The following is a 57,671-nucleotide window of genomic DNA, read 5'->3' on the forward strand; positions in this document are numbered from 1 at the left end:
CTACTTCGATAGTGAGCGTGCTATTTTTCTCCCTCCCCAGGAGCGGCCCATTGGCTACGTCTTCCAGGATTACCTGCTCTTCCCACACCTGACGGTCTTCGAAAACATCGCCTTCGGGCTGCGAGCCCAGGGCCTGCCTGGTCAGGAAGTGCGCCGGCGTACGGAGGCCGCCATCGAGCAGATGCGCCTCAGCGGCCTGGCCGCGCGCCGTCCAGCCCAGCTCTCGGGCGGACAGCAACAGCGCGTTGCGCTGGCCCGCGCCCTCGTGCTGCAGCCCCGCCTGCTCTTGCTCGATGAACCGCTGGCCGCTCTGGATGTGCAAACTCAGCGCGAGGTGCGCCAGGAACTGCGCCGCCTGCTGGGCGAGATCGGGATTACAACCATCTTTGTGACCCATAACCACCTGGAGGCCCTGCTCTTCGGCGATCAAATTGTGGTCCTTGACAACGGCCAGGTGATCCAGCAGGGCAGTCGGCGCGAGCTGTTGGAGCGTCCGCGCTCAGCCTATATCGCTGAGCTGGTGGGACTGAATTTCTGGCGCGGGCAAGTGGTGGCCCGCGAGGCCACCACTCTCTGTACGCTGGCCATCAGCGGCAGCAGCCGACCCTTGCTGGTGAGCGCTACCCTGGACGAGGACGCGGCGGCGGACCCTGGCAGCGGACCGGAGGCCTGCGTGGTCATCGACCCCCGCAGCATTACGCTCTACCCCGCGCCGCCCGAAGGCTCGGCCCGCAATGTCTTCGCTGGCGAGATCGTCCAGATCTTACCACTGAGCGCCGGCCATAGCTCAGCTCACGATGGGCGCGTGCGCGTGAGCATCGAGATCGATCCCACCCTCCCCCCACTTACCGCCGAGATCACGGAAGAGTCGCTCCAGCGCCTGGCCCTGCACGAGGGCCGCCAGATCTACGCCAGTTTCAAAGCGACCGAGGCCCGCGCCTATCTGTGACCTGCGCAAGCGCGAGAGCCAGAGCCTGGCTTCCTGAGCTGCCTTCCCTCCCCCAGGCTCTCAACCAACCCCGCACGCCTGAAACGCTCCCCCCTCCCCGCTCGTTGATAATCCAGGTTTTTCTTGCTCCTTGGCTTCTGCATAAATAGTCGGCCCATCATCTATAGTCTCCCTATCATTCTTGCGCATGCTTGCTTTAGCGCTACAATAGCCAGTTTTGGCTATGTTTCAAAGAGTATTTGCATGTTCCAATTTAGCTCATGCTATCATATGCGTGTTCCCGCGCCGCTCGGTTGCCGCTCACAGGGAGCATCTTTGCGGCTTGTGGGAACGCCAGAGCTTCTGGCGGGTTGCTGAGCTGGCCGATCTGCTTAGCTTCTTCGGCTCACCCTGGTGGGGGGCCAAGCGCGAGGGTGATCGGTCACCACAGCTATCTTGCCTGTCGGAGGCCGCTGTTTGGGGAGACTTGTAGGTTTAGTCAGAAGGGGTTCCATGCAGTTACTACATACGGACATTCGTAAGTGCGAACAGCAGAATAAGGGAGGTCGTCTCTTCAAGAAGTTTGCCGCCAGCCTCATGCTGGCCCTGGCGCTGGCCGGGGCCCTGTTTACCTTGAGCGGCCAGGGGGCCCATGCTCAGGCTGCCAGTGGCTGCTATACTGTCGTCTCGGGCGACACCTTGAGTGGCATCGCCCAGCGTTACGGGACCAGCTGGGAGACGCTGGCTTCCTATAATCACATTGCCAACCCCAACCTGATTTTCCCGGGGCAGCAAGTATGCACTCCTGGTCAGGGGAACAGCAGCGCGACCCCGGTGAGTGTCCAGAGCCAGCCAGCTCAGAGCAGCGCGGCCTCGACTGCCTCTCAGAGCGTGAGTGGCTCGATTCCGCAGATGATCTACCAGGTCTTCGGTTCCTATGGGGCGCAGGCTCTGAGCGTCGCCCAGTGTGAGTCGAGCCTGAACCCGTATGCGACCAACAGCTCATCGGGAGCGGCAGGTATCTTCCAGTTCCTGCCGAGCACCTGGGCCACCACCTCGCAGGCGGCCTACTCGCCCTACAATGCAGCGGCTAACATCCGTGCTGCTTATGAGGTCTTTGCCCGTGACGGGTTCAGCTGGCGTGAATGGTCCTGCCAGCCCTAGTCTAGCCTGGGTCAACGCCTCACTTAGCTCGACCGGCAGCGCGATAGGCTGCATAGCATAGCCATAAGAGAGGACCTGGAGACCCTACCGCGGGTCTGGGCAGCTAGCCGCGCCGCAGCGCAGGCAATTTGAGCAGCCGGCCCGCAAGAGGTAGAGGCCCGTCCGAGAGAAGCAAGAATTCGGATTCGTCCGTCTCCCAAACAGAGCGCTCACAACACGAGGAGTATCTTTCACAGGCGCGGCGCGCTCGCCTGGCGTGCTGGCTGGTCCTTCCCCAACGCGAAAGGGGTGTATGGACAGGATCGCCTTCAGCCAGCCAGGGTCTGGGCAGCGTCCGCCTCCTCAGCACGACGCAGAGCGACGGGGATGGCGCCGGTTTGGTCAACGTTCGACCGGCGTCGTCCCCGTCGCTTCCTTCATATTGTTTTGCCAGGAGCCAGGCCAGCGCCAGCGCTCAAGCTAAGCTAAGCTAAGCTAAGCAACCAGTGCGATCAGAGAGGCCATGAGGTCAGCTAGACCGCTACATTGGTGGAACGACTGTAGGGCTTGTCGGGGTCAATCAGCACATTGATGCAGGCCGGCAAGCCAGAGGCAAAGGCCCGCTCTAAGGCCGGGCGAATCTCCTCGGGGCGCTCTACCAGCTCGCCATAGCCGCCCAGCGCCTCCACCATCTTATCGTAGCGGATACCCGGTGCCAGCTCTGCCGCTGTGGCGTGACCAATGAGGGCCTTCTGGGGATGCTTGATCTGGCCCCAGGCTCCATCGTTGCCGATCACCGAAACCACTGGCAGCTTCTGGCGCACCATGCTCTCAAACTCCATCCCATTCAGGCCGAAAGCTCCGTCGCCATGCAGAATCAGGACGCGCTTGCCAGGGCGCGCCAGTTGGGCTGCCATAGCGAAGCCGGTGCCGGTGCCGAGCGTTCCCATTGGACCGGCATCCAGCCAATAGCCAGGGCGATAGACATTGATCACCCGTCCGCCATAGCTGACAATGTCGCCTCCATCGCCGATAACGGTGGTCTCCTCGTCGATGAAGTCGCGAATCTCCTTACAGAGGCGCATCGGATGGATGGGCACCGCATCGGAGTTGAGAGCTGCCGCGTCGCGCTCCCAGGCTTTGGCTTCTGCCTCACGAATGAAGCGGAGCCAGGCGCGCTCACCGCTATATGGTTTGCAAGCCGCCGCCACCTGGTGCATGGCGAGGCCGACATCGCCCACCAGTCCCACCTCGGCCCCGCGGTTGACCCCGATATCTTCGCCCGCCAGATCGAACCAGATCAGGCGTGCCTCGGCTGGTATGAGCGGCGGTCGTCCATGATTGAGACGGAAGTCCATGCGCGTCCCAATGGCGAGGATTGTGTCGGCGCCCTCCAGGGCCTTGCGTCGGGAGGCGCTGAAGAAGAGGGGATGAGTGGGAGGCAGGCATCCCCGTCCGGCTCCATTGAGATAGACCGGGGCCTGAATGCGTTCGGCCAGCTCACGCAAGGCTTCGGCGCCATCGCACCACCAGACAGCGCTTCCCGCCATAATGACTGGGCGCTCAGCCTGCTCCAGGAGAGCGGCAGCCTTCTCTACCTGGTCCGGCGTCGGCTGCACGGGTCCCGCCGGGCGGTAGCTGGTCGGCTCGCCGGGGTCTGTGGCGTTGTCGGTGTCGGCCAGGTTGTTGAGAATATCCATCGGGATTTCAAGAAAGACGGGGCCAGGCTTGCCGTTGAGCATCTGGCGAAAGGCGGCAGCCACATACTCGGGAATACGCCCGGTCTCGTGGACGGTGCGCGCCCATTTGGTGATGGGGCGCAGTAGATCGATCTGGTTCATCTCTTGCAAGGCGCCCCGATCCCACAGGCCCAGCGGCGCCGCTCCGCCGATGACCAGCACCGGGCTGCCCGCCAGATAGGCGTTGGCTACCCCGGTCACTCCATCGGTGACCCCTGGACCGGCAGTTAACAAGGCTACTCCTGGCCGGCGCGTACACTTGGCCCAGCCCTCAGCAGCGTGAACTGCCGCTTGCTCATGTCGGGTGTCGACGACGCGAATGCCCTCACGGAGACAGCCATCGTAGATGGCCGCGATGTGCCCCCCGCTCAGTGTGAAGACCACTTCGACGCCCTCGCGCTTGAGGATCTTGGCAACCAGCCAGCCACCATGCGTGATACTCACGTTTCGCCTCCTTTGTCTTGAGCAACTTTGCTCAGTTGCTTCTCTCTGCCAGCGGAAGCCCTCATCAGCCAGCCACTGGCTCGCCTGCTCCTGGCACCTCGCCGAGCAGGAGTAGCCTGGCCCCGGCAAAGACAGCCAGGGACAAGCCTCCCCCGGACAAGGAAGCCCCACACCGGAGAGCTGGACCGGCTGCGGCTGACATCGCTGACAGGACAGTTACGGACGCGGCTCCGCTTGCCTGCGCTGCTATGATGAATGATAGCGCCCGCTTGCTCACCTGACAATGTAGCACGCTAACAGCTCCTCGCGCTTAGAGAGCTGCGCTCGCTCTGGTGACAGCGACCCAAACAGCCCGGGCCGCTTTTGCGCTCAAACGGGCCTAGATAGACCGATTGCCTCGCTCATACCCCTGGGTAGCAGGCGGGCGATAGCAGCGCGGCACGCTCATGAGCATCGGGGAGAGAAGGAACAAGAGAGGAAGGCCAATAGGAGAGGAAAGGGAGTGGGCGACAAGGGACTCGAACCCCTGACCTACTGCGTGTAAAGCAGCCGCTCTACCCAACTGAGCTAGTCGCCCATGTGATCCATCTTACCAGGCTGAGCCGGTAAGCAAGACGGAAGAGGCGGACCGCTATGGCCTGGCCGCCTCTTCCAACCACCATCAAAGCGGTGCCCTCGAGTGGACTCGAACCACCACGCCCTTACGGGCACAGGCCCTCAACCTGCTGCGTATACCATTCCGCCACGAGGGCATCGTTGTGCTTGCTATTTCAGCAGCAAAGAAAGAAGAGAAGAGGAGAGAAGGAAGCTAAACTCAGCATCCGCTGGCGAGCGACGCCGCTCAATCCCGTGCCGCTCGCCAGGCGGATATGAGCAGCGCTCATGAGGGTGCCCTCGAGTGGACTCGAACCACCACGCCCTTACGGGCACAGGCCCTCAACCTGCTGCGTATACCATTCCGCCACGAGGGCATCTCTCATAGATTCCGCATTGTATTGTATACTGACCCCTCGGATTTGTCAACGGTTAGTCGGGCTTTTTCGCACGCACAATCAAGGTGCCTTCTGCCGTAAAGAGCAGCTGGCCATTCGCGTCGCGTCCTTCGGTCTCCAGAATCACAAAGGTCATGGGACCGGAGCGCCCACTGCGCTCACGCACATCGGCCACACGGGCCACGCAGGTCACCTGCTCCCCGATGCGCAGGCGGCGCTGATAGCTATAGCTCTGCTCGCCATGCAGCAGCTGCATTCGCGAGGGATCGATCTGCAGCTCTGGAGGGCGGACGCGGAACGTCGTCGGGAAAGTAGGAGGAGCATAGACGAGCGGTGTCTGCCGCTCCAGCGCGGGATCGCCGGTCGCCTCCATAAAGCGCCGCACCGCCTCCTCCGTGACTTCGAAGGTCTGGGGGGCTGCGGTCTTGCCAATCACGCTCGGATCGATCGCCATGAGTGAGGCGCTCCTTTCTGCTCTGCTTTCACTGCCTCTGACGCTCTCGGCCTCAAGAAAGCATACTGATTTTCTTCCGCCTGCCACCAGTCTCCTTGCTCGCAGTGAGGGTGTCAGCCCCAACGAGGAGCGGATGGCAGTCCGGAAGCGTTTGGCCGTCGCAAGAGGCCTGTTTCCCGTAAGCGTTCTTGATCGAGTTTGCTGTCAGCAGTTGACGAAGCACCACCGCTATCCGTCGTCGCCATACGGCGGTGGGTCCTGGTGGCTCTTCTATGTATTATATCCTCGCGCGGGGGGTAAAAGCTTCCCACTTTTCTCCCGGCGATCACGCCACAGCTTCGACCCGGCAGGACTCCCCGGCGCCTCGTGGTTGGGGGCCAGCGGTAAGGTAAAGCGAATACAGGTCCCCTTACCAGGCACGCTTTCGGCGGCCACTGTTCCGCCGTGGGCGGTCACAATGGCTTTCACAATGGTCAAGCCCAGGCCACTCCCACCACGTCCCCCGCTGCGGGCCCGATCGGCGCGATAGAAGCGCTCAAAGATGTGAGGGAGATCGATCGGATCAATCCCCACGCCCGTATCGCGTATCCAGACCTCCAGCATGCGCCCCAGGTGCCTGGCTCCCACCGTGATGGTTCCTCCGGCAGGCGTATGGCGACGCGCATTATCGATGAGATTGAGCAGCACCTGGGTAACGCGGTCGCTATCGGCCAGGACCGGCGGCATCCGTGGGTCAATGGTGTTCCGCAGGGTAATGCCGGCCTGCGCGCACTCCGGTTCGATGACCGTCAGCGTCTCATCGACAAGCACGGCCAGATCGAGCGGAGCCAGATCGAGCCGGGCCCGTCCCGACTCCAGCAAGGTCATATGCTGGATATCAGCCACCAGGCGACGCAGGCGCTGAACTTCGCGCGCGATGAGCTGGGCTGTCTCCTTGCGCGCTCCTGGCTCCTGAATCACCTCGTCGGCCAGGGCCTCGCTGAAGCCCTGAATAGCTGTCAGGGGCGTGGCCAGATCATGAGCGATGTTGGCAATCATATCGCGCCGAATCTGGTCCTGGCGGCGCAGTTCGGCCACATCGGCCTCGATACGATCGGCCATAGCATTGAAGGTCTGGGCCAGACGCCCCAGCTCATCCTGAGCCGAAGGCGGGTCTACGCGCTGCGAATAGTCGCCCTCCTTCATGCGCTCCACGGCGGCGGTCAGTGACTCCAGCGGTCGGGTTAAACGACGCGCCAGCAGCAGGCTGAAGACGATTACGGCAACGCCGATGAGGAGGCCAGCCAGCAGGATCGCCTGCGTCACATTGCTGAGGAAGCGCTGCGGCGAGGCTTCTGGCTGGGCAATCAGCAAGGCCCCAATGAGCTGATGGCCGCCGCTGCTCTGGTCGTAGAGCGGCACACTGACGTACAGGCCCTTGAAACCACTGCTCTCCAGATGTCCATCAACCTCATTGCCCTGCAGAGCCTGGGCCGCCGACTGCGTGATGGCCGCCTCAGAGCAGAACTGGCTATCAAAGCCAGCCGGTGGATTGCAGAGAAGCTGATGGCCATTCCGGTCAACGATCACCAGGAGGGAGGGCACAGGGAAACGCAACGAAAAAGGACCCCAGTGCCCGCCGAGCTGGTAGGTGTAGAAGTCTTCGATGCCACGAGCATAGCTCTGAGCAGCATCCTGCAATTGCCGAATCTGGGCTGTGTAGTAGTAGTTGTAGACAGCCGCAATCACGGCTATGGCAAGCACGATGATCGCCCCCAGGGCAACCGCCAGGTAGCTGAGCACCAGCTTGCTGCGCAGGCTCAAGGACGGTAGCCCGGTGGCCACTTGCTCCATTGGGGCAACAGGAGGCCCGTGAGCAGTATTGGTTGCCGGTTCATTCATGCGGGCGCCTCTGGCTCGAATTTGTAGCCAACTCCCCAGACAGTTTTGATGTTGCGCGGCGCCCCAGGCACCGCTTCGATCTTTTTGCGCAGCGTGCCAATATGGACATCGACCGTGCGCCCGTCTCCCAGGTAGTCATAACCCCAAACCTTGTTGAGCAAAACCTCGCGCGTGAAGACGCGCTCTGGCGAGGAGGCCAGGACCACCAGCAAGTCGAATTCTTTGACGGTCAGGGTGACGCGCTGTCCGTTGACCTCAACCCGCCGCGCTGGGATGTTGATAACCAGGCCCGGAAAGCGCAGCTCTTCGCGCTCGCGCTCGTTTCCTTGCCGAGCTTGCTCGCTCAGACCTCCTTCGCTGCCGTTTCCTCCTGGGACCCCCGCTCGATGGGCCCCTGCCAGAGCCGTGCGTCGTAAGATGGCTCGCACCCGGCTGACAACCTCGCGCGGGCTGAACGGCTTGACCAGGTAATCGTCTGCCCCCAGCTCCAGCCCGGCAATGCGGTCCTCTTCTCCTTGTCGCGCCGTCAGCATCAGGATGGGTGTATCCGCCCAGGCCCGGATGCGGCGACAGACCTCCATGCCATCAAGAGCCGGCAGCATCAGATCGAGAATCACCAGATCGGGCTTCTCCCGCGCATGTAGCTCCAGCCCCGCCGCCCCATCTCCGGCTATGACTACCTCATAGCCGGCCTGCTCCAGATAAAGGCGGATGAGCTGCGCAATGTTGTTTTCATCTTCTATAATCAGGATCTTCATGACCCACCTGTCCTGTCCTGTCCTTCTATTAACAGGTAGGAAGTATCCACTTAGTTATAGCATATAGAGCATAGCGCCGGCGGGTGAGAAAAGCTGCAATCTTTTGTAAAGATTTTGTAAGGTCAGGAGTGAGGCGCGACCGGGCCTGGTCCGGCCAGGATGCAACCCAGACGAGCCAGGTGGCGGGAAGAGGCTCCGTGCAGAGACTCTGCTGCAGGGCACAGTACGGGCAGCCAACATGGCGAGCGACAGGGACCGGCCCGTGTCGTGCGACCAGACCCTTCGCAGTAGCGCTCACCTGCCCGAGCTAGAAGGAGGCACGCAGGTAACCCAGACGTTCCAGAGCCATGTAGGCGGCGGCGATCTGGCCCTGGACGGCAAACTGTCCGCTATGGATCAGAGCGAGCAGCTCGCGTGGAGTGACGAGCAGGTTCTCTATGACCTCGCGGGGGTCCACCTTCTGCTCGCCGGTCTTTTCGATATCGCGCGCCAGATACCACCAGATGCGCGTCTGGGCTCCCGTGGGGTTGGCGTACATCTGAGCCAGCAGCTCGATCTTCTCAGCGGCTACACTGTAGCCCGTCTCCTCCATCAGCTCGCGATGAGCCGTGAGCAGAGGATCATCTTCATGAGGATCGATGGCACCCGCGGGAAACTCCAGCACCTGCAGCCCAATACCGTGCTTATACTGTCGATTGAGTAAGACACGTCCATCGGAGGTAAAGGGGACGATACCTACCCAGCCCCGATTTTCGATAATGTAGTAGTCAGGGATCAGGGTGCCATCCGGCAGCAGTACCTCCTCGCGCCGCACTTTGAGATAGGGCGTATCTAATACCCGCTCGACGGCGCGCGTCACCCAGGGCCGTAGCCCTGACGGCTCCTGCTGCCGGGCAATCTGGTGCTCTGTGGTCATGCTCTCTCGCGCTCCCGTTGTTCTTGTTGTTGTTGCCAGCGCGGCGCCCGCTTCTCCAGAAAGGCGCGCAGGCCCTCCTGAGCATCCACCGAGCGCGACACCTCGCTGAGATAGAAGCTGTTGACGCGGCGGAGGGCCTCCAGACGCGCGCGGCCCTCGCGCAGACGGCGGGCCTCTTCATCCTCCTCCTCAGTGGGCAGCGGCAGGGAAAAGCTGCCTGGCTCTAGCCACGGCGACGAGGGTAGGCCCTCGACAGGCGGGAGCCAGCGCTGCGCCAGTCGTACCGCAGCCTTCGCCTGGCGCAGGGCCGTGGCGCTACTTCGACGCAGCAAGGCCAGCACCTCTTCTAGCCGCCTGTCAAGCTGACGAGCCGACGCACACCAGGTGGCCTGGCCTAGCCGGACAGCCTGCTCACCAGGCAGGCGTTCGGGGCCAGGCGCACCGCTGACCGGCACCACAAAAGTGGCCTCACGCGCGACCAGGACCAGGTCGGCAGCTCGCACCAGGAGCGAGGCCTCCTGCGACAACGACTCACGCACCACGGCCAGCACCGGCTGCGGCACGGCTCGCACAAGCGCCGCTGCGCGCTCTGCTTCATTGCGTAGCTTGGCCGCCTCTCCCACGCCCGAACGGCAGCCCGCCCCGATGGGGCCTCTACCCGCCTCAGCCTGCCGTGAAGAGGCCCCAAAATCGAGGATGACGCAGGTCAGGCCAGCACCCCCACTCTGCAGGGCCGCACAGGCGCTCGCCAGCTCGTCCAGCAGCAGCGCACAAGGCTCAGGTGTCACCATCAGGCGCACCGTCTGCGCCTCAGCCAGTATACGTAGCGCACGATAAGCCTGTTGCACTCTCTCCTCCGTAGGTAGTAGGGACGCCAGGCCGTCGGTAGGCACAGGCCCGACCGGCCTGCCCCCAACGGCCTTCTCCTCAATACCTTACGCCGGGCAAGCCGCGCCGCGCCGCTCCTCCGGCGCTCACTCAGGTCAGCTCACGCCAGAGGGGCAGTCTCCCCTGTCTCCCGCAGCTTGAAGCGCTGGATCTTGCCCGTCGCTGTCTTGGGGAGTTCCGAGACAAAGACCACCCAGCGGGGATACTTGAACGGCGCCAGGCGGCCCTTGACAAAGTTCTGTAGCTCGCTCACCAGGGACTCGGAAGCCTCCTGGCCAGGCTTGAGGACGACAAAGGCTTTGGGCTTGACCAGACGGTCGCTATCGTAGGCTCCTACCACCGCCGCCTCCAGGACGGCAGGATGCTCGATCAGAACGTTCTCGACCTCTACGGGCGAGACCCACTGACCGCTGACTTTGAGCATGTCGTCCGCACGTCCGCAGTACCAATAGTAGCCCTCGCTATCTACATAATACTTGTCGCCGGTGTGAATCCAGTGCCCCGTAATGGTGTCTTTGGTCTTTTCATGCTTGTTCCAATAGTAGGCGGTAATGCTGTCTCCCCGAATGAGCAGGTTGCCAATCTCGCCTGGCGCCACCGGCTGCCCCTCTTCATCGACAATCTTCGCTTCATAGCCCGGCACAAGCTTGCCCGAGCTGCCCGGTTTGATGTCACCAAGACGGTTGCTGATAAAGATGTGCAAGATCTCGGTGCTCCCAATCCCATCAAGAATGGGTACCTGAAATTTCTCTTCCCAACGGCGCAAAATATCCGCCGGCAGCGACTCACCCGCCGAAACGCAGACACGCACCGATGAGAAGTCAAAGCGCTTCTCGGCTTCGGGCACACTGAGCATGTTGGCGTAGAGCGTCGGCACGCCGTAGAAGATGGTGGGCCGATAACGCTCCACTACCTTGAACATGTCTTCAGCCAGGGGACGCCCGGGATAGAGCACGGTGCTGGCCCCAACTCCAAAGGGGAAATAGAGGGCATTGCCTAGCCCATAGGCAAAGAAGAGCTTCGCCGCAGAAAAGGTAACATCGTCTTTGGTGATACCTAGCACAGGTTTCGCGTAACACTCCAGGCAAAATGTCATGTCGTGCTGGAGATGTACACAGCCTTTGGGGAAACCTGTGCTGCCCGAGCTGTAGAGCCAGAAAGCACTGTCATCTTTGCTGGTGGGAGCAGGACTGAGCGAGGGCGAGGCACGGGCAATCCAGCCTTCGAAATCGTGCAGGACCACGCGCTGACGGCCCGCCAGCAGCGTCGTCCCGGCGGCCCCCGCTTCCAGGCCAACTACGACTACATGACGCAAAAAGCGCAGCTGGGACAACACTTGACGCAGCGGCGACCAGAGGACAGCATGGATGAGCAGAACCCTGGCCCGGCTGTCGTTGAGCATGTAGACGTAGTCCTCGGGGCGCAGCATGGTATTCATAGGAATAGGGACCGCGCCGATCTTGATGGCTCCAAAGAAGGAGGCCGCGAACTGGGGGGAATCGAGCAGCAGGAGGGCCACACGCTGCTCCATCTCGACGCCGAGTTCTAGCAAGCCGTTGCCAACACGGTTGGCCATCTCGGCCACCTGTGCATACGTAAAGGTTTGACCTTCATAATAGATGGCGACTTTGCCACCACGCCCTTGTGCGAGATTCGCGTCAAGAAAGGCGCTGGCCGCATTGAACTGGTCGGGCACGTTGACCGTCGGAATCTCCATGATCTTCCCTCTTTTCTCGCCTGCAGGCGGCGCCTGGCTGACCCCCGGCTGACGCGCCCCATCCCTCTCTCGTCTCTCTTGGCCGCCCTGCCTGGCCTCCCTTCTCGCCACTCGGCTCGCTCCCTTGCGAGCACAAGCGCGATCATCCCTAGCCACACCCCCCAGACGGTGAAGGCCCCCCAGGAGGAGCAAGCTGGCGCGTCACCCCAGGAACGGTCTACCTCTACCTTGCTGTTATTGTACCAGATTGCGGCCCGACCTTCCCAGTCTGTTGGCTTGGCCACCGGGTGGACAATCCCCGGCAGACAGCCCAAAGTGGACGGCGTTCCCTCGCCCCGCGAGCCAGCTTGCTCTTCCTCTTGTTTCCTTCCTGCTCCTCGCCTTGCGCTGCCTACCCGCTAAGGCCCTCCCCACCTCACTGCTCCCTATCCCCGCCAGCGACTAGCAAAGCGCAGGTCGCTGGAAGAGCAGAGGCTCCCGGCGGGCCTTCCTTTGCCTCGCCAGTGAGTGAGCACACCCACAGAGCGCCGCTGTCTGGGCGCACCTTATGGAAGGACAAGGTACATCAGAAATTCTTTGTTGCCCTCCCTGCCGGCAATGGGGGACTCGACCAGACCGCGCAGCTGTAGCGGCGTATACTCGGGAATCCAGGCAGACAGCTCGCGTAAGACGCGCTCATGGACGCGCGGATCGCGGATAATGCCCTCGCCACGGTCAGCCTCCTCTTTCCCGGCCTCAAACTGCGGCTTCACTAGCGCCACTACCCAGGCGCCAGAGGCCAGCAAGCGCGCTACCGGCGGTAGAACGAGGCGCAACGAGATAAAGGAGACATCGATCGTCGCGCATTGTGGCCTCTCCGGCAAGGTCTCCAGATAGCGGATGTTGACCCCTTCCATGACGACGACACGCGCGTCGCTGCGCAGCTTCCAGGCAAGCTGTGCATGGCCAACGTCGACGGCATAGACGCGGGCCGCCCCCCGCTGCAGCAGGCAGTCGGTAAAGCCGCCGGTCGAGGCACCAACATCCAGAGCGACCAGTCCCCGCGGATCGAGAGCGAAGACATCGAGGGCTTTTTCGAGCTTTAACCCGCCACGACTGACGTAGCGCAATTCGGGCGCGGCCAGATCGAGGCGGATGTCGGCATCGTCGGGCACCTGGGCGCCGGGCTTCTCCAGGCGTCGCTCGCCCACATAGACGCGCCCAGCCATGATCAGGGCCTGGGCACGCTCCCGGCTGGCTACCAGGCCGCGACGCACCAATGCGACATCAAGACGTTCCTTCTTCTTTGTCACCATCTTCAGCCTGACTGTTGTCGCTTTCCTGCCTGGCCTCTCTGCCACCAACTCTCCGGCTGGGACCAGCCCAGACGAGCGGAGGGATCAGGCATGATAGTAGATCAGGGTACCAGCCCCGATCAGTCCGACGTTGGGGCCAAGTTGTGCCGGCTCGATGCTCACGATGGAGCGCGGAGCCTTCATCGCCCGCTGCTCGACAATATCGAGGGCTGGCCCAAGAACCAGGTCGCCGAGCTGCATGACGCCGCCCCCCAGAATAATTTTGCGCGGATTGAAGATATGGATCACGTTGACAAGTCCCACGCCCAACCCACGAGCCGCCTCGCCGATGATCTGCCGTGCCAGCGCGATGCCGGCGCGCGCCGCCTCGCCGACGGTGCGAGCATTGACTCGCTCGATGCTCTCCTTCTCCGTGCCAGCAGGTAAATGGAGCTGGCGAGCCGTCTGCTCGTCGAGCGAACGTGCAAAGGCGAGCAGCTCGGCTCCCTGGCCCGCAGCAATAGCCTCGTTGGCTCGCCGGGCAATGGCCGTCCCCGAGGCAATGGCCTCTAAACAGCCGATATTGCCACAGTTACAGCGGGGACCGTTGAGGTCGATGGTCATGTGCCCCAGTTCGCCGGCGGTTCCCCCGGCTCCCTCTAACAAGCGGCCTTTGCAGATGATGCCGCCGCCGATCCCTGTACTCACGGTCATGTAGACCATGTCTTCGCTGCCACGCCCGGCCCCGAACATGTATTCGCCCAGGGCTGCGCAATGGGCGTCGTTCTCGATGTGGATCGGCACCGGAAAGTCTTTCTGCAGGATATCGCGAATAGGGACGTTTTCCCAGCCCGGGAGATTGGGCGGCGAGTAGATGACGCCGCTCTGGCTGTTGAGTGGGCCTGGCGCTCCCAGGCCAATACCAGCCACTTGCCCGAGCTCAACCCGCGCCTCAGCGAGCGCCTGACGAATCGCGTCGCAAATGCGCGGGATCAGACGCTCAGGCGTTGCATCTTCGCCGGTCAGCAGGCCCACGCGCGAGAGCAGGGTGGCCCCGCGCAGCACCGCTACCCGTAGCTGCGTTCCTCCCAGATCAACGCCGACGGCCAGGGGGAGATGCGCAGCGTCTGTCGTCGCTGCTGTCGTCGTAGCTGTGATCACTTGGTCTTCTGGCATAAGTCTCGGCTTCCTCGCAGATGGTCTTTTACTAGTGGCGTCCTTCTGTCCTGGACGCAAGAGAGGGGCGACTGCCGATTGTGTGCGCTCCAGCGCCTCCAACCAGCCAGCGAGCGGGACGCACGCTACGCTTCAGATGCGGCCTCGGCAGGCAAGGGGAGCGCTATTCGGCATAGATGATACTCCATTTGCAGGCAAGCAACAAGTGACCGTTCTCCCGAGCTTGCTTTCCCTCTGCGCCTGATTGTTTAAGCCTGCCGCCCTTCTCACAGGATATGCCCACTACACGCCTGTCAAAGAGGCCCTGCTTGCACGTGTAGCATTGATGATGTAGCCTGACTTACAATAATGGAATGAAGATGGCACGGAGCTGATCTTGATCTGGTGAGGCCGCCCGGCTTTCTTCTTTTCCTTCAGGCTCGCGCTAGAAAGGGCTGTTTCGTCAACAATGGCTTCGCCTGAGACCTCTTCGCCTCCAAGGCTCTCTGCTCAGGAGGCTTTCTTTGCCGGCAGCGGCGCCGGCTTGCTGGCGGGACTCGCCTCCTCGGGCTGTATGCTCTTGCTGAATGCTTTTGCCCACGGCGTGTCTCTGCCCGAGCAGGTCGGGGCGACCATTACGGCACTGATGCCCCTGTCACTCTTCCAATTGCTGCAGCAATTGCTCGGCGACGAGGCGAAGCGCTATTTATTGGTTTGCGTCATTCTGGGCCAGTGCCTGGTTTTCGCCGTCAGCGGTGGCCTCCATCTGCTGGCTCGCCTGCGCTTCTTGCCCAAGCCTGACCGGGAGCCAGGACTGGGGGACGGCCTCCTGCTGGCCGCCTCGCTCTGGCTTTTTGCTGGTCTGGTGGTGCTGCCGCTGACCGGGGCCGGCCTCTTTGGGGCCTCACTGAGCATTGGCTGGTTCAATAGCATGTGGAGCCTGGCCGTAAGCGGCCTGGTCTTTGCCTTGCTTTTCCCGCCCGCCTATCACTGGCTGACCGCCAGCCGCATTCGCGAGGAGCAGCGCCGGGCCGAGGTGCGTGAGCAGCGTCAGACCCTGCTGCGCCGCGGCCTGATCCTCGGTGGGGTGGGCCTGCTGGCCGCCTTCGCTTTCCGCTTTATTACCCAGGGCGCCCATGCCCCTACCGTCACGCTGCGCGGCTTCAAGAGCCGCATCGTGCCACCGCCCCAGCCAAACTACGGCCCCATCGTACCCGTCTCTCATCTTTCTTCAGAAATCACACCAAATGATCAATATTATGTGGTTTCAAAGAATCTGCTGGCTGACCCTGTGGTCAACGGCGAGAGCTGGCGCCTCACGATCGGCGGTCAGGTTGAGCAGCCCTACACGCTGACCTACGCCGAGCTGCTGACGCTGCCTATGCGCCGCCAGTACGAATCGATGATGTGCATCAGCAACGAGGTCGGCGGTCCCTACATGAGTAACGCCCTCTGGGAGGGTGTGCCGCTGGCCGCGCTCCTGGAGCGAGCACGCCCCAGGGCAGGAGCGACGAAGGTGGTCTTCCACTGCGCCGATGACTATAGCGATAGCATCCATCTCACCAAGGCCCTGGAGCCAACGACTCTACTCGCCGTGCGGATGAACGGTCAGACGTTGCCGGAGCGCCACGGCTATCCGCTGCGTCTTCTGGTGCCCGGCATTTACGGCATGAAGCACGCCAAGTGGATCACACGCATCGAGGTAGTCAACTACGACTATCAGGGCTACTGGCAGCAGCGCGGCTGGAGCGACGAGGCCCAGATCCGCATGACGACGCGCATCGATACCCCCCTTGACGGGAGTCGCTTGCAAGCCGGCAGCCTGACCTATATTGCCGGTGTGGCCTTTTCGGGGGAGCGTGGCATCAGCGAGGTCGATGTGAGCTTTGACCTTGGGCAGAGCTGGCAGCGCGCGACCCTCAAGCGTCCCCTGTCGGCCCTGACCTGGGTTCTCTGGGAACTGCCCTGGCGTGCGCCGTCTCAGGCTGGTAGCTACACCATCACGGCGCGCGCCATCGATCTGCAAGGAAACGTCCAGGACCCTCGTCCGGCGCCGCCATTGCCTGCTGGCGCCTCCGGCTACCACACGATTACTATCGTCGTCGCCTGATCTCAGGGGCCTGCCTTACCCCTCTGTCTCCGGCCCACGCAGAAAGTCGAGCAGCAGGCGATTGACCTGCTCAGGCTGCTCCTGCTGAACCCAGTGGCCGCTTTCGGGCAGGTAGACAATGCGCAGTTGCTTGACGTACGGCTCCAGGCCGTAGGTCAGCTCGACGCTGAGGGCAATATCCTGCAGGCCCCAAAGCAGCAGCGTGGGAGCTTGAATCTGGGGCAAGGCCCGCAACTGCCGCCGCCAGAGGACCCGTGGCAGATCGCGTACAAATTGCCGATAATAGGCCAGGGCTGCGGGAAGAGCACCGGGCTTACTCATGGCAGCCTGATACTGGGCCGTGACGGAGCGCGGAAACGCCTCCTTCTGCACGGCGCTCCCGCGTAGCATTCTACCGATCTCGTTGGCCCCGTTGCGGCTCAGTACGTATTCCGGCAGCCAGGGGAGCTGAAAGGCGAAAATATACCAGCTCATGCGCAGCTGCTTGAGGGAACGCAGCTCGCGCAGCATCGCCGCCGGATGCGGGGCATTCATAATCACCAGGCGCTCGACCAGCTCGGGATAGCGCATCGCTACTTGCCAGGCGATGACCCCACCCCAGTCGTGACCCATAACGATCGCTCGCTCGTAGCCCAGCGCCACGATCAAGGCCGCCACATCGCGCGCTAGCGTGCGCAGGTCATAGCCTCGCGGCGGCTTCTCGCTCTCGTTGTAGCCACGCAAGTCGGGGGCCACGACACAGTAACCGGCTGCGGCCAGCCCAGGAATCTGATGGCGCCAGGAGTACCAGAACTCGGGAAAACCGTGGAGCAAGAGCACCAGCGGTCCCTGTCCCTGGGTCACATAATGGAGTCGGATACCGTTGGCCGTAATAAAGCGATGCTCCCAGGAGGCACCTTCTTCTTCAATCATGGCAGAGGGCATAGCGTCAGCACTCCTCGCTAGCCTGGTGCTAGCGCCGACAAGCCAGGACCCCGGCAGCACGAGTGGTGTGGCAGGCCCGAGAGTCGCGGGAGCAGCCCAGCTCGGATGGTCCGAGGGCGGCTGGCCCCCGGAGTCTGCCGGGCTGGGCCCCTGCCTGGCGCTGGCCTCCTCTCGCCACTCTCGGGCCAGCATAGTCCGCCAGAGTGCTGGACGAAGCGATCTCACACCCGGCGCCAGCGCTCTTCCTCAGTCAATATTGCGATCGCCATAGATAATGGCCCGCTTCACCTGCTCGATCAGATCGGTGACTGGGATGCCGCGCGGGCAGGCATCGGAGCAATTAAAGATCGTGCGGCAGCGCCAGACACCGTTACGCTGCCCGAGGATCGCCAGACGCTCCGCCGTACCCTGATCGCGGCTATCGAAGATGAAGCGATGCGCGTTGACAATGGCCGCCGGTCCGACCCAGTCGGGGTTCCCCCAGATCGAGGGACACGAGCCAGTACAGGCCCCGCAGAGAATGCACTTCGTCCCCTCGTCGTAGCGCGCTCGCTCCTCGGGACTCTGCAGGCGCTCGGTTCCCGGCTCATTATCGTGGGTGATCAGATAAGGCTTGATCGACTCGTACTTGTGGAAGAAGGGGTCCATATCGACCACCAGATCCTTGATCACTGGGAAGCCGAGCATTGGCTCAACCGTCACCTTCTCACCGACATCGCGGATCAGCACCTTGCAAGCCAGGCGGTTGCGCCCGTTGATGCGCATGGCATCCGAGCCACAGACCCCATGCGCGCAAGAGCGGCGGAAGGTCAATGTACCGTCGATCGTCCACTTAATGGTATTGAGCGCGTCCAGCAAGCGGTCGACGGGGCTGGCCGCAACCGTATACTCGGCCCAGTAGGGCTTCGCATCCTTATCGGGATCGAAGCGCTTAATGCGCAGGGTAACTTTCATAGCACCTCACCTGTCTTAGAGCGTCTCCCTGAAGCTGGGACGCGCCTAGTATTTACGTTCCTTGGGCTTAAAGACCGGGTCATCGATCAAGATGACATCCTTATAGGCAAGACGGGCGTTGCAAGCCCCTTCTCCCTTATAGATCAAGGTGTGCTTGAGCCAGTTGACGTCGTCGCGCTCAGGATAATCGAGACGATAGTGAGCACCGCGGCTCTCCTTACGAGCGAGGGCCCCATGAACGGTGGCAGCGGCACACTCCAGCAGGAAACCCAGCTCGATGGCCTCGACCAGCTCCGTATTGAAGGTCTTGCCCTTATCCTGAAGCTGGACCTTCTGATAGGCCTCCTGCAGACCCGCAACGGTCTCCATCGCATGCTGCAGGCCCTTCTCCTGGCGCTCGACAAAGACATGCTCCAGCATCTCGCCCTGCAGTTCATTGCGGATACGCGCCGCCGACTCGCCACCCTTGGAGGTCAGGAGGTGGTCGACCATCTCGCGAGCAAAGTCCTCGTGATGCGGCGGCAGAGGAACGTGATCGCTCTCGGCAATAAATCTGGCCATGTGCTTACCGGCGCGGCGCCCGAAGACGATCAGATCGACCAGCGAATTCGTGCCCAGGCGATTGGCTCCGTGTACAGAGACGCAGGCCACCTCGCCAGCAGCGTAGAAGCCCGGCAGCGGCGTCCACTGCGCATCGATGACCACGCGCCCATCGTTATCGGTAGGGATGCCACCCATTGCATAGTGGGCCGTCGGCTGGATCGGCACCGGCTCGCGGATCGGCTCAACGCCCAGGTAATTGCGGGCGAACTCGGTGATATCGGGCAGCTTCTCCGTAATCACCTTCTCGCCCAGGTGGCGCAGGTCGAGATAGACATAATCCTCGCCGTTGACGCCGCGCCCTTCCTTGATCTCCTTAATGATGCAGCGAGAGACGATATCGCGCGGCGCCAGGTCCTTGAGGGTGGGCATGTAGCGCTCCATGAAGTACTCGCCCTTGCCATTGAGCAGGCGCGCCCCCTCGCCACGAGCGCCCTCGCTCAGCAGCACCCCCACCTTATAGAGGCCCGTCGGATGGAACTGATACATCTCCATATCTTGCAGGGGGATGCCGCGGCGGTAGGCGATCGCCATACCATCGCCCATGCAGGCGAAGGCATTGCTGGTCACGCGCCAGGCACGGCCATAACCGCCGGTCGCAAAGAGGACCGCTTTGGCATGGAAGGTATGGATCTCGCCCGTACGAATCTCCAGGGCTACAACGCCGCAGACGCGCCCTTCGTTGACCAGCAGATCAAGGGCTAGAAACTCATTAAAGAAGCGCACCTGGTTCTTGATGGCATTCTGGTACATGGTCTGGAGCAGCATATGCCCCGTGCGGTCGGCAGCGTAACAGGAGCGGCGCACCGGCGCCTCGCCGTAGTTGCGTGTATGGCCACCAAAGCGGCGCTGATCAATGCGCCCATCCGGCGTGCGGTTAAAAGGCAGGCCCCGATGCTCCAGCTCGTAGATGGCGTCGATGGCATCGCGGGCCAGAATCTCTGCCGCCGGCTGGTCGACCAGATAGTCGCCGCCCTTGATGGTGTCGTACATGTGCCACTTCCAGTGGTCTTCCTCAAGATTGCCCAGCGCTGCCGCGACTCCCCCCTGGGCGGCCCCTGTATGGGAGCGCGTGGGATAGACCTTCGAGAGGACGGCCACGCTGGCGTTGGGAAGCTGCATCGCTGCCATCAGCCCGGCGCCGCCAGCGCCGACGATGACCACATCAAATTTCTGGTACATAGCTATTCCCCTCTCTAGTGGGTCACACAGGAAGCACCCTGCAAGCCACTGGCAACAGGCTGGAAGGTCACAATCGTAATCGTTCCAAGCAGGAAGAAGGCCAGCGTCGCCAGCCCTACCAGCGAGAGCAAGAACAGGCGCCAGCCACGATTGCGTACATAGTCATCGATCACCACACGCAGGCCGTTCATGCCATGCAGCAGCGCTAGAGTCAGTAGTAGCCAGTCATACAGGCGCCAGTAAGGATTTTGATAACGATGAGCTACGAACTGATAGCTGGTGCAAGCCACATCGGTCGTGACGTGCATGAGGATCAGATGGATAATCGCCAGGAAAATAAGTGCTACCCCGGAGACACGGAAGAAGTACCAGGAAAAGGTCTCAAAGCCACCGCCCGTAGGACGTGGGCCATAGCCACTGGGAACACGTAACATAGCTGCAGCACTCCTCTTCACGAGAGCAAGATCGTCATCATAGCGGGCAGGCGCGACACTGCGCCACAGGAGCAGGCTGGTCAGCAAGCCTTCGTTTCTTTCTGCCTCTCTTGTCGTTCATCCTCCACTCCGTCAGCTACCAGGCCTCTCGCGGGTCTTTCTCAGCACGGTGTCGAGAGCGATTGCTCACTGACCTTTCCACAGGCACTCGGTCGCCGCCGCGCTCACCAGGGAGTTGTCGGGGAGCCAGATTGCACAGGGTTCATCTCTCGCCAGCTCGGCTAGCTCGCTGGCAGGGCAGGGCAGGCAGGCAGGGCAGGCAGGCAGGCAGGCTGCCAGCGAGGCACAGGCCAGAGGCTCAAGGAGAGATCTCTTGGCGCCTCTCCTGGCTGACCTCTTTGCCCACCCCACCATTCTCACATCGGTAGCGCCACGGCAGAGGCTCCGGGCTGGAAGATAGGCGCCACCACAAAGTAGGCCATCGGCAGGAAACAGAGAATGGTGAGGATCATCACGACAGCAAACATAATCCCCTGGTAGCGAGCACCCCGTGGCCAGAAATCGATTAAAATAATGCGCACCCCATTGAAGGCGTGATAGAGCACGGAGGCAATCAGCCCGAGCGAGATGACGCGCACAATGCCCGTACTAAAGAGGGCGATGCCTTCATTGTAGACATCCGGGCCAAAGGAGAGCAACCCAATATCGACGATGTGCACCAGCAGGAAGAGAAGAACCGCCAGTCCTGTCACGCGATGCAGCAGCCAGGACCACATTCCAGATTGTCCTTTATACATGCCGCTCCTCGATTCTCATCAGGCGGAAGCGGGGGGAGAAAGCGCTGCATGGGCGGGCCGAGAGATGGTAAAGCTGTGGGAACCAGGAGCAGCGCCTCCTTCCTTTTCTCTTCCTCCTTCCCCCCATCACGCTCGCAAGGCGTACCAGGCGCGGCCCCACACGCGGACTCCGCGCTCACTATCCCCCAGCCTCGGGATGTCTAGCAACGTCGTACCTGCTTGCTGATCTCTGATAGGAAGGCCATCCAGGATAACCTCTTCTTCAACTGCACTCGCCCGCCGCTCCCGCCTCTGATGTAGTCGTAATGTTGTGCTGTTGCTTTGCTTCCGTTGATAGCGCTGAGCGAGATGAGCCGCTCAGCGAGCAGTCAGACAGCCAGGGCGTGTCGTCTCGCTATCTGCCTGTCGAGCCTCTCCAGTCAGGCCGGAGAGAGCGCACGGGAGGATCAGGCGCGCATCCCTGGCGCTTCGGTGGCCCCACAAGCTGATCAGATCGCCCTCTCTTGCTTGCTTCGCCTGGCCGCCTCTCCCTACGACGCGCTTTCCTGCGCGCTGCAGTGCTCCCCGCGGCGCCCCGCGCTGGGTGGGTGCGCCGACGCTCCTGTTGCATTGCCTATTATACTGCAGTTGCCATCGTCGCGCAAACCTGGCGCTCCCCCGCTTCCGCTGCTCACTTGATCGTTTGCTTGTTTGTCTGCTCGCTTGCTTCTCTCTAGCAGAGCGGAGGCCAGCCCTCCTCTCTTCTCCTACTGTAACCCGCTGACGTAATAGGTAGGTGGCTATCTGAGATAGACTGTAACTGATCGACGTAGCTACTTGGGCCTCGGCCTGTGCGCAGGCAGGGCGAGGAGGGCCAATGTGAATATTGCACGCCAGAGCAAACAGGAGCGAAATCTTGCGACAGGACAGGATGCCGTGGATGTGCAAGCATTTCAACGCTTCTATGAAGATAACCTCCACCTCATCTATCGCTATGTCTATAGCAAAGTTGGCAATCGCGAAGAGGCCGAGGACCTGACCTCGCAGATCTTCATGAAAGCTGTGCGTCTGCTGAGCAGCGAGCGTGGCGTCGGCAGCCCGAGCTGGCAGCGCTGGCTCTTCCAGGTTGCCAGGACGACGCTGGCTGACTATTGGCGCAGTCATTATCGCTTCCCTCTTGATTCTCTGGAGGAGCTGCTCGATGCCGGCTGGCAGGGGCCAAGTGAGGAGTTGTCGCTCTCGTGCCCTGATGAGCGGCCAGTTGAGCGCGTCCAGCGTATCCTGCAGGCCCTTCCCGCCCATTACCGCGAGGTCTTGATCTGCCGCTTTCTTTTGAATCTCTCGATTAAGGAGACTGCCCTCCGCCTGGGGTTGAGCGAGGCTAATGTGAAGGTGCTTCAATTCCGGGCGCTCAAGCGCGCTGCCGAATTAGAGAGCGTTGTGACAGGCTAACGAAACGAGTCTGGAGGCATCCAGGAAAGGTAACGGACCGGAAGGGAGGCGAGGTTTATGCCCGAGGGAGACCAGGAACGCTTTGAGGACTATCTGGAGCTGGAGCGCTATCTTGCAGCGTTGCAGGAGGATCGCAGGCCGCCGCTGTCCGCGGAGTTGACGCCGACCCAGGCGCGGCTCTATCGCCTGGCAGCGCTCTTGCGTGCGGCAGCTCCCGGAGCTGCGGAACCTCGCCCGGAGTTTGTGGCCGAGCTGCGTGCGCGCCTGGAGCATGAGCTGGCTGCCTCCGAGGATGGGCCGCGCGAGCCAGAGGAGGCCGCAGAGCCAGCGACTTTGCCCGCCGCCGCTCCTTCCCCTTCCCCACCTGGCGAGAGACGCTCACGGCTCTCACGCCGTCGTCTCTTGGCCGGCAGCGCGGTGGCCGCGGCCTCACTCGTCGCTGGCGCTGGGCTTGACCGCGCCCTTCAAGAGAGCAGCGGCGGCTCTCATGGGGCGACAGGCCAGACCGCTCCGAGTCCCACCAGCACAAGTGTGGGGAGAGGCACGCCCTCGCCCCCTGCCTATCCGGCTCTGATTGGGGCCGAGGTGCCTTCTCGCTGGCACTTCGTCGCTGAGGTCTCGGCCCTCGGCAAGCACCCAGTGCGCTTCGTTACCGAGACGATTGCTGGCTATGTGATCCGCCAGGAGCGCGGCTCCAGCACGAGCAATGAGTACGGCGACGGGAACTGGTCGGCTGGCGATGCTGCTGAGACCCCATCCACCGGAGAGGAGATCATTGCTTTCTCCGCGGCCTGTACCCATATGGGCTGCCTGGTCGAATGGCAGGAGAGCGATGGCAAGTTCCATTGTCCCTGCCACGGCGGCGTCTTCACCGCGAGCGGAGCTGCAGATCCGACCGCCGGACGCCTGCGCTATCTGGCCCCTCTGCCGCGGCTTGACATCCGCATCGAGGATGGTAAGATCTACGTGAGGATTCCCGTGAGCACGTCACCTTCTTGAGTGTCTGCAAAGAGGATGAGACGTAATCTGCTCGTTATTCTGCTCGGCCTGCTTTTCCTGGCCCTGTTGACCTGGCTGGGGGGCCTGGTGGCCAGCATTCCACCACCAGCCCCGGCGGAGTCAGGGCCGCAGCAGGCACACGCCGGCCTTTATGAGGTTACCCTCCAGCTGAGCCCCGACCCACCGCTCAGTACCCAGCCGACCACTATCCTTCTACGCATCGCCGAAGCTGCCAGCGGCTCGCTCGTTAACGATGCCCATGTCCAGGTAGAAAGCACGATGCCGGAGATGAATATGGGCCTGCCCGCGGTCGCCGCCCGCCTGAGCAGCGATGGCCTCTATCGCGCACGCCTGCAGTTCGCCATGAGTGGCCTCTGGCAGCTGCGCGTGACTATCCAGCGCGCCGCCCACCCAGAGGCGACAGCTCTGTTCCAGGTCACTACCCACTAAGGTTCGCCTTCCGCCTGCCTGCCAGTGCCCAGCCCGTTAGCTCTCTGCTCTCTCTTTCCTACCTCCTTGCCCCTGGGACCTCAAGAGCGTAGAATAGGAAGGCATCTTGGCGATGCTTCTCTCTCACCTAAAAGTTTTGTCTTACATATTCTTATGTAACAATATGCTGTTCTGCAACGGAGAGACCCTTTATGTCCACCCTCATCAGAAGATGCTGCTGTTCTGTTTCTCTCTTGCTCATGATGTTGCTTCTGTTGGCTGCCTGCAACAGTGGTCAGGCCCAGCAGCCAACGTCTACCAGCACCAGCAGCGCGAATGCTCAACATCTGTTACAGCAGAGCGAGCAGCGACTGACGGCAGCACGAACACTGCACGCCGTGGTAACCATTCACATTGATGGCGAAACCTATCAGGGAACTTTGACAAGCGAGATCTGGAAAGCAGCTCCTGCCAGAAGCCGTAGTCTGATTCTGCACTCGACGCTGAGTGACTTTCCTGTTGGCGAGCTGACGGTCAGCAACGGGGGGAAGCTCTGGATTTATAATCCCGCGCGCCATCTTGTCTACACCGGGAGCGTCAGCAGCCAGGGCAGCTCGGCGCTCTTCGGCAGCAGTTCCAACCCAGTCAATCAGTTGACGCTCAACCTCATTGATCCTATCTTCAGCCAGAGCCAGGCGACGCTGGCCTCGCAGTCGGCGACGGTCGATGGTCACAGCGTCACCGTCGTTCACGTCACGTCTCAGCAATCGGCCACAGCTGGCCCCGACTACAGCGGCGATGTTTACCTGGATCGCAGCAGCGATCTCCCGCTCAAACTGGTCCTCGACCTGCAGGGCTTCGCTCAGGTGACCCTGCAGCTATCTACCCTGGAGCTGAATCGCTCCCTGGCCGACAGCCTCTTTAGCTTTACTCCGCCCTCCAATGTCCAAGTAGCCCCGCTGCTGCAAGCCAGCGCTACACCTACCAGCGGTACCCTGACCCTGGGCCAGGCGGAGCAGTTGGCCGGCTACCATCTACTGAGCATCCCCTCCTCGCAGAGCGATTATCAGCTTGAGGGCGTCGATGTCCTCACGACCGCCAGTGGACAGATCTTTGTGCTCCACTACCTGAAAGGAGACCAGAGCTTTTCGATCCTCGAAAGCAAGGCCCTGGCCGGTGAGCCGTTGCCCAGCGGCAGCACGCTCACCTTGCGGGGGACAACCGCGACCTATTCAACCGGCAGCGATAACCCCACTCTGTCCTGGAAAGAGCAGGGTCTGGGTATCCGCATTAGCGGCGACCTCGACGAGCAAACGGCCATCGCCATCGCCAATCTGCTCAGCTAAATGGAAAGGAGCCCAGACAACCCTGGTCGCGCGGCGACCACTCAGGCTTTGACGGCGACCAGCAGGTCGCGCTTCTTGATGACACGATCCACCGTGTGCGCAAATTGCGTGTACGGTGGATCGTTGCGCGCCTGCAGCCCGCTGTAGCGCTCGACGAGGGTACAGATATCTTCGCGTGGGAGGCGGGTGGCGTTCCAGGCCAGGGCCAGGGTACCCCCTGGCAGCAGCAGCTCGACCCAGGCTGGGAGAGCCTGGCGCAAGAGGTTGCCGATCTCACCTAGATGCTGGATGCCGTAGGGGAGATCACCCACGATGGCATGGACGCGCGGCCCCCCGGAAAGATTGCTCAGGTGCAGCGGGGCCTCGCTGCTATCACCATGAACCAATACCACGAGGCGCGTCTCGCCGCTCTTGCCCCCTGGCCTGACCTCAAACTGGTAGCGCTTGCCGCTGCGACGATGCTCGCAAATCTCTTTGAAGGTGATTCCTTCTCCGCCGAGGTATTGACGCAGAAAGACCGCCGTCGTCTCAACATCCTGGCGCTTCTGCTCGATGCCGAAGGCATCGTAGCCGGCGGCCAGGGCGACAAAGAGGGTCGTGCCTCCGCCAGCCAGAGGATCAAGGATGCGCAGCCGCTCGCGGCTGGTAGCATAGGCACCAGCAAAGAGGGCCGCGTTCAGGAGAACGCGCGTGAAGATCTCATTGGTCTTGCCTTTGTAACGCCGCACCTCCGCGATCTCCGGCGAGATGAACGGCTGCCAGGGCAAGGCCAGTGGACGCAGAAAGGGACCCTCGACGCCACCGACCTCGGCAAAATACTCGTAAACCTCGCTGATCGTCCCCAGCTGAGCAAGAAGGCGTAAACATTCCTGGCGGTCGAGCCGCCCATCTTCTATGCTCACCAGCAGATAGCTCTGCCCACCCAGCGCGACGCGCCCCAGTTCGCTGATCGCCGGGCCAAGGGGACTGGCACGCAGCTCCGGCTCAGCGAGGGTCTCGACCATGTTGCTGTACTGATTGCTGCGCTGCGGCCTGATCTTGAGTGCCAGTTTCATGGAGTGGAGTATAGCAGGTTCTGAGGCCATTGTCGCGCCTCTTTGAGTGATTCTCTTCGCTGTCTCTCTCTCTGACGCCGGCGTCACCTCTCACAGGCAGACTTCGCCTCTGCGTGACAGGGCCAGCGCCGCCATGTAGAATAAAGAACAGAAAGCAGGGAGAGGAGAACCATGCATATCGTTGACGTTGCCCGCATGCGCGAACTGGAGATGCGGGCGGATCGAGAATACGGCCTAAACACTACTATCTTGATGGAGAATGCCGGTCGCAGCGCCGCTGAGCTGCTGGCCCGCTATATTCGCCAGCGCCAGCAGCGTTCGCTGAGCGAGTGCGAGCTGCTTTTCCTCATCGGTCCAGGGAACAACGGCGGCGATGGCCAGGTCATGGCTCGCCACCTGGAGGCCGAGGGGGCACACATCAACCTCTACCGCTGGAAGGAGCGCCGGCTGAGGCGCGAGGGCCGTGAAGTGCCAGCAGAGCAGGTGGAGGAAGAGCTAAAGGCTGTGCTGGAGCGCGCCGGCTATGTCATTGACGCCTTGCTGGGTACCGGGCGCTCGCGTCCCCTGCCCGACGACATGCGCGCTCTGCTGGCCCGTGTTGAGCAGGAGCGAGCCCGCCGTCCAGGCGAGCTGCTCGTCGTGGCGATTGACCTGCCGACCGGCGTCAACGCCGACACCGGCGAGGTTGATCCCGGCACCATCCGCGCCGACCTCACCATTACCCTGGCCTGTCCCAAACAGGGTTTTTTCTTCTTTCCCGCTCGCGCCTATCTCGGCGAGCTGTTCGTCGGCAGTATTGGCCTGCCCGAGGTCCTGGAGCGCGATCTCAGTGATGAGATGCTGGACGCTGCCCTGGCACGCGGGCTGCTGCCGCCGCGACCGTTAGAAAGCAACAAGGGAACCTTTGGGCGCGTCATGCTTTTCTGCGGCTCGCCCCCCTACCCCGGTTCAGCCTACCTGGCCGGCAGCGCCGCCCTGCGGGTCGGGGCGGGCTTGGTGACCTTAGCCGTCACTCCTGACCTGCTGCCCGTCTACGCCTCCTCGCTGCACGAGGCCACCTACGTCTTGCTGCCCGCAGGAGAGCCGAGCGAGCAACTGGGACAGGCACAAGCCCGTGTGCTCTTAGAGCACCTGAGCGGCTACCGGGTCCTGTTGATCGGGCCAGGTCTTGGTCGTACGCCGGCCATCCGCAGTGCTCTTCTGGCGCTGCTCGATGGTCTGCACAGCCTGCCCGAGAGCCAGCGCCCAGCGCTGGTCATCGACGCCGACGGCCTCAACAACCTGGCCGACGTGGAGAGCTGGTGGCAACGGCTGCCGGCGGGCACGGTCATCACCCCCCATCCGGGCGAGATGAGCCGCCTGCTGGGCGGGGCCAGGGTCTCAGGCGGCGGCATCGACCGCCTGCAACGAGCGCGCGATTGCGCCCAGACCTGGAACGTGACTCTTGTCCTCAAAGGGGCCTGTACACTGGTCAGTGAGCCAGCAGGACGGTTGCGCATCAACTGGGAAAGCAACCCGGCCCTCGCCAGCGCTGGAACTGGCGATGTCCTGGCTGGCATGATTGCCGGTTACCTGGCGCAACGCCTCACCCCCTTTGACGCCGCTAGCCTGGCCGTCTACTTGCATGTGGCTGCCTCCAAGCTGGTCAGCCAGCATTATGGTGACGCCGGCCTGCTGGCCTCAGATCTCCTGCCGCAGATCCCCATCGCCCACCTTCGACTGCTCCAACCCACCTGAACACTCCGGGCCTCGATCGAGATCGAGAGTCACAACGGCGGGCCAGTCCCTGGCCCTGCTCAGGGCTGGCCCTCACCTCTCTGCGCCGATTCGTAGGCTTCTTTGAGCAGGGGCACCGTCTCATAGTGCTCCAGCTCCTCCGGGGGAATCCAGCGCATGGTCACCGCCTCCCAATCGGTCCGAATGGCTTCAGGAGCCAGGACCTCGAAGAGGAAGGGATGAATAAGCCAGTGGCGGCCCAGCTCCTGATCGCGATGCTCAACAGTCGCTCCACGCTTGAGCAGGCGCACCTGCTGCGGTCCCAGACCGGTCTCTTCGCGGATCTCCGTGTAGGCCTGCTCTTCGGGACTGACCCCCGGCTCGATAAAGCCGCTGATGCCAGCCCAGCGCCCTTGATAGCTGCCAACCCGCTGACTGCGCTGGACGATCAGAAGCCGGGGTCCCCCCGGCTGGTCGAAGCGCAGCAGGAAACTGGTGACGACCGGCGTGGAGCGCAGGGGAGCAGTGGACTCCGCTGGTTGCTGTGTCATGATGCGACTCCCGTAGAGATTGATTGCACGAAACTAGAAAAGGCTGCGAACCTGCTAGAGAAACAATCGATCTTCTCAATTGAGCGTTCTTGACAGCCTCTCAACGCTCTTATATAGTATGCTTGGCGTACTATACGCCTTCTATATAGTATACTTAGCATATACCGTCTCTCGATACGATGGAACATAGCACTCGGTCACCACAAGCCCGGCAGGCGGGCCTGTTTGCCCTTTATCACTCTGGAGGTAGGCTAACGTGACGCCGACCATCATCGCCATCCTCGCAGCGGGCATTATCCTGGCGGCGCTCCTTGGAGCCGGGATCGCACTCGTCATCGGATACCGTTTAGGGGAGGCACGAAATAAAAGTAAGTTTGAGGAGCGTCTCCGGCTGGAGAAAGAGGCCAGCGAGCGCCTTCTCCTCGAAATGCAGCAGCAACAGCGAGAGGCCCTGCGTGAGGCGCGTGAAGAGACAGCCCGCTTCCGCGCCACCATTGAGAGAGAAAACGCCGAGCGGCGGGCCGAGCTGCAGCGCCAGGAGCGACGACTGCAGCAGAAGGAAGAGAGCCTGGAGCGGAAGATCGAGGCGCTGGAGCAACGCGAGCGGCGGCTGCAGGCGCGCGAGCGAGCTGTCGAGGAGCTGCGTCAAGAAGTCGACGAGCTGAAACGCCAGCAGGAGGTCGAGCTCGAGCGCATCTCTCACTTGAGCGAGGAGGAAGCGCGTGAGCTTCTCTTGAGTCGCATGGAGGCCCTGGTTCGGGCCGAGGCCTCGCGGCGGGCGCGTATCATCGAAGAGGAGGCGCGCGAGCAGGCCGAGGCGCGGGCGCGCGAGATCATCACCCTGGCCATTCAGCGCTGCGCCTCCGACCAGGTCTCGGAGGCTGTTGTCTCGGTTGTTCCCCTGCCCAATGAAGAGATGAAGGGGCGCATCATTGGGCGGGAGGGCCGCAATATTCGTGCCTTGGAGGCCGCGACCGGCGTTGATCTGATTATTGACGACACACCGGAAGCGGTCATTCTTTCGGGCTTTGATCCTGTTCGTCGCGAAGTGGCGCGCCTGGCCCTTAACCGCCTGATCCTCGACGGGCGCATCCATCCCACGCGCATTGAAGATGTCGTAGCCAAGGCTCAGCAGGAGGTCGATACCATCATCCGCGAGGCCGGCGAGCGGGCGGCAATGGAGGCCAATGTTCACGGCCTGCAGCCCGAGCTGCTCAAGATCCTGGGCCGGCTCCACTTCCGCACCAGCTACGGTCAGAACGTGCTGGCTCATTCGGTCGAGGTGGCCATCCTCGCGGGCACCATTGCCCACGAGCTGGGGGCTGATGTCAACGTCTGCAAGACCGCTGCCCTGCTGCACGACATTGGTAAGGCCATCGATCAAGAGGTCGAGGGGCCGCATGCTGTCGTTGGCGGGGAGATTGCCCGCCGCTTCGGCAAGTCGCCCAAGATCATTCATGCGATGGTGGCCCATCACGCCAGCGAGATGGAGCCACAGAGCCTGGAGGCCGCCATCGTTCAGGCAGCCGACGCCATCTCGGCGGCCCGGCCTGGCGCGCGGCGTGAGACCATCGATCTCTATCTCAAGCGCCTCGAGGCCCTGGAGAGCATTGCCAACTCTTTTCCCGGGGTCGAGAAGTCCTTTGCTATTCAGGCTGGGCGCGAGGTGCGCATTATCGTCAAGCCAGAAGAGATTGATGAATACGGTGCCAATCGTCTGGCCAGCGAAATCGCTCACAAGATCGAGGAGAGCCTTGACTATCCCGGCCAGATTAAGGTCTGTGTGGTGCGCGAGACGCGCGCCGTTGACTATGCCAGGTAAGCCGCCTGGCCTGCCTTGAAACCAGGAGAGGAGCAAGAAACGCGCCTGATGTGGCCAGCAGTGAGCGCGAGCACGGTTCGGGCCGCTCGCTGCCCTCAACAGCGATCACGCCGGGTCAATCAGGTTGGAGGAGATATGACCGATTATGCCATTGATTTGCACACGCACTCGACTGCCTCGGACGGTCTCTATGCCCCGCGGGACCTGGTCCAGCAGGCCCGCGCGGCAGGGGTGCGTGTGCTGGCCCTCACCGATCACGACAGCACAGAAGGGGTCACAGAGGCCGCGGAGGCCGCCGCCGAGCTAGGCATCGATTTCATCCCAGGCATTGAGATAAACACCGAAACCCCCGCTGGCGAGGTGCATATGCTTGGCTATTTTCTGCACTACCAGCAGGAGGCCTTTCAGCAGGCTCTGCGCACCCTGCGCGACGCCCGCCAGCGCCGTGGTCAACGGATGGTCGAGCTGCTCCACGAACAGGGGATTGCCATCAGATGGGAGCGGGTGCGCGAGCTGGCCAAGGGAGCAGTCGGACGGCCTCATGTGGCCCAGGCCCTGGTCGAGGCCGGTTACGCCCAGAGCATTGAGGAAGCCTTTGCACGCTACCTCAGCAAAGGCTGCCCGGCCTATGTACCGCGCTACAAGCTGTCGCCCCAGGACGCGGTGCGCCTCATTGTCAGCGCGAGGGGCCTGCCGGTAATCGCCCACCCCTTGGAATTACCAGGTCCCGAGATCCTGCGGCAGTGGCTCCCTGAGCTACGCGCGCTAGGATTGGTGGGCCTGGAGGTCTACTATGGTCCCTATACCCCCGAGCAGGAGGAGCTGCTGCTCTCCCTGGCGCACCAGTTCGATCTCATCCCCACAGGGGGCAGCGACTATCATGGTCCTGGCATCCATCCAACGCCCTTGGGAGGTCACCCCGTGCCCGCCGCAAGTGTGGCGCGTTTGAAAGAAGCAGCAGCGTCTCGCAGCCGGCAGACACCCCCCCCCTTCAAGTTGCCGGAACCAGCCGCCGACTAAGCCTGGCTGCTGCCTTTCCAACGCCCACAGGCAAGCTTTCTTTTTAGTGAGCGGACCAGGGAAGAAGGGCCTCCTTTGGCGACTCTTCTTCCCGTAAGATCGCCCAGCCAGCATCGACTCGACTCGACTCGACTCGACCTTAAGATAGAACAGGAGGCAAGGCAAGGGTTTTGAGCGCGAAACCAGAGAAAGAGGAGAGGGGCCGCCGGCTTCTGCGCGACATCCTGGAAACGGTGGCATTGACGCTACTGTTGCTCCTCGTGGTACGCCTGACGGTCCAGCACTACTATATCGATGGACCAAGCATGGAGCCGACGCTGCACAACCAGGAATATATCCTTGTCGATCGACTCGCCTACCTTTTTCATCCGCCTCAGCGCGGTGATATTATTGTCTTTCACTACCCACGCGACCCGAGTGTAGACTATGTGAAGCGCATTATTGCCATTCCTGGCGACACGATCACGGTCATCGGCCAGACCGTCATTGTCGATGGAGTCACTTTGCGTGAGCCGTATACAAATCCCGACGATCCAGCCAGTCTGGCAGTCTATCCACCAATCCGCAATCTGGTGATCGGCCCTGACCAGTACTTCGTGATGGGCGACAATCGCGGCGACAGCTCTGACTCGCGTCAATGGGGAACCGTGCCCAAACAGGATATCGTCGGCAAGGCCACCCTGGTCTACTGGCCGCTGGGAGCCAATAACTTCGGCCTGCTACCCGACGAGAGCAGCGTCTTTGCCGGCATCAAATGAAGAGGCCACAGCCCCCATGCCATGAACCATAGGCAAAGCAGGCCCCGCACGCAACCAGGCCCGCCGCCGCTGCTGATCGCTGGCAGAGGAGCCACCGGCTCCTCTACCAGCGACTTTTTTGGGAAGGTCGCAGATCCCCCCCTGCCCCCCTCACTCCAGCCCGAGCGGGTCCAGCGACCAGCAGGGATACCTCGCCGCTGGAAGAGCTGGCTAGCAGGCTGCTGCTATTCAGCGACAAAAACGGAACGGCTGGACCCAGGTGAAGGGACCTCGCCAGCAGGAAAGAGACGCGACAGCCAGCAGCAAGCACCCTATGAGGGGGAGGGTGCTTGCTGGAAGCAGCCTTTTCGGCTATCGTTAATAGAGTGTAGCGCAGACAGTGGTTCGCCCACCTCTGCCGCCTCTCCGGCGGCAGAGCTTCATTGTTTTCTATCCCCAGGCTGTCCGCGCCACGCATCTAGGAAAAAGAGGGTAATCTCTTACAAGAGAGTTTCAAAATTGCCCAGGGTGGAGTACACTACCTTGGGAGTCTTTTGTCAGGTTGTTCCAGGTCTCATTGACGTTTGCCCATACATCAACAACAGGCTGGCAACGGCAAGGCCCATTCTTCTAAGCTATAGAGATCATTGCGTACCTTCTTAGAGGGGGCGAGAGCTGTCATGAGAGCAATTACGCGCATGCCTATTTTTCTCCGGCTCTTCCTGGCCTTCGCGCTGGCTGCGATCATTCCCGCCATCGTGATCATTGTGCTGGGAACTTTCTTTTTAAACACCCTGACCGTCCACGGCCAGGCTATGCAGGTAGCCAACCAGGCGACGACGGTTTCCATGCAGGCCATGTCTGACCTTGAGCGCATGAATGCGCTGCTGGGCCAGTATCACTCAACGCTCTATGCTAACGAGGGTCCCTACGGCCTCAACAACAGCGCCATGACCCGCATGGCCACTTCCGCCGAGACTGAGATCCTCGATCTGGAGCATAGCTTCGGCAACGAGTTGAGCAGCTACCAGCAGAATTTTATGTTGGGATCGTCTCCTAACATGGACAGCGTGCGCCGGAGCCTCCCGGGAGATATCAATACGCTGGTCACCAACCAGGCCCAGATCTTCCGCACGGCCAGTCAGCAATGGTCGGATTATAAGCAGGCCCAGGATGCCGAGCTGACAGCGCTGAAGGCCAATCTCCCGCACAGCCAGACCCACAGCCTCCTCGAACAGGCCAACACCAGGTACGCCTCGCTCCTCAAAAGCTGGCAGCAGCTTGTGACCACCACCCAAACGATCAGCAATGAGGTGACTACCATCGGCTCCAACCAGATCGGGATGATCACCCTGGGGACGGTCATCGCTATTCTGGCCACAGCGATGGTGGTGATCACCATCGGCTATATCATTAATCTGACGATCACCCGCCCCCTGCGTCAGCTCGCCAACCTGACCAAGCGCATCAGCAAGGGCGATACAACGGCCCGCGTCAAGATTAATAGCCGCGATGAGATCTACATCGTGGCGAATTCGATGAACAACATGCTCGATAACATTGTGCGCTTGATCCAGGAGACCCAGGCTCAACGCGATAACCTGCAAGCTCAGGTGGAGAAGCTGGTAAGCGAGGTCAGCGGCGTCGGTGAGGGCGACCTGCGCGTGCAGGCCGAGGTGACGGCTGATGCCCTCGGCGTGCTCGCGGATTCCTTTAACTACATGGTCGAGGAGCTGGGGAATCTGGTGATCCGCGTGAAGACGGTGGCCCGCGAGGTGGAGCAGACGACAAGCCAGCTGATCGATGGCATGACCCAACTGGTGGAAGAGGATGATATGCAGATCCGCCAGATCAGCGAGGCCGCGGTCGAGGTAGAGCAGATGGCTGAGGCCAGCCGCCGCGTGGCTGAGCGCGCCCAGCTGCTCCACAACGTCGCTGTGGAGGCGCGTAAAGATGCCCAAGGGGGCCGCGAGGCAGTGGAAATGGCCATCGCCGGGATGGGCCGCATTCACGAGAACGTGCAGGCGACCGCTAAGAAGGTCCAGGTACTCGGCGATCGCTCGCGCGAGATCAATAATATCGTGGAGGCGATTTCCAGCATTGCCCACCAGACCAATCGTCTGGCCCTCGACGCCGCTATCCAGGCCGCAATGGCCGGTGAGCACGGTAAAGGCTTCGGCGCCGTCGCTGCCGATATCCGCCGCCTGGCTGAGCGCGCAAAGGAGCAGGCCAGCAATGTAACACGTGTCGTCCGCAGTGTCCGCGAGGACATCGGGGCGGTGGCTGTAGCTATGCAGGATACAGAGCGCGAGACAGAGTCCGGAGCACGCCTGACTCAGGAGGCCGGTAGCGCTCTGGAAACAGTCTTCGCGGTGATCGAGCAACAGGCCCACGAAATCGAAACGATTAACCAGATGGCAAACCAGCAGCTGGAGTCTTCTAGCTCCGTGGTGCAGATCATGCACAGCGTCTCGGAGGCAACCCAACGCAGCAGTGCGAGCACACGCGAGGCTGCCCAGGCAATGGGACGTCTGGCTCGCCTGGTGGAGCGCTTGCGCGCTTCGGTAGAGGCCTTCAAGCTGAATGAGGACCAGAGCTATCTCTCCACTACGGGCTTTACCGATGCGCTGACGATCCAGGACGGCGCGGAGGGTCAGCAGTCTCTGAGCGGCGCTTTCCGTACAGTCACGGCCACCGCTCAGGCTCAGCCGACGCCAACCCACGCCGGGCTCTATAATGCTCTCCCCCCGGCCCGCCAGCCAGGCGCCAGCCCGAGCCCCGAGGGCTTCTCTCCCTTCCAGCCGCTCTCGCCCTCACCCTCCCCCACGAGTAATAGCGACTGGAGCCAGCCGCTGCCCTCGATGCCAGCCGCAGGCAGTGGCCCGCAGTCAGGCTGGCCTTACTCACCGCCAGCAACGGGCTTCCCTCCGACGCCAGGCCCCAAGGCGGCCCCTTTTGAGCAGTCGCCGTACGATCCCTGGAACCCTGGGACCAGCAACGGCAGCGGTCGCCCATAAGCACCCTCCGCCAGGCCAGGAGCTCCCAAGGGCAAGGGCGCAACCAACTAGAAGCAATCAATAGACAGTCAGACAGCTGGATGGAAAGATGGGTAGGAGATAAACCAGCAGAGGGAGCGGGAAGCGGCTCCGAGGAACGGCATCCCGCTCCCTCTGGTCTCTGCGACCAGCCGGGTCCAGCGAAGGTAGCCTTTCACTGCCCTCCTACCTGGCCCCCTGCCCTCTCCCTTCTCTCCCTCTCCTCCTCCTCCTCCCATAACTTTTTGGTTATAGATAGTATCTGCAACCTCTATCTTTTTTCATAGACAAGCGTCTAATTCCTCTGTTAGACTGATGATGTAAGTTATAGTTAGCGAGAGCCGGCAGACTGCCGACCACCTCTTGCAGACTACTTCTTCTCTGGCTAACGACACTGCCCCCTCTTACCCGCAGAAGCGGCAGGGCTTACGACGAGCGTCGGCGCCGTAGGTCCTGCCGCCTCTGTTCTATCCAGGTCCCGCCAGGCCCGTCACTTGCGCGGAGTAGAGCGACCCTGGCGTTGCTGGCGCACGGCCTCGTAGAGCAAGATGCCGGTAGCCATCGCCGCATTGAGCGACTCAACCCCGTTGGCAAGAGGGATACTCACGCGACCGGTCGCCAGGGAGCGAGCTGCCTCTGAAGGACCGTGGGCCTCGTTGCCAATGATGAGGGCGAACGGCAGAGACAGATCCTGCTCATAGTAGAGCTGCGGCGCCCCCGCCTCAGCCAGAAAGACGCGCAGTTCGGGGGCACAGTGCTCTCTCACCCGCCGCGCAATCTCGTCCCAGGGCTGTTCCTCAGCGAGCGGCAAGGCCAGATGGGCCCCAGCAGCCGCCCGCACGACCTTGGGGCTAAAGGCGTCCACACAGCCCGGCGTCAAGAGGACTGCCGCCACATCCGCCGCCAGGGCCGTGCGTAGAATTGTGCCAAGGTTGCCCGGGTCGGCCAGCCGATCGAGAATCAGCAGCGTGGGGCGCAAAGCAGGAGGCCGGCGCGCCGCCACCTCCTCATAGCTGAAGGCAGAAAGCGGCAGCACGGCCACAACCCCCTGGGAGGTCTGTACCTCTCCTAAAGCCTCAATGACACGCACGCTGACCTGTACCAGCGACCGCTCCGCTACCTCCCCCCTCAACAGCCGCGCTAACAACGTCTGCCCCTCAGCCGTACGTGCCAGCAAGTCGGGCTGATAGTAGACTTCGAGCGGTGCCACCGCCCGCTCAAGCAGCTCTTTGAGTAAATGCGGCCCCTCCATGAGAAAGAGACCGTGCTTCTTGCGTCCACGCGGTGTGTGTAGCTCACGCAGGCGAGCAATACGGGGATTTAGCGGGCTGCTAATGACCGGCATGGGAGCGTCACCTCCCCTTATCATGCAGAAGGGGCGACCGCCGGAGCAGTCGCCCCCACCCTGCTGCTGCGCTACCCCACCTGGCCAAACCGGATGTCACCCCGGCTTTCCAGAAAGGACAGCTCGAACACAGCACCAGTCTTGTTGCTTGCTAGCCTTGTGCCTGCGTTTGAGATTGACCCTGACTCTGCGCTGCGGCCAGGGCTGTCTTCACCAGCTCGGCAAAGGCAGGCCGATCGTTGACCGCCATCTCGGCCAGAATCTTGCGATCAACACTGATATTGGCTACACGAATCGCATGCATCAACTGGCTGTAGGTCACACCGAACATGCGGGCGGCAGCATTGATGCGTGTGATCCAGAGCCGACGCATATCGCGCTTGCGGTTGCGCCGATCACGATAGGCATAGGCCAGGGCATGCATCATGGACTCACGCGCCTTCTTGATCAGACGGCGACGTGTGCCACGGTGGCCCTCCACAAACTTCAATACCTTTTTATGCTTCTGACGCGCCGTAACGCCTCGTTTCACTCTTGGCATAGCGTCCTCATCCTTCCTTCTTCATCTTTTCGGCTGGTTATGAAGTCGATACAGTCTGTGCAATCAGGCCCCCGCTGCCGCTCAGCCAGCTGCCAGCAAGAGGGCCAGGCGCCTACCGACCGGCATAGGGGAGGAGGCGGCGAACGCGACGAGCATCACCCCGAGCCAGGGTAAACGCCTTATCAGCCGCACGAACCGAGCGAGAAGACTTGTTACGGCGCAGGTGACTAATCGCAACCTTGCGGCGCAAAAGCTTACCAGTAGCCGTGATCTTAACGCGCTTAGAGATAGCCTTGTGCGTCTTAAGTTTCTGCTTCATGAGATACACACTCTCTTTCTTTCTTCTCGTGCGGGGCAGTGGGCGACGCAGCAACTGACCTCTCCCTGCCATCCTCCTGGTGGAAACAAAGGGAGACCGCGACCAACGAAAGACGAAGCGGTCGACTCACACGAGAGAGGAGCTTGCACGCCCGGCGCGATCCGGGCTGGCGAGCTTGCCACGCCAGCCAGCGATGGCGCACATCACAGCATTCTAGAGAAGAGCAGCTCCATCGAAGGCGCAGAGAAGCCTTTTTCAAGAGCGAAGAAGCCCCGCATGCCGTCTGCGAGTATAGCACAGATTGCCTCCGCTGTCCAGTAGGAGGCGGTCCCTCTTGGGTCTTCTGGCCAAGGGAAAGGAGACTGAGGCTAGCACTTATCTGGCGGCCCGAGCGGAGGCGAAGCCGATGTCGCAGACCTGGCGCAGAGGGACCAATGGGCCTGGGCCACATTTCCACTTTGACAGACAGGCCCAAGAATAGAAGAGCAGAAGAGATGGCAAGAGATCCAGACAGAGCCGGGCCGGAAGGCAGACTCACCCCGGCACTGGCCGTGGCTCTCGCTCTGGCGAATGGGGAACGGCCTTCGCCCGTCCGTCCAGCTGCGCCGCTCTGCCAGCACATCGCTTTCCGGAAAGGAGGGCCAGCCGCTTAGCAAGACGAGCCTTCTCTTGCCAGAGAGGAAGGACAATGCTATAATAGCGGGGCACTGTACCGACTCTCTCAAAAGCCATACAGAGGCTACGCCTGCCCGCCCAACGAGCAGAGAGCAACTCGACCTTCTCAGACGGGACCCAGGCACCGCGCTGCTACCTGGTGAACTTGAGAAGGGACGAGAGCAAGAGTGGTTGGTTGGCAAGAGCAAGAGAGGGCAAAAGATAGCGGCAGAGCGGATGGCGAAAATAGAGATCGCCATACTCCACCTGCTCCGGCAGCAAAAGAAGCACTGATACCCGCGACTGACCGCGAGCAAACCCATAGGAAGGAGGTGGCTTCGTGAGGAGAGACTACGAGCTTGGCTTTATTCTCCATCCCGAAGTCAGTGAAGAGCGAACACGTACTATTCTGGAACGGATCGAGCAGATCGTCACCGCGCATGACGGCCAGGTTGTCAGGGTGAACTACTGGGGGCGGCGACGGCTGGCCTACCCCATCGAGCATCACCGCGATGGCATCTATATCTTTGTCGATATGAGTGTCTCCGCTGAGACCCTCCCGGAACTGGATCGCACCCTCAAAGTATCTGAGGAGGTGCTGCGGCATCTGATCAAACGACGCGATCCGCGGGTGGTACAGAAGGAGCGCGAGGCCTACGCCGCCGCCAGCGCCGCCGGAGCTGCCCAGGCCCCAGCCCCTGCCAGCGTCGCGAGCGAGGAGCTTGCCGGCGCCAGCGTGGAGACTGAGGCCACAGCAGGCAGCACCCCCGAAACGGGAGCTGAGGCTCCTGCCGACGCCTCTGAAGCAGCTACCCTGTCAGAAGAATCTTCGGAATCACAGTCATCAGAGTCAGCAGTAGGAGAGCAAGAGGCGCCCGCCGTCTCGCATGAGGAGATGGAGAGTGCCCCTCCCGCCCTCGATGAGCAGCCAGCCCCAGCCCCAGAGGCTGAGCAAGCCTAGGCGCTCTAGCGATCGGTTCGGGAATGAGCACACGACAAACGAGACAATGGCTCGCTCAGCCAGAACGCCGGTGAGCAGCCAGCTAGCCAGTCAGTGAGTTAGTCAGTCAGGAGAGGGTCAGCCCTGCTCCCATCTGGCTTCAGCGAAGAATGGTGCGGCGTCTCCCAGTGCGACGAAAGGATCTAAGCGATGCTGAACAAAATCATGCTGATCGGCAACCTGGGCCGTAACCCGGAAATGTCCTACACCGATAATGGGACAGCTGTCACTCGCTTTTCGCTGGCAGTCAGCCGTACCTACAAGACCCCCAGCGGCGAGAAGCGCGAGGAAACTGAATGGTTCAATGTGGTCGCCTGGCGCTCGCTGGCCGAGCGCTGCTATCAGTACCTGCGCAAGGGCAGCAAGGTCTATGTGGAAGGGCGGGTCACACAGCGCAAGTATACCGATAAGAATGGCGTCGAACGCACCGCTTTCGATGTGATCGCCAGCGATCTGCGCTTCCTCTCGCCTAAGCCACAAGAGGCCGATGTCTCGGATGAGTTCCCAACCGATAGCGGCGATTTCCTTGAAGATTTGGACGATTCTCAGCCCTTCTAATCCCTCCAGGGCAGAAGCGCTGGCGAATCGCCCCTTAACGAGACATACCCCGTCGTGTGTTCGAAGGAGGAGAGGATAATCCGTGCAAAAGCGTAACGAAGCGGCAAACCAGTCAACAGCACCAGCCGCCCAGCAGAACACTCAGGCCCAGGGCCAGGCAGCGCAGGCCAGCGCTCAAGCCCCAGGCCAGGGCCAGGCGCCTGCTCAGCCCCAGACTAGCGCTCGTCCAGCTCGCCGCGAGGGCCTCCGCGGCCCCCGACGCAAGGTCTGCCAGTTCTGCCACGACCGCGTGCGCGAGATCGACTATAAGGATGCCGCTCGCTTCCTGAAACGCTACATCTCCGACCGCGGCAAGATCGAGCCCCGCCGCAAGACGGGCACCTGCGCCAAGCACCAGCGCGCTCTGAGCCGCGCTCTCAAGCAGGCCCGTTTTATGGCTCTGCTGCCTTATACCGCAGAGCATATGCGCAGCATGTAGCGAGCAAGACCTTCAGCTTAGCCCAAGAGACACGCTTCGCTGCCAGCGATGGCTACGCAATGGTTGCTCCGCTTGCCCGGGTGGCAGCCAGCAAGACAGACAGACAGACAGACAGATAAGGCCGTCAACAGGGAGGGGCGAGAGAGATGGAGGCTCACCCGGCTCTCCATCTCTCCGCTCCTGCCGCCCTGGACAAAGCAGAGCCAAAGCGGCAGAGCAGCAAGAAGGAAGGAGAGGCAAACGGCGACTGGCTCGGTCGGGCTGCGCGCCTCTGCCACCGATCCGCACGAGGATACAGCAAGGAGGATGCAGCCATGAAGATAGGGGGACAAGGATCCTGAACGCTGAGTCGATGCTTGCCCTCTTGTCTCATAGAGCGTTCCTGTGTATCATGGAGCCATGAGCAGCCATTGCTGAAGGCAGGAAAGGGTTCTTCCAGTATGACAAGTCAAACAGCGCGTGAACCCCAAAACCAGCGGTCAACGCGAGCAAGCCGCCCGGAGAAGGCCAAGTCCAGGCGCTATGTCCGCCAGACTGCCCTTGTGGCGGCCCGACGAGATGGCAAACCCCTGATCTTCGGCTGGGGCAGCCACCTCTCTCAGAGCGAGAAAAATCGTATCCGCGTTCGGGCTACCTGGGCTTTCACGATCCTTATCTTGCTCACCATCGTCGGCGTTCTCATCGGTTTCTGGATCAACATCAACGTGATCGTGCCAGGCTTGCCGATTACCTCGGTCAATGGCCATGACATCCCCCAGTCCGAGTACCACAAGCTGGTGGTCCTCCAAACACAGCTGGAGATCAATAAGCTCTACGGACCAAATGGCCTCTTTGCCCAGCGCACGAAGCTCGAAAAGGAAGTCGCCCAGCAACAGCAGGCGATGAATAACGCTTCAAAGAAGATCGACGACCTCAATAAGCAGCTCAGTAAGTTACCCGCTGGCTCCAGTCCCCAGCGCACACAGCTGACCAAGGAGCTGAACCAGGCCAAGCAGGCTTACGCGAACGCTCAGTCCCAACACGATAAGCTGCAATCCCAGTTGAACGATCTGACCCAGAATACCATTCCTTTCGAGCAGCAAGGTCCTTTCACTCAGTCCCAGATCGGTAACGATAGCGCGACCTGGCTTCAGGATGATGAGCTGATCCGCGAGTGGCTTCAGACACAGCCCGCCTCGGTCCGCGCCCGCATCGAGCCGACCGCCGCCCAGATCGAGCGCGCGCTCAACGATCTGAAGGCCAATATGCCGAAATCAGGCCAGTACGCGCGCAGCTATCAGCAGATGCTCTCTCAGGACAGCGTCACCGATGCCGATATGCATGAGATGATGGCTTTGAAGCTGCGTCGCGACAATATGCAGAATTATCTGGCTTCGCAGATTAAGTCGCCCACATACCAGGTGCTGGCCCGTAGCATCACGCTCAGTACTAAGGCCGATGCCCAGAAGATCCTGGATCAGCTGAAAAAGGGCGCCGATTTCGCTACCCTGGCCCGCCAGAAGTCAGTCGATACGACGACTAATACGAAGGGCGGTTACCTCGGCTGGCTGGCTCGCGGCCAGTATGCCCACCAGGAGGGTCAAGCCTACGTCGATAACTGGCTCTTCGACCCCGCCCGAACAGTCAATGAGATCAGCCCCATCATTACGGAGAACGGCACTTACCATATCGTGCAGATCCTGGGGATCGATCCTTCCCGCACCCTGGATAAGAGCACCCTTCAGACTCTGAAGGATAACGCTCTCTCTAACTGGTCTCTTGAGATCCGGGCCTTGCCAACGACCCATATCACACCCGCCGATCAGAACCGGCTCTTTGATCCAATCAATATGCCGACTGAGCTGCCTGTAAGCGGTCCTTCCCAAAACAGCGGCGGCTTGACGGCACCGAGCCAGTAGTCCCCTCAAAGGCTGGATCATGCTCAGGGAGCTGGCCGGCTCCGGCCTATCCAGATCAACAGAGCTAAGGCCGGCAGCTCCCTTCCATTCCTTCTCTCCATGCCGGAGAGGAGCGTGGCAGCGCGAGGACTATTCTGGCCCGGTCTTTTCTCTCTCAGGTAGGCAGGAAAGTATGTCAACTTCTCTCTGCAGCGCTCCAGATACGGTGCTCTTCGATGAACCGCTCTCTTCTTTGCTAGAGAGTGTTTCCCTTTACTTACATGTCCCTTTCTGCCATACGCGCTGCTACTATTGCGATTTCAATACCTATGCGGGTCTCCTGTCGCTTCGCGAGCCATATGTGCGCGCCTTGCTGACCGAGATTGAGCTGGCGGGGGAGATGGCTCGCCCAGTCGCAGGTGGTCCACGCCGCGCCCGAACTATCTACTTCGGCGGTGGCACCCCTAGTCTCTTGAGCGCTGAGCAGATTCGCCGGCTGCTCGCTGCCTGCCGGACAGCTTTCGCCGTTGATCCAGAGGCAGAAATCTCGCTGGAGGCCAATCCAGGCACACTTTCCGGCGGTCATTTGCAGGCTCTGCGCGCCGCAGGGGTGAATCGTCTGAGCCTGGGGGCGCAGAGCTTTGAGCCTCACCTGCTGAAGCTGCTTGGACGCACCCACTCTCCCGAGGATGTGATGCAGGCCGTACGGGCAGCACGCTCCGCCGGCTTCGCTTCGCTGAATCTCGATTTGATGTTCGGTCTGCCTGAGCAGACGATGGCTCACTGGCGCGAGACCCTGCTGCGGGCGCTGGAACTGGAACCCGATCATCTCTCGCTCTATTCGTTGATTGTGGAGGAGGGAACGCCTTTCTTTACCTGGGTGGAGGAGGGGCGGCTGGTTCCTGCCGATGAGGATCTCTGCGCCGAGATGTACGAGTATGCTGACGCGCTGCTTCAGGAAGCGGGCTACCTCAACTACGAGATTTCGAACTGGGCTCGTCCCGGTCACGAGTGCCGACACAATCTGACGTATTGGCTCAATCTCCCTTACCTGGGCCTGGGCGCCGGCGCCCATTCTTGCTTTGGCGGACGCCGTTTTTCGAATGTGCGCGAGCCACGCCAGTATATGCGCCTCCTCGCCTCCCGTCAGCGCCCCGAGGCGGAGGGCGAAACGCTCTCCTTTCAGGAGCAGATGGCCGAAACAGCTATTTTGGCCCTGCGCACCGCTCGTGGTCTCCATCTGCCTTCTTTTCGCGAGCGCTTCGGCCTGGACTTCTGGCAGTTTGCCGGGCCGCGCCTGCGCTATGTCTCTGAGGCCGGGCTGTTGGAGTGCGATGAAACCTGGCTACGCCTGAGCAACCGCGGGCGCTTGCTGGGCAACGAGGTCTTTCTGTGCCTGCTTCCCGACAAAGATTAGGAGAGAGCGGAGAAGGATATACCTGTGGAGTCGGAGAGAGTATCGCGCCTGAGCTGGCGTGTCTGTGAGCTGTTAAGTACCAGTCAGTTCCGTCGCTTCCGGGCGGCGGGCATCGAGCCCCTGCATGCCCAATTGCTGTACAACCGGGGTCTGCGCACGCCAGAAGAGATGAAGGCTTTTCTGGAGGCACGTTACGAGCAGACGCCTGACCCTCTGACGCTGATCGACCTTCCGCGCGCTCTGGAGCGCATTCGCCGCGCGCTGCTGGCTGGCGAGCACATCACGGTCTATGGCGATTTCGACGCCGATGGGGTGACTGCCACCGCGCTCTTGATGCGGGCCTTGCGTCGGCTGAAGCCTGCTGAAGCCCCCCTCGACTACTATATTCCATCGCGGATCGATGAGGGCTGCGGCCTCAATGTTGGCGCTCTCGACTGGCTCAAGCGCCAGGGGACCTCGTTGATCATTACGACCGATTGCGCCAGCTCCGACCTGGCTCAGGTGCGCTATGCCCACGAGGTCCTCGGCATCGATGTGATTATTACCGATCATCATCGCCCCCCGGATGAGCTGCCAGCAGCCTATGCCCTGGTGAACCCCTGGCGTCCTGACTCGACGTATCCCGAACGTGTACTTTGTGGGGTTGGAGTGGCCTTTAAGTTGGTGCAGGCACTCTACCGCTCCTTTGGCCTGCCACGCGAAGAGGAGATGGCTCTGCTCGATCTGGTGGCCATAGGTACGATCGCCGACGTGGCCGAGCTGCTCGGCGAGAATCATACGCTGGTACGACTGGGTCTGGAGCGTCTCAATCAGACGAGGAGTCCGGGCTTGCTGGCGCTGATGAAAAGCGCCGGGCTGCAACCTGGCCAGGTCCGCGAGCGCGATGTTGCCTTTGTCCTGGGGCCACGCCTCAACGCCGCTGGGCGTATGGAAGATGCCCGCCTGGCCTGCGAACTGCTGATGACGGACGATCCGGCTGAGGCTCAGACCTATGCCGCCCACCTGGAGCACCTTAATCACCTGCGCCAGGCTCAGACCGAGGAGTTGATGAATCTGGCGCGCGAGGAGGCAGCGCGCCGCCCGGATGACGCTGTGGTGCTGGTCAGCGGCGACAACTGGCCCGAAGGAATCATTGGTCTGGTCGCCAGCAAGCTGGCCGAGGAGATTCGCCGCCCTGTGCTGGTCCTAAGTCGCGGCAAGGACTTCAGCCGCGGCTCGGCCAGAAGTCGCGAGGGTTTCAATATGATTGCAGCCTTGCGCGGCTGCGCCCATCTCTTTGAGCGCTACGGCGGTCATGCTCAGGCCGCTGGCTTTACTATCGCCAACCACTCTGTGGAAGCCCTCCACCAGCATCTGTTGAACTGGCACGACAGCCAGAGCAACGGCAGCGGCCCGGAGTCGGCCTTGATGCCGAGCGAGACCAGCGCCTCGCTCGCTGCGCAGGAGAGCACGTCCCAGCCCCCTGCCAATACTCTCATGGTCGATCTGGTGCTGCGCCGTCCCGAATATTTCCAGTACCAAACCTATAGCCGCATCCGCCAGCTCGCTCCCTTTGGAGCCGCCAATCCTGAGCCGGTCTTCAAAGCCGAGAAGATGCGCCTGCTGAACTACTGGAGCAGCGGACCGGCAGGACGCAACTTGCGCTTGCGCCTCGGCATCGGCAAGGTGCAGGTTATGGGGACCTTCGTGCGCGGAGCCGCCTACATGAGCACCCTCAGCGGCGCCTCCCACGTCGACGTGATTTTCCGTATTGAGCCGGCCTGGAGCCCCCAGGAGGGCGAGAGCACGCGCGAGATCACGCTCAAGATTCTGGCAATCGCACCCTCGCCCTCATCAGCCTGAGCCGCGAGGAGCGAGCGAAAGCACTCGCTCGCTCGTTGGTCAGCCTGCAAAAAAAGCCGGCCTCCGCTCCGGCCCGATCAGGGATAGATGCCACGGACCTCGGTGGCCTCGGCAACACGCGCTACCGCCAACAGGTACGCCCCCATACGCAGGCTGGTGCGCTGACGTTCGGCCCGCTCTTTGACTGCCTGGAACGATCGCACCATGATGCGCTCCAGGCGCTGATTGATTTCGTCCTCCGACCAGAAGAAGCGCTGCAAGTCCTGGACCCATTCGAAATAGCTGACCGTCACTCCACCAGCATTGGCCAGGATGTCGGGCACTATCGTGATACCTCGATCCTGAAAGATGCGGTCGGCCTCGGGCGTCGTCGGGCCATTGGCGGCTTCAATGATCAGGCGCGCTTTGACCCGCGGCGCGTTCTGGGCCGTCAGTTGATTTTCCAGGGCAGCCGGGATCAGCACATCGCAGGGCAGTTCCAGCAGTTCTTGATTGGTCACCTGCTCACTGTCGGGGAGACCGCGCAGGCCACCATGTTCCTGCGAGTAGCGTAGCGCGCGCATGACATCGATGCCGTTGGGATTATAGACGCCGCCGCTGATGTCGCTCAGACCGACAATTTTGCAGCCGAGAGACTGCAGCAGGCGGGCCGAATTGCCTCCCACGTTGCCAAAGCCCTGGATGACCACCCTGGCCCCTTCTACCTGCATACCCAGACTCAGCAGGGCCTCGCACGTCACAACCTGCACGCCGCGCGCCGTCGCTTCCAGGCGCCCCTCGCTGCCACCGATCGAGAGCGGCTTTCCCGTAACAACCTCGGGAACCGAATAGCCGCGATGCATGGAATAGGTATCCATGATCCAGGCCATAATCTGGGGATTCGTGTTCATGTCGGGGGCCGGAATATCGCTGTTGGGGCCAATCAGAATGGAGATTTCGGTTGCATAGCGCCTGGTGAGCCGCTCGAGCTCGTTGCGCGAGAGCTTATGAGGATCACAGACGACTCCCCCCTTGGCTCCCCCAAAGGGGATGCCCACCACCGCACATTTCCAGGTCATCCACATGGCTAAAGCTCTCACTTCATCCAGGGAGACCTCGGGGCTGAAGCGAATGCCGCCTTTCGCCGGACCACGATTGATATTGTGCTGCACACGGTAGCCGGTGAACATCTGCACGTCACCGTTATCCATGCGCACAGGAAAATTGACGATGAGTTCTCGTTTGGGCTTGCGCAGAATGGCCCGCATGGCCTGCGAGAGGCCAAGCAGCTCGGCTGCTTCGTCAAACTGAGCAACCGCTACTTCATAAGGGTTGAGGATGTCAACAGCCATTGAGTTTAGAACCTCCTCTGAAATGCGCCTGACCCGGAGAGAGACCACAGATCAGCAGCTAGCCCGCCTATGCTGTCTATCTTCCTTCCCTCCATCTCAGCAATCTACTTCATCCAGGCCAGGCCCGTATGCCTCGCTGCATACGAACAAATGGGACATGCACAGGATGGAAGCGCCATCGCTTCCTACCCCCCAGCAGTGGGAGAACAAGAGGTTCTCCAAAGGGAGTCAGGACAAGATCGACGCGGGCCGACTCGGAACTCAGACCGACCTCCATCGATAAATCCTTGCAGCTCGCCGGGGCCTCGACAGCCCTCGACTGTCCCTCGACTGCCACACAAGAATGCCCGCCGAGGGCGGCGGGCAGCACGATTGGCGGGCGATGCGCCCTACTTGCATTCAAGCGTATAAGCACGATGATGAACGTTGTGGCTTTATTATACCATCGCAGCGTGGCAGCCTTCAAGACGCTGATAGCCACGACGGCCTTGGCTCAGGCGCCGGAACGACCGCCTGAAGCTCCTTACTTAATGCTGGAGCAGGTAGACAGCCGACCAATCGCCGAAGTAGAGGCCCAGGCCGTTGAGCGTCAGGCCGTGCAGCCAGGGAGGAATGACTGCCGCCAGGGCCTGATGATCCAGCGGCAGCCACCCCACATCTTCGATTGCCACACGCTCCGCCTCATTGTAGGTGCGCAAACGCGCTTCCCCGCTCTCCTTCTCAGCCTGCGCCACCAGGCGATCAAACTGCGGATTGCTCCACTCCCCGTTATTATTGGGGGAGCCGCTGGTGAGGTTCAGGGTCAGCCAGTCGTAGGGATCGGGAAAATCCGCGGTCCACTGAATAAAACCCATCTGCACCAGGTGCTTCGATAACTCATCGTTGTAGGTCGTCAGGTCCATGCCCTGAAGCCTGACCTGGAGACCGAGGGCGCTCTGCCACATCTGCTGCAAGGCCGCAGCCTCACTCTGCGAGACCTGCGACGAGGGGTAGGTGAAGACCACAGGCGGCATCGTACGGATATCGGGATAAACCGACTGCAGCAGACGGCGCGCTTCGGCCCGATCATAGGGAAGGCCGGCGTAATTGGCCTGGTAACCGGGCATGCCAGGGGGAATAATGGTATTGGCCGGCAGCACCGCATCTTTAAAGATAGCGTGCGCCAGCGTCTTCTTATCAATGGCATAGGCAAAAGCCTGCCTTACCGCGGTCTTATCGAAAGGCGGCTTGTGTGTATAGAAAAAGAGTAGATCGGTCTGCAGCAGCGAGCGCTGCACAAAGCCCGGCATCTGGCGAGCACGCCCCAGCTCGTCAGGAGGAATATTCCAGATAAAGCTGTACTGGCGCGCCTCATAAGCCTTAAAGGCCGTCGCAGGATCGCTCACAAAGAGCATATCGACCTCGCGCAGCCGCGGCTTCGGGCCGTAGTAGTGGGGATTGGGCACCAGGACCATCTTGACATTATGCTGCCAGCTCTTGACCATGAAAGGACCCGTACCAACAGCATTGCCCGCCGCCTGACTCGTCCAGTTGGCCTGACCATATTTTTGCACCAGGACCGCATTCAACGGATCAAAGAGCGGATTGGTCAGGACCTCCAAAAAGAAGGGCGTAGGCTGGGTCAAGGTGATCTGCAGTGTCTGGTTATCCAGCGCTCGGACCCCGCTCAGCGTCCGGCTCTTGCCGGCGGCCACTTCTGCCGCTCCCACGATAAAGCCCTCAAAGAAGGAGGCGATCGGCGACTTGACTTCCGGCAGGAGCTGCCGCGTCAGCGTAAAGACATAGGTCTGCGCGGTAATCGGTGTCCCATCGGAGAAGGTAATGCCAGGTTTAAGGTGAAAGGTGTAGACCCGTTGATCCGGCGAGACCTGCCAGGTCGCCTGATCGGGCACAACGCTTAAATCGGCGGTTGTCCGAACCAGACCACTGTAGAGCATGCTGACGGCCAGTGCCGAATTGGCGTCCGGCCCCTGCGCCGGGTCAAGGGTACTGATGTCTTTGGTGCCCACATTCGGGAAAACCAGCACCTGCTGCCCTGCGGCCAGCGGCTGCTGACTGCTGGAGGATGGCGAGGAGCCGCCACCGCAGGCAGCCAAGAGCGCCAGCGCCCAGAGCAGAGCGCCCAGCCCGAAGCGCTTCAGCCAGAAGCAGAAAGCCAACCTCCCTGTCGGCAGCCGGGTTGGTGCCGCCACCTCTCCCTGACAGCGGCCAGCATGGAAATATCGCAACCAGCGAGACACGACAAAACGCCTCCTTCCTCGCCGCAAGAAAGGTCGAACCTTCCTTTCTGCTGCTCTCGTTAGCAACCCCAGTCCACCACCGTGCAAACCTGACGGACAGAGGTAATAAGCGCCAGGTCAGGTGCCTCTATTGTATAGCGCCCCTCGCTCCGGCGACAAGGCACACGGAACAAGCCGGCTCCGCTCGCGGGCAGAGCAATGGCTCCCCTCAGTCCGCACTGGTGGGAGCAATTGGCTGATGGACAAGGACCTGCTCCAGGACTATAATGGAAAGGAGAAGATCACACTGTTCAACGGCGAACAGGAGGGTAAGCGAACAGATGCAGATTCGTGTGATTGGCGTGCCGATGGATCTGGGGGCAGATCGACGCGGCGTGGATATCGGGGTGAGTGCTATCCGCTATGCCGGCCTTCACGAGAAACTCCGTGCACTTGGCCACAGCGTTAAAGACATTGGTAATCTGCACGTCCCCCTTCCTGAAAATCAGCCAGCCGGCGATCCACACGTCAAATACCTGGAACCGATTATGCAGGTGGCCGAAGAGCTAGCAGCAGCCGTCGGCGAGGCGCTGCAAGCGGGCGATCTGCCGCTCGTTCTGGGAGGAGACCACAGCATCGCCCTTGGCTCTATTACGGGCGTTTCTGGCTTCTACAGCGACATCGGCGTGATTTGGATCGATGCCCACGGCGACTTCAATACGCCGGAGACGACGCCTTCGGGCAATATTCACGGCATGGTGCTGGCCGCCCTGGCCGGCCTGGGTCACGAGCGCCTTGTCCGTCTGGCTGGCCGCGTTCCCAAGGTCAACCCGAACAACATCGCCATTGTTGGTGTGCGCGACCTTGATCCGGGTGAGCGCGAACTGCTGCGCGCCAATCGCATCCATGTCTTTACGATGACCGACATCGATCGCCGCGGCATCTCAGCCATCATGGAAGAGGCCATTGCCGTGGCCGGAACCAAGGGCAGACGTATCCATTTGAGCCTCGATCTGGATGCGCTCGATCCCAGCGAAGCGCCCGGCGTAGGAACTCCGGTGCGCGGTGGCCTCAGCTACCGTGAGGCCCATCTCTCAATGGAGCTGCTTGCCGCCTGCGGCCAGCTCTGCTCTATCGACGTGGTCGAGGTCAACCCGATCCTGGACCGCGAGAACGCCACCGCCTCGCTCGCCGTCGGGCTGGTGCTCTCTGCTCTGGGGAAGACCATTCTCTAGCCAGCCCTGGCCAACCAGCAAGCAACCTGCAGGCGCTTCGGTCTGGTCTGCTCCGCTCTCCCGAATCGGGCCAGCTCAGTGCAGCCAGCAGCCCGTCGCGCAAACCGATCTGCACCACGTCGAGTCGGGCTGAGCAGGCACAGCAGGTCACAAGAAAACTCAACAAGAGCCTATTCTGCAGAAGGAGGGAAGGCAGAGAGCAACGGAGCTTTCTGCCACAACAGCGATGGAAGCCCAGGAACTCTTCATGAACGGTGAGTTCGTCCCTGTCGAGCGCGGGGTGATCTCTGTACGCACGCATGGCTTTGCCTACGGCACTGGCTGCTTCGAGGGTATCCGCGGCTACTGGAATGAACAGGATCAGCAGCTCTATCTCTTCCGGGCCCGCGAACACTACGAGCGCCTGCTGCGCTCTTGCAAAACGCTGCAAATCAGCCTGCCCTATACCGTCGAGCAGCTGCTGGAGATCACAGTCGAGCTGGTACGGCGCAACAACCAGCGTCAGGACATCTACATCCGGCCCGTCGCCTATAAGAGCGATCAAACGATCGGCGTTCGTCTGCACGGCATTAGCGATAGCTTTCTGATTACGACGGAGCCGTTTGGGGACTACGTAGCCACCACAGGCCTGCGCTGCTGCGTCTCGAGTTGGCGGCGGATCGACGACAACGCCATTCCCGCGCGCGCCAAAGTCTGTGGTGCTTACGTCAACTCAGCGCTGGCCAAAAGCGAAGCTCTGCAGCATGGCTATGACGAGGCCATCATGCTCACTCACGAGGGCCACGTCTCCGAAGGCAGCGCAGAAAACATCTTTCTGGTGCTCAACGGCGAACTGGTCACGCCGGCCCCCACCGAAAACATCCTGTTGGGGATCACCCGCGACACCGTGATGGAGCTGGCTCGTCGCGAGCTAGGACGCATCACCCGCGAGCGTAGCATCGATCGCACTGAGCTATACAATGCCGAAGAGATCTTCCTCTGCGGCACGGGCGCGCAGATCGCCCCCGTCATCGAGGTAGATCACCGTCCTGTCGGCAACGGCCAGATTGGTCCCATCAGCAAAGCGCTTCAGGACCTCTACTTCACGGTCGTGCGCGGCCAGCGTCCGGAGTATCGGGCACGCTGGTGCACCCCCGTTTACAGCAGCGTCCCCGCCAGTGCCAGCTAGGGCCGGCCAGGATCGGCCAGGGTCACCCTGCCTCTCGCCCTCTCTGGCGAGCGCGCGCCATGCCACCTGCTTTGCCCTCCCGCCCTCTGGCCAGCCAGGCCAGCAACCGGCGGATCAGACCAACATACAAAAAAACAGGTGCGGGTCAGTCATCTTCCCCACGCCTGTTTTTTTGTATGAGCAGGTCTTCAGCCTACCAGCAGCCAGGCGAGCCAGTGCTCGTGCACTCGTGTTTCCGTCGTTGGGCCTCAGCCCATGCCGTCCACCTGCTCCAGACAACCAACGAACGCAGATGGACAGAGCTGGCGCAGCCACCCAGCAGGCCCGGAGCCGGGCTTAACGCTTGGTGTACTGTGGTGCCTTACGAGCACGCTTCAGACCTGGCTTCTTGCGCTCCTTCATGCGCGGATCGCGTGTCAAGAAGCCAGCTTTACGCAAAGTATTCTTCCAATCGGGATTGACGCGCAGCAAAGCCCGCGCCAGAGCATGGCGCATAGCGCCAGCCTGGCCAGTCATCCCACCACCAAGCACACGTACAGAGATATCATAAGCGCTGGTCAGATCCAGCAGGCGGAGCGGCGCCAGGGCGATCGCGACAACCGATTCACGGTTGCCAAAGTAATGCTGAAACTCGCGCCCATTGACAATAATTCTACCGCTCCCATTGGGATAAAGACGCACGCGGGCCACAGAGGTCTTGCGCCGTCCCATCCCGTAGTAGTACTCTCCTTTAGGCAGCTCCAGTTTGGTGCTTTCAGCCAAGGTCTCTACTCCTCTCCCTTCCTTCTCTCAATCACGATCGATAGGTAAGGTCAGCAGGTAAGAACGAGAAGAAGCGCCAGCTTCTCCTTACTTTTCGCCAGAGGCCGGCGACTGCTCCGAGAGATACTCGTCCTGCAGCGCCTGGGGTCCTCGCCAGGGAATAGGCTTTTGGGCCTGGTGCGGATGGGTTGGGCCAGCATAGACCTTCAGCCGCCGCATCAACTGGTTGCCCAGGCTATTGTGCATCACCATACCGCGCACTGCGTGAATCAAAGCGCGCTCAGGGTGAGGTCCCTCCAGCACCTGACGGAGCGTCTGCAGCTTCACGCCCCCAGGATATTGGGTATGGCGAAAGTAGACCTTCTTATCGAGGCGTCCGCGCGTCACGGCGATCTTATCGGCATTGATCACGATCACATAATCGCCGCAGGGCATATGCGGAGTAAACGTCGGCTTATGCTTACCGCGCAGAATAGTGGCAATCTGCGACGCCAGCCGGCCCAGCACCTGCCCCTCGGCATCGATCACATACCATCTCGGGTGCAGGTCAGCAGCCCTGGCGCTATAGGTCTTTCTCATAGGTCACATCTCCCAAAAAGCAATCTTGCTTGCTTGCTCGCTCACACAGCCTCACAACGAGGAGCAGCGGAGGGCCGGCCAGGCGAGGCTCCCCTTCCTCAGCCGTCCATTGTGGCGCTCCTCGCTTGCCACCCAGCCCGGCAAGGAGCAGGTGAGCCGAGTCTGGATCAGGCTGCTGGGCCTTCATCACTCTCAGGCGTGGGGGCCGCGTCCACGCCAACCAGTGTGGGCCAGACAGCAGAAACCAGCGTCTCCGTGGTCGCCGGCGGCTCCGGCAGGTTCAGCTCTGGGGGATAGGAGACCCCCACCAGGCAGAGCCCACGCGCCGGGACTGCCGTCCCCGGATGGGAACGGTCGGCACGCTGGACAATCGCAGCAAACTCCTCGACACTGAGCCGCCCCTGACCGACCAGCAGGAGTGTTCCCACCATGCGGCGCACCATGCCAGTCAGAAAAGCATTCGCCGTAAAGTTACAAAAGATGCAGGTGCCGTAGCGAAGGCAGGAGGCCGCCAGCATGGTACGGACACAGTGGTGTGGGCCAGCCTCATCGGGATGGGAAGCATCCTCGGGGCTATGCCCAAAGGCCCCAAAATCCTTCGTCCCCAGCAGACACTTGCAGGCCTCAGCCATGAGATCGACCGCCAGCGGCTGAGAGCGATGGTACGTGAAGCGAGCCAGGAGCGCCGTCGGAATCGCATCATTCCAAATCGTATAACGATAAGAGCGACTGAGAGCGCTGAAGCGAGCATGGAAGCGCTCCGGTACCTCACGTGCCCAGCGCACGACCACTGTTGGTGGCAAGGTTGCATTCAAGGCCCGCAGCCAGACCTCGGGAGCGAGCCGGGCCGTCGTGCGGAAGTTAATCACCTGGCCCGAGGCGTGGACGCCCGCATCAGTGCGCCCGGCGCCGTGCACCACGACTCGCTCACCGGCAATACGCGCGATCGCCGTCTCCAGTACCCCCTGAATCGTGGGACCATGAGCTTCAGGCTGGCGCTGGAAGCCATGATAGTCCGTGCCATCGTACTCAATGCCACAGGCAATATTCATGCGACCTCGTCTATCCGCCTACCGTCTCATCGCCTACGCGCAGGCAACCCCATCCACGCCATCAGCCAGTCTGCCCGGCGCGCGCCACCCTTCACCACCTGCTGCGTATGGCCCGTCCTGTCCCAATCAACAAAGGAAGGCTGCCAGGACGAAGCGAGCCACAAGCGAGCCAGCGAGCAGTAGCCAGCCCTGGCGCACCTGATTGCTTCACGCATCAGCAGGCCCATCCGGGTGGGGGGGGCTCAGCCGTTCGCTGAGCAGCCGAGACAAGGCCAGAGCCGCCGAGGGAAGAGAGAAACCAGCAGGCAGGCGAGACGCCTCCGTGAGTCCTCCCACGGGCCCCCCTCAGACCAGAGCGATCTGAGCGACTTCGGCGGCATCCCCCTTGCGCTGTCCCAGCTTTGTAATGCGCGTATAGCCACCGGGGCGGCCTATATAGCGCGGCACTAGCTCATCGAAAAGACGGCGCACCACCAGCTCATCGGGCAGATGGCTCAGCACATAACGGCGGGCCCGCAGCTCAATCACCAGGGCCTCATAAGCGGCGCGTAAAGCTTGCTCCGCCTCCTCCTCCTTGGGAATAATGCGCAAGAGCTCCGTCCGGCGCTCCTTCAGCTTATTCTCCAAGAACTTGCGGCCCTGCTCCGTCAGCGGGGGCATCCCCATAGCCGCGCGCTCCTCGTTCGTCGCCACCTCATCATGGAGAGAGAAGCGGCCCCGACGCGCGAAAGCCAGCAGCTTGGCCGCCTTCTCCTCATCGGAAACCACCTGTGCCAGATGGCGCTGAGCCGCAACGCGGCCCTCGACGGCAACCGCGATCAGCCGCTCAACCTCGCCGCGAATCGCGCGAGCGCGGGCCAGGGTAGTATTGACCCGATCGTAGCGGAGCAAACCCGCCATCAGGCTACGGCGGACAGCGCGACGGCGGTGCTCCGGCATTCCCAGCTTATTACCGGCAACACGATGCCTCAACTTAACTAACCCTCCCTTTCGTGATCGCCGTTCATCTCGGCCCCGACCGTGCTGGCGCGCAGATTCGTCGGGAGGAAGTTGCGCGCGATCAAGCGATCACGCAACTCCTGCAGGCTCTTCTCGCCAAAGTTACGCACGCCCAGCAGATCTTCCTCATTCATTGAGAGGATCTGGCCGACCTTCGTAATATTGCTGCGCTTCAAGCAGTTATAAGCACGCACCGAGAGATCAAGCTCCTCGATGGGCGTATCGTAGATCTTCTGAGGAATCGGCAGACTGCTCAGCGGCGGCTTCTCCTGCTCGGTCGTCAGGGTCGTATGATAATTGGCGAGCTGCGAGAAGAGACGCACCAGGATATCGGCCCCCTGGCGTAGAGCCTCCTCGGGCGTAATCGTGCCATCGGTCCAGATCTCCAGGACCACCTTTTCATAGTTGGTCATCTGGCCGACGCGCGTATGCTCCACGGTGAAATTCACCTTCTCAACGGGGGAGTAGATGGCATCGACCGGGATGACGCCGATCGGCTGGTCTTCCTTAGAATCGGCGGGAACGTAGCCACGCCCAGTCTCGACCACCATCTCCATATCGAGGCGCGCATTCTCGTTATCCAGCGTCGCAATGTAGAGATCCGGGTTGACAATCTCTACCGTGCTGGGCGCTGTGATGTCCGCCGCCGTCACCACGCGCTCCCCGGAGGCGTTCAGGTGCATCGTCACCGGGTGATCCGAGAAGCAGCGCAAGCGCAGCTTCTTGACGTTGAGCACGATATCCGTCACGTCTTCCATGACGTTAGGAATATCCTGAAACTCGTGCTGCACCCCCTCGATGCGGATCGACGTCACCGCAGCGCCCGGCAACGACGAGAGGAGCACACGCCGCAGGGCGTTGCCAACCGTGACGCCGTACCCCGCCTCCAGCGGCTCGATGTCGAAGCACCCGTAATTACCCTGGGTTTTCGTATTCCTGATGCGCGAAGGCAGAGTGATGTCTTGCAAGGTTCTAACCTGCCTTTCTTGTACTACCACCGCCTACAACAGCTTTGCTTTGCTTTTCGACTAACGAACCTGATAATACTCAACCACCATTTGCTCTTCAAAAGGCAGTTCGAGGTCGGTGCGCGACGGCAGCGAGAGCACGCGCCCGCTCATGTTCGCGATGTCCAGATTGAGCCAGCCCGGCACAGCTTTCTGAGACAGCTGGAGCGCGCGCGTCTTAAAGTACTCCAGGCTCTTGCTGTGCTCACGCACCCTGATCACATCCCCGGGCTTAGCCACGAACGAGGGAATATCCGTCTTGCGGCCATTGACCTCAAAATGGCCATGCGAGACCAGCTGACGCGCCTGCGCCCGCGAATCGGCAAAGCCCAGGCGGTAGACCAGATTATCCAGGCGCATCTCCAGAATCTGGAGCAGATTTTCACCCGTGCGGCCTTGACGGCGCAGCGCCTCATTATAGTGACGGCGGAACTGGCGCTCCAGCACGCCGTAGGTGCGGCGAATCTTCTGCTTCTCGCGCAGCTGTGCTCCATAGCCCGAAAGCTTGCGCTGGCGGCTGCCGCCATGCTGACCGGGTCGGGTGTTGCGCCGCTCCAGTGTACAATTCGTCAGGCACTTCTCGCCCTTTAGAAACAGCTTGACCCCCTCACGTCTGCACAGCTTGCAAACAGGGCCTGTATAGCGTGCCATCTTTAGCTCATCCTCCTCACACGTCCAATCGCACAGCGCACCTACACACGACGCCTCTTCGGCGGTCGGCAGCCATTGTGCGGAATCGGCGTGACATCAGTGATCGAAACAACGTTGAGACCAGCAGCCTGCAGCGAGCGGATCGCCGCCTCGCGGCCAGAGCCTGGCCCCTTGACATAGACCTCGACCTGGCGCATGCCATGCTCCATCGCTTTGCGAGCCGCGGCCTCTGCCGCAACCTGGGCCGCGTAGGGAGTGCTCTTACGCGATCCCTTGAAGCCCTGCGAGCCGGCACTGCTCCAGGCAACGACATTCCCATTCGGGTCGGTCATGGTGACTATCGTATTATTAAAGGTCGCCTGAATGTGCGCCTGGCCACGCGGCACCGATTTCCGTTCACGCTTGCGCGGCTTACCCGCCTGCTTCTTTTTCTCGGCCATGTTTTCTTTCTCTCTACCTCCGGTGAGTCGGTCTGCTTGTTTTAGTGAGAATGACCTGCAACTCTATCCTCTGATCCAGGCATGCTCGCCTGCTAAGCGCTTGAGCGAAGCGTTTGCAATAGACCGCGTGCAGCTCAGTTCCTCTCTGCTGCCTCCCCTGCACTCTGCTCGCCGGCCTGCCAGCGCCACCGTGAGGGCCGGAGCTGGCACCAGGCAGGGCAGAGCAATCGCCGGGCGAGGAAGAGCAGGAAGGAGCTGCCTTTGAGGGAGCCATGCCTACTTCTTGGCTGTAGCCTTCTTCTTGCCGGCCACCGTCTTCCGCGGTCCGCGGCGAGTACGCGCATTCGTTCGGGTTCGCTGGCCACGCACCGGCAGGTTGCGGCGATGGCGCTGGCCGCGATAGCAGCCGATCTCAATCAGGCGCTTGATATTCTGCTCGACCTCGCGGCGCAGATCGCCCTCGACCTTGTATTCGCGGTCAACCACCTCGCGAATACGGTTGACCTCGTCCTCGGTCAGATCCTTGACCCGCTTGGACGGATTGACGCGGGTCTTCTCCAGGATCTGCCGGCTGGTCGTAGGGCCGATCCCATAGATGTAGCGCAGCGAGATCTCGACTGGTTTCTCGCGTGGGATATCGACTCCGGCAATTCTAGCCATCTTCTCCTCCAGATCAGACAGGCCGGGGCCTTTGGCCTGGCCTCTGCCCCGCCTTTCTTCTCCTCGCCTGAGCTTTTCTGTTCACACCGTCGCTTTTGACAGATAG

At 61.4% G+C, this 57,671-nt stretch carries 48 protein-coding genes, 3 tRNA genes and 1 pseudogene (1 of these 52 running past the window's edge); 20 read left to right on the forward strand and 32 right to left on the reverse strand.

Features of this window, described 5'->3' with window-relative positions:
• Together N688_RS18150 and N688_RS18155 are read left to right on the forward strand one after the other, a co-directional pair.
• Window positions 1-949, forward strand: the 3' portion of a protein-coding gene (locus tag N688_RS18150; protein WP_052890607.1) for an ABC transporter ATP-binding protein. It extends 221 nt beyond the left edge of the window; 949 of the gene's 1,170 nt are visible here — the last part of the coding sequence; the start codon falls outside the window, past its left edge; the stop codon is at window positions 947-949.
• Window positions 950-1,441: 492 nt separating this feature from the next.
• Entirely contained in the window at window positions 1,442-2,092 is a 651-nt protein-coding gene (locus tag N688_RS18155) for a LysM peptidoglycan-binding domain-containing protein (protein ID WP_052890608.1), read from the forward strand.
• 512 nt (window positions 2,093-2,604) lie between these two features.
• Here the strand turns inward: N688_RS18155 and N688_RS18160 are convergent.
• The 12 genes from N688_RS18160 to N688_RS18215 form a co-directional block, all read right to left on the reverse strand.
• On the reverse strand, window positions 2,605-4,254 hold the full coding sequence (locus tag N688_RS18160) for an acetolactate synthase (protein ID WP_052890609.1): 1,650 nt from the start codon (window positions 4,252-4,254) through the stop codon (window positions 2,605-2,607).
• Window positions 4,255-4,757: 503 nt separating this feature from the next.
• Window positions 4,758-4,831, reverse strand: a tRNA-Val gene (locus tag N688_RS18165).
• 93 nt (window positions 4,832-4,924) lie between these two features.
• Window positions 4,925-5,006: transfer RNA gene (locus N688_RS18170), tRNA-Leu, on the reverse strand.
• Window positions 5,007-5,143: 137 nt separating this feature from the next.
• Window positions 5,144-5,225, reverse strand: a tRNA-Leu gene (locus tag N688_RS18175).
• 55 nt (window positions 5,226-5,280) lie between these two features.
• Entirely contained in the window at window positions 5,281-5,700 is a 420-nt protein-coding gene (locus N688_RS18180; RefSeq protein WP_052890610.1) for an FAS1-like dehydratase domain-containing protein, read from the reverse strand.
• Window positions 5,701-5,970: 270 nt separating this feature from the next.
• Window positions 5,971-7,581 carry a sensor histidine kinase gene (locus tag N688_RS18185; protein WP_052890611.1) on the reverse strand — a complete coding sequence of 537 codons (1,611 nt, stop codon included), beginning with the start codon at window positions 7,579-7,581 and terminating at the stop codon, window positions 5,971-5,973.
• The gene (locus N688_RS18190) at window positions 7,578-8,339 is read right to left on the reverse strand and encodes a response regulator transcription factor (protein WP_052890612.1); all 762 of its coding nucleotides are present in this window, start codon (window positions 8,337-8,339) and stop codon (window positions 7,578-7,580) included. Before N688_RS18190 ends, N688_RS18185 begins: the two co-directional genes overlap by 4 nt.
• A 307-nt stretch (window positions 8,340-8,646) precedes the next feature.
• Window positions 8,647-9,255, reverse strand: coding sequence for an NUDIX hydrolase (locus N688_RS18195; RefSeq protein WP_052890613.1), 609 nt, complete (start codon window positions 9,253-9,255; stop codon window positions 8,647-8,649).
• Window positions 9,252-10,103, reverse strand: a complete 852-nt coding sequence (locus N688_RS18200; protein ID WP_052890614.1) for a Clp protease/crotonase-like domain-containing protein — start codon at window positions 10,101-10,103, stop codon at window positions 9,252-9,254. The genes N688_RS18195 and N688_RS18200 overlap by 4 nt, the downstream gene beginning before the upstream one ends.
• Window positions 10,104-10,243: 140 nt before the next feature.
• Window positions 10,244-11,860, reverse strand: a complete 1,617-nt coding sequence (locus N688_RS18205) for a benzoate-CoA ligase family protein (protein ID WP_052890615.1) — start codon at window positions 11,858-11,860, stop codon at window positions 10,244-10,246.
• Between the two features lie 545 nt (window positions 11,861-12,405).
• On the reverse strand, window positions 12,406-13,155 hold the full coding sequence (locus tag N688_RS18210) for a TlyA family RNA methyltransferase (RefSeq protein ID WP_052890616.1): 750 nt from the start codon (window positions 13,153-13,155) through the stop codon (window positions 12,406-12,408).
• 84 nt (window positions 13,156-13,239) lie between these two features.
• Window positions 13,240-14,310, reverse strand: a complete 1,071-nt coding sequence (locus N688_RS18215; RefSeq protein ID WP_052890617.1) for an ROK family protein — start codon at window positions 14,308-14,310, stop codon at window positions 13,240-13,242.
• A gap of 448 nt (window positions 14,311-14,758) precedes the next feature.
• Between N688_RS18215 and N688_RS18220 the strand changes: the two genes are divergently transcribed.
• Complete coding sequence (locus tag N688_RS18220; RefSeq protein ID WP_052890618.1) at window positions 14,759-16,399, forward strand: molybdopterin-dependent oxidoreductase; 1,641 nt, start codon at window positions 14,759-14,761, stop codon at window positions 16,397-16,399.
• Between the two features lie 15 nt (window positions 16,400-16,414).
• Here N688_RS18220 and N688_RS18225 read toward each other — a convergent pair whose 3' ends face one another.
• The 5 genes from N688_RS18225 to sdhC form a co-directional block, all read right to left on the reverse strand.
• Window positions 16,415-17,323: an alpha/beta fold hydrolase gene (locus tag N688_RS18225; protein ID WP_202901965.1), complete on the reverse strand. Its 909-nt coding sequence runs from the start codon at window positions 17,321-17,323 to the stop codon at window positions 16,415-16,417.
• A gap of 246 nt (window positions 17,324-17,569) precedes the next feature.
• Entirely contained in the window at window positions 17,570-18,277 is a 708-nt protein-coding gene (locus tag N688_RS18230; RefSeq protein WP_052890619.1) for a succinate dehydrogenase iron-sulfur subunit, read from the reverse strand.
• Between the two features lie 45 nt (window positions 18,278-18,322).
• Window positions 18,323-20,059, reverse strand: coding sequence for a succinate dehydrogenase flavoprotein subunit (gene sdhA, locus N688_RS18235; RefSeq protein WP_081838985.1), 1,737 nt, complete (start codon window positions 20,057-20,059; stop codon window positions 18,323-18,325).
• Window positions 20,060-20,073: 14 nt separating this feature from the next.
• Window positions 20,074-20,493, reverse strand: a complete 420-nt coding sequence (gene sdhD / locus N688_RS18240; RefSeq protein ID WP_052891551.1) for a succinate dehydrogenase, hydrophobic membrane anchor protein — start codon at window positions 20,491-20,493, stop codon at window positions 20,074-20,076.
• 416 nt (window positions 20,494-20,909) lie between these two features.
• The gene (gene sdhC / locus N688_RS18245) at window positions 20,910-21,290 is read right to left on the reverse strand and encodes a succinate dehydrogenase, cytochrome b556 subunit (RefSeq protein WP_081838986.1); all 381 of its coding nucleotides are present in this window, start codon (window positions 21,288-21,290) and stop codon (window positions 20,910-20,912) included.
• 858 nt (window positions 21,291-22,148) lie between these two features.
• Here sdhC and N688_RS18250 point away from each other — a divergent pair.
• The 4 genes from N688_RS18250 to N688_RS18265 all read left to right on the forward strand — a co-directional run bounded on the left by N688_RS18250 (window position 22,149) and on the right by N688_RS18265 (window position 25,495).
• Window positions 22,149-22,721 (forward strand): RNA polymerase sigma factor, encoded by a 573-nt coding sequence (locus tag N688_RS18250; protein WP_052890621.1) that lies wholly within the window; start codon window positions 22,149-22,151, stop codon window positions 22,719-22,721.
• 57 nt (window positions 22,722-22,778) lie between these two features.
• Window positions 22,779-23,720, forward strand: coding sequence for a QcrA and Rieske domain-containing protein (locus tag N688_RS18255; protein ID WP_052890622.1), 942 nt, complete (start codon window positions 22,779-22,781; stop codon window positions 23,718-23,720).
• Between the two features lie 15 nt (window positions 23,721-23,735).
• On the forward strand, window positions 23,736-24,170 hold the full coding sequence (locus N688_RS18260; RefSeq protein WP_052890623.1) for a FixH family protein: 435 nt from the start codon (window positions 23,736-23,738) through the stop codon (window positions 24,168-24,170).
• Window positions 24,171-24,361: 191 nt separating this feature from the next.
• Window positions 24,362-25,495 carry a LolA family protein gene (locus tag N688_RS18265; RefSeq protein WP_156025506.1) on the forward strand — a complete coding sequence of 378 codons (1,134 nt, stop codon included), beginning with the start codon at window positions 24,362-24,364 and terminating at the stop codon, window positions 25,493-25,495.
• Between the two features lie 41 nt (window positions 25,496-25,536).
• Here the strand turns inward: N688_RS18265 and N688_RS18270 are convergent, their stop codons facing one another.
• Entirely contained in the window at window positions 25,537-26,580 is a 1,044-nt protein-coding gene (locus tag N688_RS18270) for a TRM11 family methyltransferase (RefSeq protein WP_052890625.1), read from the reverse strand.
• Window positions 26,581-26,721: 141 nt separating this feature from the next.
• On the opposite strand from N688_RS18270, the gene N688_RS18275 reads away from it, so the two are divergent.
• Window positions 26,722-28,287: a bifunctional ADP-dependent NAD(P)H-hydrate dehydratase/NAD(P)H-hydrate epimerase gene (locus N688_RS18275; RefSeq protein WP_052890626.1), complete on the forward strand. Its 1,566-nt coding sequence runs from the start codon at window positions 26,722-26,724 to the stop codon at window positions 28,285-28,287.
• A gap of 59 nt (window positions 28,288-28,346) precedes the next feature.
• Here N688_RS18275 and N688_RS18280 read toward each other — a convergent pair whose 3' ends face one another.
• Complete coding sequence (locus N688_RS18280; protein ID WP_052890627.1) at window positions 28,347-28,817, reverse strand: NUDIX domain-containing protein; 471 nt, start codon at window positions 28,815-28,817, stop codon at window positions 28,347-28,349.
• Window positions 28,818-29,073: 256 nt separating this feature from the next.
• Here N688_RS18280 and rny point away from each other — a divergent pair, with 256 nt between their 5' ends.
• The 4 genes from rny (at window position 29,074) to N688_RS18300 (ending at window position 35,413) form a co-directional block, all read left to right on the forward strand.
• Window positions 29,074-30,639 carry a ribonuclease Y gene (gene rny, locus N688_RS18285; protein WP_238321093.1) on the forward strand — a complete coding sequence of 522 codons (1,566 nt, stop codon included), beginning with the start codon at window positions 29,074-29,076 and terminating at the stop codon, window positions 30,637-30,639.
• Window positions 30,640-30,774: 135 nt separating this feature from the next.
• Window positions 30,775-31,659, forward strand: coding sequence for a PHP domain-containing protein (locus N688_RS18290; RefSeq protein WP_052890628.1), 885 nt, complete (start codon window positions 30,775-30,777; stop codon window positions 31,657-31,659).
• A 170-nt stretch (window positions 31,660-31,829) separates the two neighbouring features.
• Window positions 31,830-32,417: a signal peptidase I gene (gene lepB, locus N688_RS18295; protein WP_052890629.1), complete on the forward strand. Its 588-nt coding sequence runs from the start codon at window positions 31,830-31,832 to the stop codon at window positions 32,415-32,417.
• 659 nt (window positions 32,418-33,076) lie between these two features.
• Complete coding sequence (locus N688_RS18300; protein WP_081838988.1) at window positions 33,077-35,413, forward strand: methyl-accepting chemotaxis protein; 2,337 nt, start codon at window positions 33,077-33,079, stop codon at window positions 35,411-35,413.
• Between the two features lie 508 nt (window positions 35,414-35,921).
• Here the strand turns inward: N688_RS18300 and N688_RS18305 are convergent.
• The 3 genes from N688_RS18305 to rpmI all read right to left on the reverse strand — a co-directional run bounded on the left by N688_RS18305 (window position 35,922) and on the right by rpmI (window position 37,636).
• Entirely contained in the window at window positions 35,922-36,776 is an 855-nt protein-coding gene (locus tag N688_RS18305) for a TrmH family RNA methyltransferase (RefSeq protein WP_052890631.1), read from the reverse strand.
• A 151-nt stretch (window positions 36,777-36,927) separates the two neighbouring features.
• Window positions 36,928-37,317 carry a 50S ribosomal protein L20 gene (rplT, locus tag N688_RS18310; RefSeq protein WP_052890632.1) on the reverse strand — a complete coding sequence of 130 codons (390 nt, stop codon included), beginning with the start codon at window positions 37,315-37,317 and terminating at the stop codon, window positions 36,928-36,930.
• A gap of 112 nt (window positions 37,318-37,429) precedes the next feature.
• The gene (gene rpmI, locus N688_RS18315) at window positions 37,430-37,636 is read right to left on the reverse strand and encodes a 50S ribosomal protein L35 (protein WP_052890633.1); all 207 of its coding nucleotides are present in this window, start codon (window positions 37,634-37,636) and stop codon (window positions 37,430-37,432) included.
• A 994-nt stretch (window positions 37,637-38,630) separates the two neighbouring features.
• Between rpmI and rpsF the strand changes: the two genes are divergently transcribed.
• The 6 genes and pseudogenes from rpsF to recJ all read left to right on the forward strand — a co-directional run bounded on the left by rpsF (window position 38,631) and on the right by recJ (window position 45,462).
• On the forward strand, window positions 38,631-39,251 hold the full coding sequence (rpsF, locus tag N688_RS18325; protein ID WP_052890635.1) for a 30S ribosomal protein S6: 621 nt from the start codon (window positions 38,631-38,633) through the stop codon (window positions 39,249-39,251).
• A gap of 189 nt (window positions 39,252-39,440) precedes the next feature.
• Window positions 39,441-39,848, forward strand: a complete 408-nt coding sequence (locus N688_RS18330) for a single-stranded DNA-binding protein (RefSeq protein ID WP_202901966.1) — start codon at window positions 39,441-39,443, stop codon at window positions 39,846-39,848.
• Window positions 39,849-40,071: 223 nt separating this feature from the next.
• Window positions 40,072-40,317 (forward strand): annotated as a pseudogene (rpsR, locus tag N688_RS23660) (30S ribosomal protein S18); the annotation flags it as partial.
• A 449-nt stretch (window positions 40,318-40,766) separates the two neighbouring features.
• Complete coding sequence (locus N688_RS18345; protein WP_052890637.1) at window positions 40,767-42,224, forward strand: peptidylprolyl isomerase; 1,458 nt, start codon at window positions 40,767-40,769, stop codon at window positions 42,222-42,224.
• A 172-nt stretch (window positions 42,225-42,396) separates the two neighbouring features.
• Window positions 42,397-43,620, forward strand: coding sequence for a radical SAM family heme chaperone HemW (hemW, locus tag N688_RS18350; RefSeq protein WP_052890638.1), 1,224 nt, complete (start codon window positions 42,397-42,399; stop codon window positions 43,618-43,620).
• A gap of 24 nt (window positions 43,621-43,644) precedes the next feature.
• Window positions 43,645-45,462 carry a single-stranded-DNA-specific exonuclease RecJ gene (recJ, locus tag N688_RS18355; RefSeq protein WP_052890639.1) on the forward strand — a complete coding sequence of 606 codons (1,818 nt, stop codon included), beginning with the start codon at window positions 43,645-43,647 and terminating at the stop codon, window positions 45,460-45,462.
• Window positions 45,463-45,539: 77 nt separating this feature from the next.
• Here the strand turns inward: recJ and N688_RS18360 are convergent, their stop codons facing one another.
• Together N688_RS18360 and N688_RS18365 are read right to left on the reverse strand one after the other, a co-directional pair.
• Entirely contained in the window at window positions 45,540-46,793 is a 1,254-nt protein-coding gene (locus tag N688_RS18360) for a Glu/Leu/Phe/Val family dehydrogenase (RefSeq protein ID WP_052890640.1), read from the reverse strand.
• A 527-nt stretch (window positions 46,794-47,320) separates the two neighbouring features.
• Window positions 47,321-49,033, reverse strand: coding sequence for a peptide ABC transporter substrate-binding protein (locus N688_RS18365; RefSeq protein ID WP_052890641.1), 1,713 nt, complete (start codon window positions 49,031-49,033; stop codon window positions 47,321-47,323).
• Between the two features lie 320 nt (window positions 49,034-49,353).
• Between N688_RS18365 and rocF the strand changes: the two genes are divergently transcribed.
• A complete protein-coding gene (rocF, locus tag N688_RS18370; RefSeq protein WP_052890642.1) occupies window positions 49,354-50,247 on the forward strand; it encodes an arginase in 894 nt (297 codons plus the stop codon).
• 226 nt (window positions 50,248-50,473) lie between these two features.
• On the forward strand, window positions 50,474-51,415 hold the full coding sequence (locus N688_RS18375; protein WP_052890643.1) for a branched-chain amino acid transaminase: 942 nt from the start codon (window positions 50,474-50,476) through the stop codon (window positions 51,413-51,415).
• A gap of 336 nt (window positions 51,416-51,751) precedes the next feature.
• Here N688_RS18375 and rpsI read toward each other — a convergent pair whose 3' ends face one another.
• The 8 genes from rpsI to rpsM form a co-directional block, all read right to left on the reverse strand.
• A complete protein-coding gene (gene rpsI / locus N688_RS18380) occupies window positions 51,752-52,126 on the reverse strand; it encodes a 30S ribosomal protein S9 (protein ID WP_052891555.1) in 375 nt (124 codons plus the stop codon).
• A gap of 138 nt (window positions 52,127-52,264) precedes the next feature.
• The gene (gene rplM, locus N688_RS18385; RefSeq protein WP_052890644.1) at window positions 52,265-52,756 is read right to left on the reverse strand and encodes a 50S ribosomal protein L13; all 492 of its coding nucleotides are present in this window, start codon (window positions 52,754-52,756) and stop codon (window positions 52,265-52,267) included.
• Between the two features lie 167 nt (window positions 52,757-52,923).
• A complete protein-coding gene (truA, locus tag N688_RS18395) occupies window positions 52,924-53,808 on the reverse strand; it encodes a tRNA pseudouridine(38-40) synthase TruA (RefSeq protein ID WP_052890646.1) in 885 nt (294 codons plus the stop codon).
• A 345-nt stretch (window positions 53,809-54,153) separates the two neighbouring features.
• Window positions 54,154-54,780 (reverse strand): bL17 family ribosomal protein, encoded by a 627-nt coding sequence (locus N688_RS18400; protein WP_202901968.1) that lies wholly within the window; start codon window positions 54,778-54,780, stop codon window positions 54,154-54,156.
• Between the two features lie 5 nt (window positions 54,781-54,785).
• The gene (locus N688_RS18405; protein WP_052890648.1) at window positions 54,786-55,775 is read right to left on the reverse strand and encodes a DNA-directed RNA polymerase subunit alpha; all 990 of its coding nucleotides are present in this window, start codon (window positions 55,773-55,775) and stop codon (window positions 54,786-54,788) included.
• Between the two features lie 60 nt (window positions 55,776-55,835).
• Window positions 55,836-56,465, reverse strand: coding sequence for a 30S ribosomal protein S4 (gene rpsD / locus N688_RS18410; protein ID WP_052890649.1), 630 nt, complete (start codon window positions 56,463-56,465; stop codon window positions 55,836-55,838).
• A gap of 41 nt (window positions 56,466-56,506) precedes the next feature.
• Window positions 56,507-56,905 carry a 30S ribosomal protein S11 gene (rpsK, locus tag N688_RS18415; protein WP_052890650.1) on the reverse strand — a complete coding sequence of 133 codons (399 nt, stop codon included), beginning with the start codon at window positions 56,903-56,905 and terminating at the stop codon, window positions 56,507-56,509.
• Between the two features lie 276 nt (window positions 56,906-57,181).
• Window positions 57,182-57,565: a 30S ribosomal protein S13 gene (gene rpsM, locus N688_RS18420; protein WP_052890651.1), complete on the reverse strand. Its 384-nt coding sequence runs from the start codon at window positions 57,563-57,565 to the stop codon at window positions 57,182-57,184.
• Between the last annotated feature and the right edge of the window lie 106 nt (window positions 57,566-57,671).

This window comes from Thermogemmatispora carboxidivorans (assembly GCF_000702505.1).
Classification (GTDB): domain Bacteria; phylum Chloroflexota; class Ktedonobacteria; order Ktedonobacterales; family Ktedonobacteraceae; genus Thermogemmatispora; species Thermogemmatispora carboxidivorans.

Coding starts and splice junctions, on each gene's coding strand:
- N688_RS18280 (WP_052890627.1), bottom strand. CDS start 28,817: ATGACACAGCAACCAGCGGAGTCCACTGCTCCCCTGCGCTCCACGCCG.
- N688_RS18210 (WP_052890616.1), bottom strand. CDS start 13,155: ATGGTGACAAAGAAGAAGGAACGTCTTGATGTCGCATTGGTGCGTCGC.
- N688_RS18180 (WP_052890610.1), bottom strand. CDS start 5,700: ATGGCGATCGATCCGAGCGTGATTGGCAAGACCGCAGCCCCCCAGACC.
- N688_RS18300 (WP_081838988.1), top strand. CDS start 33,077: ATGAGAGCAATTACGCGCATGCCTATTTTTCTCCGGCTCTTCCTGGCC.
- N688_RS18345 (WP_052890637.1), top strand. CDS start 40,767: ATGACAAGTCAAACAGCGCGTGAACCCCAAAACCAGCGGTCAACGCGA.
- N688_RS18265 (WP_156025506.1), top strand. CDS start 24,362: ATGTCCACCCTCATCAGAAGATGCTGCTGTTCTGTTTCTCTCTTGCTC.
- rpsM (WP_052890651.1), bottom strand. CDS start 57,565: ATGGCTAGAATTGCCGGAGTCGATATCCCACGCGAGAAACCAGTCGAG.
- N688_RS18260 (WP_052890623.1), top strand. CDS start 23,736: ATGAGACGTAATCTGCTCGTTATTCTGCTCGGCCTGCTTTTCCTGGCC.
- N688_RS18215 (WP_052890617.1), bottom strand. CDS start 14,310: ATGCCAGAAGACCAAGTGATCACAGCTACGACGACAGCAGCGACGACA.
- N688_RS18255 (WP_052890622.1), top strand. CDS start 22,779: ATGCCCGAGGGAGACCAGGAACGCTTTGAGGACTATCTGGAGCTGGAG.
- N688_RS18220 (WP_052890618.1), top strand. CDS start 14,759: ATGGCTTCGCCTGAGACCTCTTCGCCTCCAAGGCTCTCTGCTCAGGAG.
- truA (WP_052890646.1), bottom strand. CDS start 53,808: ATGAATATTGCCTGTGGCATTGAGTACGATGGCACGGACTATCATGGC.
- N688_RS18270 (WP_052890625.1), bottom strand. CDS start 26,580: ATGGCCTCAGAACCTGCTATACTCCACTCCATGAAACTGGCACTCAAG.
- rpsD (WP_052890649.1), bottom strand. CDS start 56,465: ATGGCACGCTATACAGGCCCTGTTTGCAAGCTGTGCAGACGTGAGGGG.
- N688_RS18305 (WP_052890631.1), bottom strand. CDS start 36,776: ATGCCGGTCATTAGCAGCCCGCTAAATCCCCGTATTGCTCGCCTGCGT.
- N688_RS18155 (WP_052890608.1), top strand. CDS start 1,442: ATGCAGTTACTACATACGGACATTCGTAAGTGCGAACAGCAGAATAAG.
- rpsI (WP_052891555.1), bottom strand. CDS start 52,126: ATGGGACGGCGCAAGACCTCTGTGGCCCGCGTGCGTCTTTATCCCAAT.
- N688_RS18375 (WP_052890643.1), top strand. CDS start 50,474: ATGGAAGCCCAGGAACTCTTCATGAACGGTGAGTTCGTCCCTGTCGAG.
- N688_RS18290 (WP_052890628.1), top strand. CDS start 30,775: ATGACCGATTATGCCATTGATTTGCACACGCACTCGACTGCCTCGGAC.
- N688_RS18185 (WP_052890611.1), bottom strand. CDS start 7,581: ATGAATGAACCGGCAACCAATACTGCTCACGGGCCTCCTGTTGCCCCA.
- hemW (WP_052890638.1), top strand. CDS start 42,397: ATGTCAACTTCTCTCTGCAGCGCTCCAGATACGGTGCTCTTCGATGAA.
- rpmI (WP_052890633.1), bottom strand. CDS start 37,636: ATGAAGCAGAAACTTAAGACGCACAAGGCTATCTCTAAGCGCGTTAAG.
- N688_RS18190 (WP_052890612.1), bottom strand. CDS start 8,339: ATGAAGATCCTGATTATAGAAGATGAAAACAACATTGCGCAGCTCATC.
- sdhA (WP_081838985.1), bottom strand. CDS start 20,059: ATGTACCAGAAATTTGATGTGGTCATCGTCGGCGCTGGCGGCGCCGGG.
- N688_RS18225 (WP_202901965.1), bottom strand. CDS start 17,323: ATGCCCTCTGCCATGATTGAAGAAGAAGGTGCCTCCTGGGAGCATCGC.
- rplM (WP_052890644.1), bottom strand. CDS start 52,756: ATGAGAAAGACCTATAGCGCCAGGGCTGCTGACCTGCACCCGAGATGG.
- N688_RS18230 (WP_052890619.1), bottom strand. CDS start 18,277: ATGAAAGTTACCCTGCGCATTAAGCGCTTCGATCCCGATAAGGATGCG.
- sdhC (WP_081838986.1), bottom strand. CDS start 21,290: ATGTATAAAGGACAATCTGGAATGTGGTCCTGGCTGCTGCATCGCGTG.
- N688_RS18195 (WP_052890613.1), bottom strand. CDS start 9,255: ATGACCACAGAGCACCAGATTGCCCGGCAGCAGGAGCCGTCAGGGCTA.
- rocF (WP_052890642.1), top strand. CDS start 49,354: ATGCAGATTCGTGTGATTGGCGTGCCGATGGATCTGGGGGCAGATCGA.
- N688_RS18330 (WP_202901966.1), top strand. CDS start 39,441: ATGCTGAACAAAATCATGCTGATCGGCAACCTGGGCCGTAACCCGGAA.
- N688_RS18275 (WP_052890626.1), top strand. CDS start 26,722: ATGCATATCGTTGACGTTGCCCGCATGCGCGAACTGGAGATGCGGGCG.
- rplT (WP_052890632.1), bottom strand. CDS start 37,317: ATGCCAAGAGTGAAACGAGGCGTTACGGCGCGTCAGAAGCATAAAAAG.
- N688_RS18360 (WP_052890640.1), bottom strand. CDS start 46,793: ATGGCTGTTGACATCCTCAACCCTTATGAAGTAGCGGTTGCTCAGTTT.
- N688_RS18205 (WP_052890615.1), bottom strand. CDS start 11,860: ATGGAGATTCCGACGGTCAACGTGCCCGACCAGTTCAATGCGGCCAGC.
- rpsK (WP_052890650.1), bottom strand. CDS start 56,905: ATGGCCGAGAAAAAGAAGCAGGCGGGTAAGCCGCGCAAGCGTGAACGG.
- sdhD (WP_052891551.1), bottom strand. CDS start 20,493: ATGTTACGTGTTCCCAGTGGCTATGGCCCACGTCCTACGGGCGGTGGC.